At 62.4% G+C, this 57,105-nt stretch carries 52 protein-coding genes and 4 tRNA genes (2 of these 56 only partly in view); 22 read left to right on the forward strand and 34 right to left on the reverse strand.

The genetic code is table 11. The annotated features are described in order from the left end of the window. On the forward strand, positions 1-252 hold the 3' portion of the coding sequence (locus J5Y21_RS01575) for an ABC transporter ATP-binding protein (RefSeq protein WP_210572100.1). 1,476 nt of this gene lie to the left of the window's left edge; the window shows 252 of its 1,728 coding nt (coding positions 1,477-1,728); its start codon lies beyond the left edge, outside the window; it ends in the stop codon at positions 250-252. 190 nt (positions 253-442) lie between these two features. Here J5Y21_RS01575 and J5Y21_RS01580 read toward each other — a convergent pair whose 3' ends face one another. Continuing rightward, positions 443-949 carry a DUF6301 family protein gene (locus J5Y21_RS01580; RefSeq protein WP_210572102.1) on the reverse strand — a complete coding sequence of 169 codons (507 nt, stop codon included), beginning with the start codon at positions 947-949 and terminating at the stop codon, positions 443-445. 228 nt (positions 950-1,177) lie between these two features. Here J5Y21_RS01580 and J5Y21_RS01585 point away from each other — a divergent pair, with 228 nt between their 5' ends. The 4 genes from J5Y21_RS01585 (at position 1,178) to J5Y21_RS01600 (ending at position 5,124) form a co-directional block, all read left to right on the forward strand. Further along, positions 1,178-2,914, forward strand: coding sequence for a choline/carnitine O-acyltransferase (locus J5Y21_RS01585; RefSeq protein WP_210572104.1), 1,737 nt, complete (start codon positions 1,178-1,180; stop codon positions 2,912-2,914). Between the two features lie 2 nt (positions 2,915-2,916). Continuing rightward, the gene (gene coaE / locus J5Y21_RS01590; RefSeq protein ID WP_210572106.1) at positions 2,917-3,510 is read left to right on the forward strand and encodes a dephospho-CoA kinase; all 594 of its coding nucleotides are present in this window, start codon (positions 2,917-2,919) and stop codon (positions 3,508-3,510) included. A 64-nt stretch (positions 3,511-3,574) separates the two neighbouring features. Further along, positions 3,575-3,940 carry a DUF4259 domain-containing protein gene (locus J5Y21_RS01595; RefSeq protein WP_246874841.1) on the forward strand — a complete coding sequence of 122 codons (366 nt, stop codon included), beginning with the start codon at positions 3,575-3,577 and terminating at the stop codon, positions 3,938-3,940. Between the two features lie 59 nt (positions 3,941-3,999). Next, positions 4,000-5,124, forward strand: coding sequence for a trimeric intracellular cation channel family protein (locus J5Y21_RS01600; RefSeq protein WP_210572108.1), 1,125 nt, complete (start codon positions 4,000-4,002; stop codon positions 5,122-5,124). Between the two features lie 46 nt (positions 5,125-5,170). On the opposite strand, the gene J5Y21_RS01605 is transcribed toward J5Y21_RS01600, so the two are convergent. Together J5Y21_RS01605 and rpsA are read right to left on the reverse strand one after the other, a co-directional pair. Then, positions 5,171-6,238, reverse strand: a complete 1,068-nt coding sequence (locus tag J5Y21_RS01605) for an HNH endonuclease signature motif containing protein (RefSeq protein ID WP_210572110.1) — start codon at positions 6,236-6,238, stop codon at positions 5,171-5,173. Between the two features lie 176 nt (positions 6,239-6,414). Beyond that, positions 6,415-7,887 carry a 30S ribosomal protein S1 gene (rpsA, locus tag J5Y21_RS01610; RefSeq protein WP_210572111.1) on the reverse strand — a complete coding sequence of 491 codons (1,473 nt, stop codon included), beginning with the start codon at positions 7,885-7,887 and terminating at the stop codon, positions 6,415-6,417. Between the two features lie 359 nt (positions 7,888-8,246). On the opposite strand from rpsA, the gene J5Y21_RS01615 reads away from it, so the two are divergent. Then, positions 8,247-9,530: a hypothetical protein gene (locus J5Y21_RS01615; protein ID WP_210572112.1), complete on the forward strand. Its 1,284-nt coding sequence runs from the start codon at positions 8,247-8,249 to the stop codon at positions 9,528-9,530. 62 nt (positions 9,531-9,592) lie between these two features. Here the strand turns inward: J5Y21_RS01615 and polA are convergent, their stop codons facing one another. Next, positions 9,593-12,271 (reverse strand): DNA polymerase I, encoded by a 2,679-nt coding sequence (gene polA, locus J5Y21_RS01620; protein WP_349236904.1) that lies wholly within the window; start codon positions 12,269-12,271, stop codon positions 9,593-9,595. 86 nt (positions 12,272-12,357) lie between these two features. On the opposite strand from polA, the gene J5Y21_RS01625 reads away from it, so the two are divergent. The 5 genes from J5Y21_RS01625 to J5Y21_RS01645 all read left to right on the forward strand — a co-directional run bounded on the left by J5Y21_RS01625 (position 12,358) and on the right by J5Y21_RS01645 (position 15,257). Then, positions 12,358-12,431: transfer RNA gene (locus tag J5Y21_RS01625), tRNA-Leu, on the forward strand. Positions 12,432-12,682: 251 nt separating this feature from the next. Further along, positions 12,683-13,153, forward strand: a complete 471-nt coding sequence (locus tag J5Y21_RS01630; protein WP_210572113.1) for a MarR family transcriptional regulator — start codon at positions 12,683-12,685, stop codon at positions 13,151-13,153. After that, positions 13,146-14,342, forward strand: coding sequence for an MFS transporter (locus J5Y21_RS01635; protein WP_210572114.1), 1,197 nt, complete (start codon positions 13,146-13,148; stop codon positions 14,340-14,342). The genes J5Y21_RS01630 and J5Y21_RS01635 overlap by 8 nt, the downstream gene beginning before the upstream one ends. Before the next feature lie 214 nt (positions 14,343-14,556). Beyond that, positions 14,557-14,754, forward strand: coding sequence for a helix-turn-helix transcriptional regulator (locus J5Y21_RS01640; RefSeq protein WP_246874842.1), 198 nt, complete (start codon positions 14,557-14,559; stop codon positions 14,752-14,754). Next, positions 14,754-15,257 (forward strand): hypothetical protein, encoded by a 504-nt coding sequence (locus J5Y21_RS01645; protein WP_210572116.1) that lies wholly within the window; start codon positions 14,754-14,756, stop codon positions 15,255-15,257. The genes J5Y21_RS01640 and J5Y21_RS01645 overlap by 1 nt, the downstream gene beginning before the upstream one ends. Before the next feature lie 98 nt (positions 15,258-15,355). On the opposite strand, the gene J5Y21_RS01650 is transcribed toward J5Y21_RS01645, so the two are convergent. Continuing rightward, on the reverse strand, positions 15,356-16,912 hold the full coding sequence (locus tag J5Y21_RS01650) for an alanine/glycine:cation symporter family protein (RefSeq protein WP_210572117.1): 1,557 nt from the start codon (positions 16,910-16,912) through the stop codon (positions 15,356-15,358). Positions 16,913-17,142: 230 nt separating this feature from the next. On the opposite strand from J5Y21_RS01650, the gene J5Y21_RS01655 reads away from it, so the two are divergent. Beyond that, positions 17,143-17,976 (forward strand): phytoene/squalene synthase family protein, encoded by an 834-nt coding sequence (locus tag J5Y21_RS01655; RefSeq protein ID WP_246874859.1) that lies wholly within the window; start codon positions 17,143-17,145, stop codon positions 17,974-17,976. Next, entirely contained in the window at positions 17,973-19,550 is a 1,578-nt protein-coding gene (gene crtI / locus J5Y21_RS01660; protein WP_210572118.1) for a phytoene desaturase family protein, read from the forward strand. The genes J5Y21_RS01655 and crtI overlap by 4 nt, the downstream gene beginning before the upstream one ends. A 14-nt stretch (positions 19,551-19,564) precedes the next feature. On the opposite strand, the gene J5Y21_RS01665 is transcribed toward crtI, so the two are convergent. Beyond that, positions 19,565-20,509, reverse strand: coding sequence for a cutinase family protein (locus tag J5Y21_RS01665; RefSeq protein WP_210572119.1), 945 nt, complete (start codon positions 20,507-20,509; stop codon positions 19,565-19,567). Positions 20,510-20,744: 235 nt separating this feature from the next. Here J5Y21_RS01665 and J5Y21_RS01670 point away from each other — a divergent pair, with 235 nt between their 5' ends. From J5Y21_RS01670 to J5Y21_RS01685, 4 genes are all read left to right on the forward strand, one after another. Beyond that, the gene (locus J5Y21_RS01670) at positions 20,745-21,134 is read left to right on the forward strand and encodes a hypothetical protein (RefSeq protein WP_210572121.1); all 390 of its coding nucleotides are present in this window, start codon (positions 20,745-20,747) and stop codon (positions 21,132-21,134) included. 101 nt (positions 21,135-21,235) lie between these two features. Next, positions 21,236-22,135, forward strand: a complete 900-nt coding sequence (locus tag J5Y21_RS01675) for an ABC transporter substrate-binding protein (RefSeq protein WP_210572123.1) — start codon at positions 21,236-21,238, stop codon at positions 22,133-22,135. Between the two features lie 2 nt (positions 22,136-22,137). Further along, the gene (locus tag J5Y21_RS01680) at positions 22,138-23,076 is read left to right on the forward strand and encodes an amino acid ABC transporter permease (RefSeq protein WP_210572125.1); all 939 of its coding nucleotides are present in this window, start codon (positions 22,138-22,140) and stop codon (positions 23,074-23,076) included. A 2-nt stretch (positions 23,077-23,078) separates the two neighbouring features. Continuing rightward, a complete protein-coding gene (locus J5Y21_RS01685) occupies positions 23,079-23,870 on the forward strand; it encodes an amino acid ABC transporter ATP-binding protein (protein WP_282597844.1) in 792 nt (263 codons plus the stop codon). 32 nt (positions 23,871-23,902) lie between these two features. Here the strand turns inward: J5Y21_RS01685 and J5Y21_RS01690 are convergent, their stop codons facing one another. The 7 genes from J5Y21_RS01690 to J5Y21_RS01720 are packed head-to-tail and all read right to left on the reverse strand — an operon-like array spanning position 23,903 to position 31,137. Further along, positions 23,903-24,658, reverse strand: coding sequence for a sulfite exporter TauE/SafE family protein (locus J5Y21_RS01690; protein WP_210572140.1), 756 nt, complete (start codon positions 24,656-24,658; stop codon positions 23,903-23,905). Continuing rightward, positions 24,655-25,134 carry a pantetheine-phosphate adenylyltransferase gene (gene coaD / locus J5Y21_RS01695; RefSeq protein WP_210572142.1) on the reverse strand — a complete coding sequence of 160 codons (480 nt, stop codon included), beginning with the start codon at positions 25,132-25,134 and terminating at the stop codon, positions 24,655-24,657. The genes J5Y21_RS01690 and coaD overlap by 4 nt, the downstream gene beginning before the upstream one ends. A 27-nt stretch (positions 25,135-25,161) precedes the next feature. Next, positions 25,162-25,743: an RsmD family RNA methyltransferase gene (locus tag J5Y21_RS01700; protein ID WP_210572143.1), complete on the reverse strand. Its 582-nt coding sequence runs from the start codon at positions 25,741-25,743 to the stop codon at positions 25,162-25,164. A 26-nt stretch (positions 25,744-25,769) separates the two neighbouring features. Next, on the reverse strand, positions 25,770-27,899 hold the full coding sequence (locus J5Y21_RS01705; RefSeq protein WP_210572144.1) for an ATP-dependent DNA helicase RecG: 2,130 nt from the start codon (positions 27,897-27,899) through the stop codon (positions 25,770-25,772). A gap of 3 nt (positions 27,900-27,902) precedes the next feature. Next, positions 27,903-29,504, reverse strand: coding sequence for a DAK2 domain-containing protein (locus J5Y21_RS01710; RefSeq protein WP_210572145.1), 1,602 nt, complete (start codon positions 29,502-29,504; stop codon positions 27,903-27,905). An 11-nt stretch (positions 29,505-29,515) separates the two neighbouring features. Next, positions 29,516-30,160 carry a uracil-DNA glycosylase gene (locus J5Y21_RS01715; protein WP_210572146.1) on the reverse strand — a complete coding sequence of 215 codons (645 nt, stop codon included), beginning with the start codon at positions 30,158-30,160 and terminating at the stop codon, positions 29,516-29,518. After that, entirely contained in the window at positions 30,157-31,137 is a 981-nt protein-coding gene (locus J5Y21_RS01720; RefSeq protein ID WP_210572147.1) for a thiamine-phosphate kinase, read from the reverse strand. The genes J5Y21_RS01715 and J5Y21_RS01720 overlap by 4 nt, the downstream gene beginning before the upstream one ends. A gap of 78 nt (positions 31,138-31,215) precedes the next feature. Here J5Y21_RS01720 and J5Y21_RS01725 point away from each other — a divergent pair, with 78 nt between their 5' ends. Beyond that, positions 31,216-32,202 (forward strand): DUF3515 domain-containing protein, encoded by a 987-nt coding sequence (locus J5Y21_RS01725; protein WP_246874843.1) that lies wholly within the window; start codon positions 31,216-31,218, stop codon positions 32,200-32,202. On the opposite strand, the gene J5Y21_RS01730 is transcribed toward J5Y21_RS01725, so the two are convergent. Then, positions 32,174-33,238 carry a D-alanine--D-alanine ligase family protein gene (locus tag J5Y21_RS01730; protein WP_210572148.1) on the reverse strand — a complete coding sequence of 355 codons (1,065 nt, stop codon included), beginning with the start codon at positions 33,236-33,238 and terminating at the stop codon, positions 32,174-32,176. The two genes, J5Y21_RS01725 and J5Y21_RS01730, sit on opposite strands and share 29 nt — an antisense overlap. A 20-nt stretch (positions 33,239-33,258) precedes the next feature. Further along, positions 33,259-34,257, reverse strand: coding sequence for an NAD(P)H-dependent glycerol-3-phosphate dehydrogenase (locus J5Y21_RS01735; RefSeq protein WP_210572294.1), 999 nt, complete (start codon positions 34,255-34,257; stop codon positions 33,259-33,261). Positions 34,258-34,418: 161 nt separating this feature from the next. Here J5Y21_RS01735 and J5Y21_RS01740 point away from each other — a divergent pair, with 161 nt between their 5' ends. Beyond that, positions 34,419-35,426, forward strand: a complete 1,008-nt coding sequence (locus J5Y21_RS01740) for a bifunctional NUDIX hydrolase/histidine phosphatase family protein (protein ID WP_210572149.1) — start codon at positions 34,419-34,421, stop codon at positions 35,424-35,426. A gap of 3 nt (positions 35,427-35,429) precedes the next feature. Here J5Y21_RS01740 and J5Y21_RS11825 read toward each other — a convergent pair whose 3' ends face one another. From J5Y21_RS11825 to leuC, 3 genes are all read right to left on the reverse strand, one after another. Further along, complete coding sequence (locus tag J5Y21_RS11825; protein WP_210572151.1) at positions 35,430-36,380, reverse strand: DUF418 domain-containing protein; 951 nt, start codon at positions 36,378-36,380, stop codon at positions 35,430-35,432. Positions 36,381-36,468: 88 nt separating this feature from the next. After that, positions 36,469-37,062 carry a 3-isopropylmalate dehydratase small subunit gene (gene leuD, locus J5Y21_RS01750; protein WP_005290383.1) on the reverse strand — a complete coding sequence of 198 codons (594 nt, stop codon included), beginning with the start codon at positions 37,060-37,062 and terminating at the stop codon, positions 36,469-36,471. 9 nt (positions 37,063-37,071) lie between these two features. Beyond that, the gene (gene leuC, locus J5Y21_RS01755) at positions 37,072-38,499 is read right to left on the reverse strand and encodes a 3-isopropylmalate dehydratase large subunit (RefSeq protein ID WP_210572153.1); all 1,428 of its coding nucleotides are present in this window, start codon (positions 38,497-38,499) and stop codon (positions 37,072-37,074) included. 146 nt (positions 38,500-38,645) lie between these two features. Between leuC and J5Y21_RS01760 the strand changes: the two genes are divergently transcribed. Next, complete coding sequence (locus J5Y21_RS01760) at positions 38,646-39,371, forward strand: IclR family transcriptional regulator (RefSeq protein ID WP_210572156.1); 726 nt, start codon at positions 38,646-38,648, stop codon at positions 39,369-39,371. Positions 39,372-39,426: 55 nt separating this feature from the next. Here J5Y21_RS01760 and J5Y21_RS01765 read toward each other — a convergent pair whose 3' ends face one another. Both J5Y21_RS01765 and J5Y21_RS01770 read right to left on the reverse strand, forming a co-directional pair. Then, entirely contained in the window at positions 39,427-42,198 is a 2,772-nt protein-coding gene (locus J5Y21_RS01765; RefSeq protein WP_210572157.1) for an FAD/NAD(P)-binding protein, read from the reverse strand. Continuing rightward, positions 42,195-43,172, reverse strand: a complete 978-nt coding sequence (locus J5Y21_RS01770; RefSeq protein ID WP_210572158.1) for a pyridoxal-phosphate dependent enzyme — start codon at positions 43,170-43,172, stop codon at positions 42,195-42,197. Before J5Y21_RS01770 ends, J5Y21_RS01765 begins: the two co-directional genes overlap by 4 nt. 701 nt (positions 43,173-43,873) lie before the next feature. On the opposite strand from J5Y21_RS01770, the gene J5Y21_RS01775 reads away from it, so the two are divergent. After that, entirely contained in the window at positions 43,874-44,215 is a 342-nt protein-coding gene (locus J5Y21_RS01775) for a carboxymuconolactone decarboxylase family protein (protein ID WP_246874864.1), read from the forward strand. Here the strand turns inward: J5Y21_RS01775 and J5Y21_RS01780 are convergent. The 10 genes from J5Y21_RS01780 to J5Y21_RS01825 form a co-directional block, all read right to left on the reverse strand. After that, entirely contained in the window at positions 44,205-44,351 is a 147-nt protein-coding gene (locus tag J5Y21_RS01780; protein ID WP_210572162.1) for a hypothetical protein, read from the reverse strand. The two genes, J5Y21_RS01775 and J5Y21_RS01780, sit on opposite strands and share 11 nt — an antisense overlap. Positions 44,352-44,401: 50 nt before the next feature. After that, positions 44,402-44,474, reverse strand: a tRNA-Glu gene (locus J5Y21_RS01785). Between the two features lie 74 nt (positions 44,475-44,548). Continuing rightward, positions 44,549-45,604, reverse strand: coding sequence for an ABC transporter ATP-binding protein (locus J5Y21_RS01790; protein WP_210572298.1), 1,056 nt, complete (start codon positions 45,602-45,604; stop codon positions 44,549-44,551). Then, positions 45,604-47,127 (reverse strand): iron ABC transporter permease, encoded by a 1,524-nt coding sequence (locus J5Y21_RS01795; protein WP_246874865.1) that lies wholly within the window; start codon positions 47,125-47,127, stop codon positions 45,604-45,606. The genes J5Y21_RS01790 and J5Y21_RS01795 overlap by 1 nt, the downstream gene beginning before the upstream one ends. A 162-nt stretch (positions 47,128-47,289) precedes the next feature. Further along, on the reverse strand, positions 47,290-48,348 hold the full coding sequence (locus J5Y21_RS01800) for an ABC transporter substrate-binding protein (RefSeq protein WP_210572164.1): 1,059 nt from the start codon (positions 48,346-48,348) through the stop codon (positions 47,290-47,292). Between the two features lie 87 nt (positions 48,349-48,435). After that, on the reverse strand, positions 48,436-48,999 hold the full coding sequence (locus J5Y21_RS01805; protein ID WP_210572166.1) for an LURP-one-related family protein: 564 nt from the start codon (positions 48,997-48,999) through the stop codon (positions 48,436-48,438). A gap of 73 nt (positions 49,000-49,072) precedes the next feature. Beyond that, positions 49,073-49,145: transfer RNA gene (locus J5Y21_RS01810), tRNA-Glu, on the reverse strand. 53 nt (positions 49,146-49,198) lie between these two features. Then, positions 49,199-49,270: transfer RNA gene (locus J5Y21_RS01815), tRNA-Gln, on the reverse strand. Positions 49,271-49,425: 155 nt separating this feature from the next. Beyond that, entirely contained in the window at positions 49,426-50,919 is a 1,494-nt protein-coding gene (gltX, locus tag J5Y21_RS01820) for a glutamate--tRNA ligase (RefSeq protein ID WP_210572168.1), read from the reverse strand. A gap of 46 nt (positions 50,920-50,965) precedes the next feature. After that, positions 50,966-51,127, reverse strand: coding sequence for a hypothetical protein (locus J5Y21_RS01825; protein WP_210572170.1), 162 nt, complete (start codon positions 51,125-51,127; stop codon positions 50,966-50,968). 2 nt (positions 51,128-51,129) lie between these two features. Here J5Y21_RS01825 and J5Y21_RS01830 point away from each other — a divergent pair, with 2 nt between their 5' ends. Next, the gene (locus J5Y21_RS01830) at positions 51,130-52,245 is read left to right on the forward strand and encodes an isochorismate synthase (protein WP_210572171.1); all 1,116 of its coding nucleotides are present in this window, start codon (positions 51,130-51,132) and stop codon (positions 52,243-52,245) included. 7 nt (positions 52,246-52,252) lie between these two features. On the opposite strand, the gene J5Y21_RS01835 is transcribed toward J5Y21_RS01830, so the two are convergent. The 4 genes in view from J5Y21_RS01835 to serA are tightly spaced (at most 60 nt apart) and all read right to left on the reverse strand, a layout consistent with a single transcriptional unit that may run on beyond the window. Next, positions 52,253-53,044, reverse strand: a complete 792-nt coding sequence (locus J5Y21_RS01835; protein ID WP_210572174.1) for a fumarylacetoacetate hydrolase family protein — start codon at positions 53,042-53,044, stop codon at positions 52,253-52,255. Positions 53,045-53,104: 60 nt separating this feature from the next. Further along, positions 53,105-54,652, reverse strand: coding sequence for a cell wall-binding repeat-containing protein (locus J5Y21_RS01840; RefSeq protein ID WP_210572176.1), 1,548 nt, complete (start codon positions 54,650-54,652; stop codon positions 53,105-53,107). 10 nt (positions 54,653-54,662) lie between these two features. Next, on the reverse strand, positions 54,663-55,712 hold the full coding sequence (locus tag J5Y21_RS01845; RefSeq protein WP_210572184.1) for a 3-isopropylmalate dehydrogenase: 1,050 nt from the start codon (positions 55,710-55,712) through the stop codon (positions 54,663-54,665). A 52-nt stretch (positions 55,713-55,764) separates the two neighbouring features. Continuing rightward, positions 55,765-57,105, reverse strand: partial view of a phosphoglycerate dehydrogenase gene (gene serA, locus J5Y21_RS01850; RefSeq protein ID WP_210572187.1) — the 3' portion only. The gene runs 276 nt beyond the window's last position; 1,341 of the gene's 1,617 nt are visible here — the last part of the coding sequence; the start codon falls outside the window, past its right edge — the gene reads right to left on this strand; its stop codon occupies positions 55,765-55,767.

A 57,105-nucleotide genomic window follows, 5' to 3' on the forward strand; every position in this document is an offset into this window, starting at 1 on the left:
GACGAGATCACCTCAGCGCTCGACGTGTCGGTCCAGGCGTCGATCCTGCGGCTGCTCGCCGAGCTCCGCTACGAGCGCGGTCTGTCGCTGCTGTTCGTCACGCACAATATCGCGCTCGCCCGCCATATCGCGACGCGTGTGGCTGTGCTCAACAAGGGCGTCATCGTCGACGACGGGCCGGTCGACGACGTCCTCGACAACCCGCAGCACGAGTACACGCGAAGCTTGCTCGCGAATATCCCGTCGCTCTAGCCGCCGGGCCCCGTGGGTAATGCGGGGTGTGTATATCCGCAGGCGGAGGACAACGCCGTGGCACACACCCCGCAATGCGTCGAGGCCACCCGCGGCATTGTCGACGACCGCGAGCGCAGCGAATAGATCAAGGATCTCCAGCGCAAGTTCAACGACCGCGGCGGCTACATGAGGCGGCCTGGTCTACGTGTCAATCTCGTCCATCGGACGGTCGAGGTCGATCCCCGGTACGGCGCTCGTAGCGTTCCAGATCGGCAATCATTTTCGACATGAACATGAACTCAAGCACATTTTCTCCCACCGCCAGCCGGATAACGCTGCCATCATCCAGGTCCCAATCGGCGCCCTCCTCGTACAGCGGAGTTCCCGTCGGTGCAAAGCCGATGCATTCGGTAATGCTCTGTTTTACTTCGGGGAAGGCCGCGCGTACCGCAGCCTGGGTCGCGGCACCTCGCTCTTTGATCGTGTCAGAGACACGCGCATTGAAGCGCGAAAGCTCACCGCGCATCTCGTTCACGGCCGCTAGTGGCAAATTGATGTCGTAGTTGGTGAATCCACCGCGCCTACGATTCTTCTCCCAGTTGAGTTGCTCGTACAGGGCCGGGAATTCCTCGAATGGAATCGGCTTTGACGCGTCCCGCAAGAGCGTGACCAAAGGGCAAAGTTGTTCTTTGGCAACGGTGTTGAGAGTTGTCATTGCTCTTCCCTACCTCAATCAGCCTGGGATATCGATTTGCAGGCTTGATCGAAAGTACCCTGTCCAGGACCAGTCCGCAAAGGCAAGATCGCACATTCGAGACGCGACCACGCCCTCGAACACCGCAAGGACGCACGAATACACGCGCAGCTTGCTCGCGAATATCCCGTCGCCCGCTGGGTAGGGTGGGAAGTGTATATCCGCAGGCGAAAACAGGAGGATAACGCCGTGGCACCCCCCATCCCCCACCCCGCAACGACTGATCTCAAACCGTTGCCGGTTCCCCCGCTCGATGAGACCCTCAACGCGTACAGCCACGCGCTCGAAGCGGTGCTCCACGGCAGCGAACTCGAGCACGCCCGCGCGGTTGTCGAGTCGTTCCGCACAGGCGCCGGTCCGCGCCTCGACGCACAGCTGCGCGAGCGCGCCGCCGAGCGCGAAGCAGCGGGCACCAATTGGCTTGACGACGAATGGTATTCCTCCTACCTCACCACCCGCTCCCCCCTCACTCTGGCGTCGAATGTCGGTTTCCAACTGGCCTTCCCGGGCGCGGATGACATGAGCGGTCTCGACCGTGCCGTCGATATCATTCGCCGCGCCGCGACCGTGCACCTCGCGGCTGCGTCGGGCGACACTCCAGAGGATGTCGACAGCCGCGGCAACCGCATCACCATGAACCAGTGGTTCGTCTACGCAGGAGGAATCAGGCAGCCGGAAGAAGGGGAAGACGCGGTCGTCGCTACGCAATTGGGCGCTGCGAACCGCGAGATCGGCGTATTTGTCGACGGGCGTCTGTTCGCTCTCCCCGTCAGCGACGCCGACGGTGTCGTAGTCTCTGCCGCTGCTCTTCGCGCTAGCCTCGAAAAAGTCCGCACACACGAAGCTGCAGCCCTCGATTTCAACGCACCGTCCCTGCTCGGTTCCGGTGTCCTCGCGGACCTGCTGCCGGCGATCCTCGAGAAGGGTGATAACCGCGCGACCTACCAGCGCCTCACCGACATGCTTTTCACGGTCGAGCTGCAGTCGAACGGATCCGCAACGTCGAGCGACGCCGAGCGCATCCGCGAAGCCACGTTCGCCCCGCGCGGCGCATGGGTGTACAAGCCACTGAGCTATCTCGTCGACCTCGACAGCGATTGGGTCACCGTCCACGTCGAGCACTCGTGCCAGGACGGCGCGACGCTGGTCACCGCTGTCACGCGCATGCAGGACGCCGAGCTTCCCGCAGGAGCGTCCGTCAAGGCAGAGCCTGAGGAGCTGCTCTGGGAGCTCGACGACACGACGACGCAGCAGATCACGACCCACCTGGAGACCTTCAAGGCGCAGGCTGGCACCCTCCGCACGGACATCGTCACCGTTCCGCACGACATTCCGGAGGACCTGCCGTTCAAGCTCAGCCGCGACGCGTCGGCCCAGCTCACTATGACCATCGCGCAAGAGCTCACCTACGGGCACGTCCGCGCGGTGTACGAAGCCGTCGACATGCGCGAGTTCCGCGCCGGGCGCACCGAATGTCTGCGCGCCGCCACGCCCGAAGCGGTCGCTTTCGCAGAAAAGCTTATCGACGGCACCGCCTCCCCCGGCGACCTCCGCTCCGCCCTCGACGCCCACCGCGCTTGGGTGAAGCGCTGCAAGTCCGGCAACGGTGTCGACCGGCATATCCAGATGATGGCCACCATCGACGACCCTGGCTCTTCTGATCCGTTCTTCACGGACCGCGCGGCGACCGCAGCACGCCGAGATTTCCTGTCCACCACCTCCATCGGAGGCGCGAATCAAGTCGTGCGCTACTGCTTCGCGCCGACGCTTCCGGAAGGCTTCGGTATCTCCTACACCCCACTTCCCGAAGACACCGAGTTCTGTATTTCCTGGAACACCACCTCCACTGAGCAACCCGAGAAATTCCGCGCGAATCTCGGCAAAGCAGCTGCTCTGTTCTGGGAGTTTTGCGAGGAGTTGAGCTGACAATGAAGAAGATTGGACTCACCGGCGGGATCGGTAGCGGCAAATCGACGGTGGCGAAGCTACTGGCGGAAGCCGGTTTCGAAGTTGTCGACGCCGACCAAATTGCCCGAGACATTATGGAGCCGGGCTCACCTGTCCTCGACGACGTGGCTGATGCGTTCGGGGCCGATGTGATCAGGGAAGACGGAACGTTGGATAGGGGGAAATTGGCGGGAAGGGCGTTCGTCGATAAGCGTGCTACTGAGAAGCTGAACTCGATCACCCACCCGGCGATCCGCGCGGAGTCCGAGCGTCGATTCGCCGACGCGGAAGCTGACGGCGAACCTGCGGTCGTGTACGACATGCCGCTGCTCGTCGACATCGGCATGCACCGCGACATGGACTTCACCGTCGTCGTGGACGTGGACGCCGACGAGCGCGTCCGTCGTCTCGTAAGCTCGCGCGGCCTCGATGAAGCCGATGCCCGCGCGCGCATCGCGCAGCAAATCGACGATGCCACGCGCAAGGCCGCAGCCGATGTCATCATCGACAATAACGGCGCTATCGACGCGCTCAGACCGCAGGTCGATGAGCTGATTGCGCGCCTTAAGGCCTGAAGTTTCGCCCATTAGTCGGATAACGTTCAGAGCCACGCTACGTCCCATTCATCTCCTCGTTCTAATGTCACTCGCCATGGGAACGTGGGACATCGGGCCGTTCGACAACGACCCCGCAGTGGACGCCGTCGCAGCGCTTGCCGACGGCTCCTTCAGCATGGACCAGTTCCGCTTCGACTGCGGCCGCGGCCCACTGGGCACCGATGAAGCCGAATCCGTCATCGCTTTAGCAGCCGTTCTGAACGGGCACGTCCCCTCCGAAGCTCTCGCGCCAGCGCTTCGTTTCCCGTTCACCCTCGACGACCGCCGCTGGATCCGCCGCCGCGCCAACCAGGCCCTCCGCCCCGGCAATTCCGAGCTCTACGACCTGTGGGAAGACGCCGGCGAACTCGACAATTGGCTGGCCGAAACCAAGAAATACGTCGCCTGAACCGCCCCCGCTGAGCGCCAACCTGCTTTCTTCCCAGGACACCTTTAGACTTGCCACTTATGCCAGTGGACCAAGTCGACCCGCTCATCAGCTCGATATACGAATGGATGGATGTCTCCGGTGTGCTGCTGATGGGCATCATCGGCGGCACACTCGCACGTCAGCGCGGCTATGACATCGTCGGGTTCTTGTTCATCGCCATGCTCTCGGCGCTTGGAGGGGGCATGATCCGCGACGTCCTCATCAACCAGAGCTCCGTGGCGGCAATGACCAAGCCCGAGTATCTGATTCTGGCGTTCACCGGCGCGCTGATCGCCCGCTTCGTCTATTTCAAGGGCAAAGCGTGGGAGTTTCTCCAGTCTCACGGCGACGCCATCGTTTCTGCCCTGTGGGCGGCCACCGGAGCATACAAGGCGATCCATTACGGCTTGCCCGTTCTGCCCACCATCATGATGGGCGTGTTCACTGCTACCGGCGGCAGCATGATCCGCGACGTCGTGACGGGCCGTGAACCTAGCGTCTTCGGCGGCAACCAGCCGACCGTGCTTCCGGCGGTCGCATGCGCTGTGACCGTCCTGATTGGCAACTCGACCGGGCACCTCGCCCTGTCCATGGTGCTGGGCCCGGTCACCAGCTTCGCGTTGTTCCTCTTCGGCTATTACGGAAACTGGCGAGTCAGCCAGGACCCGGACTTCGCACCTGTGAACGCCACTGTCAACGCGACCGCTACTCAGGTCGTCTCTCTAGCTCGAAAGGCCGAGAACCGCTCCCGCGCGGTGGCTAGAGAACTAGAACCGAAAGGCTTGCGTGCCTGGCGACACCGCCAGATGGAAAAAGCCCTCCAACGCCGCATTGAAGCTGAGATCCGCAAAGGCAAGCGGCCGGCAGAGGCTCGGAACGATGCAGACGAGTTTCTCACCGAGTTCACTACCCAGTTCCCTGTCATCGATTCTGAGACTCTCGCCGAGGCCGGCGTGGAAATCCCGGCAGAGGAAGAGAACATCTTCGAAGGCATCGGCGTCGACATCGAGGGTGACTCCTACGATGCCGACAACACCGAGCCTGACCCAGCCGAGATCGAGGCAATGCATGCGGACATGCTGGATATCATCCTCTCCGATCCAGCACTCACCGATGAACTCATCGAACGCCTCGTGGAGCGCTACAAGCGAAAAGACTCATAGACCTTTAGGCGTGCGGAAGTGGCCGTGGGGTGTGGTGGCCCCTCGGCTATGTCCCGAACAGTAGGTGCATGGCACCGTATTGGTGTGTGCTGTTCGGTACTGGTGTTCCGCGCGGTGAAACCCATGTTGGTGTCCCATCGCGCACCTGTATTCGACCCCTGTTGTGCCTGTCGGGGTCATCGTCGTTGGTGCGGTTGTGATACCTGCACAACACCGACAGGTTGCTCATGTTCGTCGGCCCACCCCGGACCCAGGGTTCGATGTGGTGGACCTCGCAGTTATCAGCAGCATGCCGACAATCCGGTACAGGACACGTCGTCAGTGTTGCCCGGGCGAGGTCGCGTTGTTTCTTATTAGCGAACCGCTTCGTGTTGTACAGGTTCACCGGACCTACCTGCGGGTGGAACAACGCCACCTCCAAGTCCTTGGAGTGATGGTGGGTTAGGTACTCCGCACCCGTCATCGTCGTGCCATCCGACAACCCCAGGATGGTGTCGTCCCCTTGGCCGCCGAGGATTGAGATGTAATCCGGCAGCGGGATTTGAACCAGCGGGCGTGGGACAGCATCAGCGACAGCCCCATCCTTGTGGAGCAGGTCGTGGAATGCCTCGTACATTTGCGGGCCCTCAGGGCGGGTGGCGTCGAGTTTTTGGCGCAGGGCGTACTCAAGAGCAGCAATATCCCGCGCATCACCAGTAGCACTAAAAGTGCGCTTGCCTTTCCGTTCCTTACCGAACCGCACCGCCGACTCAGGTGCTGGTGCGTCTGGTTCGGGGACGATGTCTTTGGCGCGGCGTTTCAACGTCTCGTAATTCCCGCGCACCGACAACAACGCCAGGCGGATCTTCCACTTCTCCTTCTCGGTACCCAGGGGGCGGACGCGTTGTTCGATGAGCACCAATTGATCCAGAGACTTCGCAGTCTGGCGGGCAACACGAACAGCATTAGCCTGTTGCCGGGAAAACCGAGTCTTTCCGTAGTAGACCTCGTAGACGCCTTTCCAATCGGCAACGCGGGTGGGGTTGGCACCAGCGTCGACAAGCTGCTGGGCGTCGAAACTCCCCAGCAGGTCGATGGCATTGCCTGCGCCCACATGCGCCGCGAATTGGTTCATGCCACAAACGTTAAACGCCCCGCAACCTATCGTCTACGAAACGATGGCTACTTCAGTAGACATCGCCTAAACGGGCAGGTCACAGGGCGTGAAAACGGGGCAAAACCAGGGCAGGAGGCGTCGATAAGCATGCAAAAAGACCCGCACCGTGAAGTGCGGGCCTGTGATGCTATGCGTTAGTTGCCTGCGAGCTTCTCGCGCAGAGCTGCGAGCTGCTCGTCGGACGCGAGGGAGCCACCCTGCTCAGCCTCACCAGCGGACGGAGCTGCCGGAGCTGCAGCCTCGCCGGAGGTGGAGCTGTAGTTGGTCTCGCCCTCGCCGGCTGCCTCTGCCTCTGCGGCGGCAGCGCGGTGACGCTCGATCTGAGCGGTGTGAGCCTCGTGCAGGCGAGCAGCCTCGGCGTAGCGAGCCTCCCACTCCTGACGAGCCTCGTCGTAGCCTTCCATCCACTCGTTGGTCTCCGGGTCGAAGCCCTCCGGGAAGATGTAGTTGCCCTGCTCGTCGTAGGAGTCGGCCATGCCGTAGCGAGACGGATCGAACTCCTCGGAGTAGTCCTCGTCAGCCTGCTTGAGGGACAGGGAGATGCGACGACGCTCGAGATCGATGTCGATGACCTTGACCATGACCTCTTCGCCGACGTTGACAACCTGGTCCGGCACCTCGACGTGGCGCTGAGCCAGCTCGGAGATGTGGACGAGGCCCTCGATGCCCTCTTCGACGCGGACGAACGCGCCGAACGGGACGAGCTTGGTGACCTTGCCCGGGACGATCTGGCCCACAGCGTGGGTGCGGGCGAAGACACGCCACGGATCTTCCTGGGTGGCCTTCAGCGACAGGGAGACGCGCTCGCGGTCGAGATCGACGTCGAGCACCTCGACGGTGACCTCGTCGCCGACGGTGACAACCTCGGACGGGTGGTCGATGTGCTTCCAGGACAGCTCGGACACGTGGACCAGGCCGTCAACGCCGCCAAGGTCGACGAATGCGCCGAAGTTGACGATAGAGGAAACGACACCCTTGCGGACCTGCCCCTTCTCCAGCTGGTGGAGGAAGTCGGAGCGGACTGCGGACTGGGTCTCTTCGAGGTATGCGCGGCGGGACAGCACGACGTTGTTGCGGTGCTTGTCCAGCTCGATGATCTTGGCTTCGAGCTCCTGGCCGATGTACGGGTCCAGGTCGCGGACGCGACGCATTTCGACGAGGGATGCCGGCAGGAAGCCGCGCAGGCCGATGTCGAGGATGAGGCCGCCCTTGACGACCTCGATGACCGTACCGGTGACCGGCTGGTCGTTCTTCTGCAGCTCTTCGATGGTGCCCCAGGCACGCTCGTACTGCGCACGCTTCTTGGACAGAAGCAGACGACCTTCCTTGTCCTCCTTGGTCAGGACAAGTGCGTCGATCTCATCGCCGATTTCGACGACCTCGTCGGGGTCGACATCGTGCTTGATGGAGAGCTCGCGGGTCAGAATGACGCCTTCGGTCTTGTAGCCGATGTCGAGGAGGACCTCGTCGTGGTCGACCTTGACGACGGTGCCGGTGACGATATCCCCATCGTTGAAGTACTTGATGGTCGCGTCAACTGCGGCGAGAAAATCCTCAGTGCTGCCAATATCGTTGATGGCAACCTGCGGGGTAGTAGAAGTGGGCATAGGTTATGTTGCTCCGAAATGGATAGGAGATAGCGGTTGGACATGAGCGCATCTCTCGAAAAAAGCAGCTTATCGACGCCCCAAAAGAGGCCTTACTAGCTGGGATTTCGATCTCGCTCCCGCCGTGGGCGGCCCTCCTATTACGACCGGGGCCACGTGGGCAGCGTAGATACGCCTTTGCGAGATTAGTTGATTTCCCCAGCTTGGGCAAACTTTGATCTGGTGCGTCGCGCGGGGGATTTTCATGCGGTCATGCATAGGATGCGTGGCGCGCATTCACCATTTTCCCACCAATATCTTTATTCTTAAACAGTCAACCAAATTTGATAGTGCCCACAGGGCACGTAGGTGGTGTTTTTATGTTGAAGCGCGGTATCGGTATCGGCTTCGCTTTCATCGGTGTCGTTGTGGGCGCCGGTTTCGCTTCCGGCATGGAGGCGTTCCAGTACTTCGTCTCATACGGCGACATGGGCATGTGGGGCATTGTTCTCGCCGGTGTGGTCATGGCTTTCGCGGCGGTGGCTTTCCTCGCCTTCGGTTCCTATTTCCAGGCGAATGAGCACACGCGTGTGTTCGGCGAAGTCTCGGATGGCTTGTCCTCGAAGATCATGGACTGGTCGGCAATCGCCTGCATGTTCAGCGTGGGCTTCGTGATGTTCGCGGGTGCCGGCTCGAACCTTGAGCAAGCATACGGCTGGCCGATCTATGTCGGCGGTGTAGCCATGCTGATCATCATGTTGCTGGTGGGCCGCCTGGATGTGGACAAGATCTCCGTGGTCCTGGGGCTGGTCACGCCGCTGCTCATCATCTTCGTCCTGATTGCTTCGATTTGGACGTTCACGCACACGAGCGTGGACTTTGCGTCGCAAAGCGATTGGGCGCAGGAGAACGTCCAGGGCGCGACGGGCGCTCCGACCTGGTGGCTTGGCGCGCTGAACCACACCGGCCTGAACGCACTGTGCACTGTGTCGATGGCGATTGTGATCGGCGGCGATAATTTCGATAACAAGTCGGTGCGCATCGGCGGCCTGATCGCGGGCTTCCTGTACGCGGCGATGCTGGCGCTGCTCGTGGTCACTCTGTTCATGGAGGCTGACAAGATCAACGGCGACGACCTGCCGCTGCTGACCGTGCTGTTCAATATCAACCCGGCACTTGGCCAGGTGATGACGTGGGTCATCTTCCTCATGGTGTTCAACACGTGCCTGGGCATGATCTACGCGCTCGCGAAGCGCTTGACGCGAAAGAACCCGGACAATTTCTACAAGGTCTACGTCGGCGCGTGTCTCGTCGGCTTCGTACTGTCCTTCATTGGCTTCAAGCCGCTCGTGGCCAACCTGTACCCGATCCTGGGTTATCTGGGCCTGTTTGTGATCGCGGTGCTGGTCTACCAGTACTTCCGCTACCGCGACCGTCTGGACCGCGAGGGCGAGCTGCGAACAGCGGCTGTCGACCTGGTCACCGACGAGGAGAATCTCGATCCGGACAGCGAGTTCGCGGACATGTCGCTCGACGAGCTGGCTGAGGAATCCATGCTTGACGACGACGAGTTCCACGAAGCTCTCGAAGCCGAGGTCGAGGACGAAGACGTCAGCGAAGAGACCGCTGGCGGTACTGAATCTTCAGGCTCCACGAAGATCTAGGAGGTCTCCCCTCCCCTTTCTATTAGCCCGGGGTGCCGCGCTTTTTGGCGCAGGCTCCCGGGCTAATGTGCTGCTTCGTCCCAGTTGGTGCCGGTTCCGGCGGAGACTTCCAGCGGGACACGCAGGGTGATGGCGCGGTCCATTTCTTCCTCGACGATTGCTTGGACCTGCTCGAGCTCGCCGGGGGCGACTTCGACGACGAGTTCGTCGTGGACTTGGAGGAGGACGCGGGATTGCAGGGGTTCGGCGCGGGAGGCGTCGTTAAGCGCGGCGTCGACGCGGATCATCGCGACCTTGATGATGTCGGCCGCGGTGCCCTGAATGGGAGCATTGAGCGCGGCGCGTTCGGCGTTCTCGCGGGCGATGCGATTGTCGGAGGTGAGCTCCGGCAGGTAGCGGCGACGGCCGAAGACGGTGGAGGTGTAACCGTCGCGACGGGCCTGTTCGACGACGTCATCGAGGTAGCGCTTCACGCCGCCGAAGCGCTCGAAGTAGGACTCCATGATCTTTTTCGCCTCGCCGGCGGGGATGCCGAGCTGGTTGGACAGGCCGTATGCGCTCAAGCCGTAGACGAGGCCATAGCTCATGGCTTTGACGCGGCGACGCAGCTCGGGGGTGACGTCGTCGATCGGCACGTCGAAAACGCGGGAACCGACGAAATTGTGCAGGTCCTCCCCCTTCTTGTACGCCTCGATGAGGCCGGGGTCCTCGGAAAGATGCGCCATAACGCGCATTTCGATCTGGGAGTAGTCGGCGGTGAGCAGGCACTCATAGCCGTCGCCGACGGTGAATGCGGAACGAATGCGGCGGCCGGCCTCGGTGCGGACCGGGATATTCTGCAGGTTCGGCTCAGTGGAGCTCAGGCGCCCGGTGGACGCGACGGTCTGGTTGAAGGTCGTGTGGATGCGACCGTCGTCGTGGACGGTCTTGATGAGGCCTTCAATGGTGGATTTGAGCTTCTGCCATTCGCGGTGCGCGAGTAGCTGGTCCAAAAACGGGTGCGGGTTCTTCGCCGCGAGCGCCTCGATCTCCTTCGCAGCGGTCGAATAGCCGGTCTTGGTCTTCTTCGTCTTGGGCAGCTCAAGCTTGTCGAAGAGGACGACGGAGAGCTGCTTGGGGGACGAGAGGTTGAGATCGGGTTCGTCGACAAGCGTGCGTGCTGTCTCTTCGGCGTCGGCGACTTTCTGCGCGATCTCTTTCAGCTGGGCTTCTAAGACATCGGTGTCGACGGCGATGCCAGTCTCTTCCATCTCGGCGAGGATGGTCACGAGCGGCAATTCGAGGTCGGCGTAGAGCTCGTAAGAGTCGATCGTGCGGAGCTCCTCGCTCAAATGCGCGGCGAGTTCGAGGATGGCAAGGGCTGAATCGAGGTCGGCGGTGTCGTCGTCAAGCAGGCTGAGTTGGTCGCTGGATGCCGCGAGTTGGCGCTGCAGGTGGCGCTGATAAACGTCGGCGAGGTCGTATGTACGCTGGCCGGGGCGCAGCAGGTACGCGGCGATGGCGGTGTCGTGTGCGATACCGCGCAGCGTGATCCCGCGCCCGCGCAGCATGTGCCATGCGGCCTTGGCGCTGTGGAGGTATTTCGGCGCGTCGGATTCGAGCCACGCCTTGAGCGCGGCGTCCTCCTCGGGCGTGAGGTCGCTCAAGCGCTTGGAAACGCCGTGCCGTTGCTTATCGACGACCCCCAGCGCCCACGCGTCCCCGCCCGCCGGCGTGGCGTCGCCCTGGACGAAAAGGGCGAGGCCTTGACCCTCGCGGGCTGCAAGCCATGTGTCGAGCGCCTCGTCGTCGACGGTGAGCTCCGGCAATTCCTCTGCCTGTGTTTCGGCCGCGGTGCCGTCGGTGGGCACCGCTGCGAGCACACGCTCGCGGAGATTGACGCCGAATTCGAGGTCGTCGAATGCCGTTGCCACGGCAGTGACGTCGGCGGGCTTGAGCTCGAGCTCGTCCGGACCGACGGGCAGCTCGAGGTCGCGCACCATCTGGGTGAGCTCGCGGTTGAGCTGGACCTGCTCGATGCGCTCGCGGAAATTGTTGCCGGCCTTGCCCTTGATCTCCTCGGCGTGCTCGATGAGGCTATTCAAGTCGCCGTACTGGACGATCCACTTGGTGGCGGTCTTCTCCCCCACGCCCGGAATATTCGGCAGGTTGTCCGACGGGTCGCCGCGCAGCGCCGCGAAATCCGGGTACTGCGCGGGCGTGAGGCCGTATTTCTTCTCGACTTCCTCCGGTGTGAAGCGGGTCAGGGTGGACACTCCGCGCGTCGGGTACAGCACCGTCACTTTGTCGTTGACAAGCTGCAAGTAATCGCGGTCGCCGGTGACGATGACCACCTCGTAGTCATCCTGCGCCTGCGTGGTGAGCGTGGCCAGGATGTCGTCCGCCTCGTAGTTCTCCTTGGTGAGCGTGACGATGCTCAAGTCCCCCAGCACATCCTGGATGAGCGGCACCTGCCCCTTGAATTCCTCCGGTGCTGCCGCGCGCTGCGCCTTGTACTCCGGGAAACGCTCCGTGCGGAAAGTCTGGCGTCCGATGTCGAACGCCACCGCGACGTGCGTGGGCTGCTCGTCGGCCAAAATATTCGAGAACATCGACAAGAAGCCGTACACCGCATTCGTGTGCTGCCCGCCGGAGGTGGAGAAATTCTCCGCCGGCAGGGCGTAGAAAGCTCGAAAAGCCATCGAGTGGCCGTCGATGAGCAGGAGGCGTTTCTGTGCAGAAGAACTATCAGCGGTACTCACGCCGTCCTACTCTACCTCCGGCAAGTGCGCCTTAACTGCTGGGCATTTCTTCGTTTGAGAACCCCTGCGCTATTGTTAGTCAGCACGCCCCAGTAGCCCAATTGGCAGAGGCAACGGATTCAAAACCCGTCCAGTGTGAGTTCGAGTCTCACCTGGGGCACAACACGATAACCCGAGACACCGATTTGGCTGTGTCTCGGGTTTTTCGCTGGTTGGCTCGGCTGGATGTCACCTGACGAGGCGATAGCCGACGCCGGGCTCGGTGAGCAGGTGGCGCGGGGTGTCAGCGCTCTTTGAAAAGTAGCCCAAAACGATGCCCGAAAGGTGTGTTCAGGGTTGTGTGCCAGTCCTGGGAGCGACCGACTGCCCCCCAATGCGACTAGACATCCGGACGAGCTATATAGTGCCCCTATGCATTCGGACGAAACACTTTCTCGCCTCGCCATTGACCTTGTGGCGGCGGGCAGCCATTTCACACGGGCGACGTTCCAGGCGTCGGAAAGCAAGCTGTCGTACGTCGCGTTGCGCGTGCTGGCGGCGCTGGAGCGTGAGCCAGGGTTGCGCATCGGCGAACTTGCGCGGCGCGAAGGAATAGCGCAGCCGTCCATGAGTCAGGTGATGAAAAGGCTCGTCGCCGAAGGGCTCGTTGCGCGGGAGCCATCGCCTATCGACGCCCGCGCTTACGACCTCACCATCACCGATGCCGGGAGTGCGGCGGTAAGGGAATTCCGGGAAGCGTCGGTACGCGAGCTGGTGCCTGTTTTTCAGGACCTCTCCCCTGACCAAATTGACGCTTTAATCCAGGCTGCGGAGATTCTTCCCGGCCTGTCGCAACGCCTCCGCACAACCGCAGAACGGTCACGAAAGGACGTGAATGAGTAAGACCAACCCGGAAAATATCTTCAACCAACCGATCGCTGTGTGGGCGATCGCTTTCGCTTGTGCGGTGTCGTTCATGGGGATCGGCCTCGTCGATCCGATTCTGCCGGCGATCAGCCGGGAGCTCGATGCATCGCCGACGCAGACGATGCTGCTATTCACCAGCTACCTGCTGATTACGGCGCTGGCGATGTTCTTCAGCGCTTTTATTTCCTCCCGCATCGGGGTGAAAAAGACGTTGCTGACAGGGCTCGCCCTGATCGTCGTTTTCGCGTTCCTATCGGGCGCGGCTGGATCGGTGGATGCAATCATCGGTTTCCGCGCGGGTTGGGGCCTGGGCAATGCACTGTTCATTTCGACGGCGCTGGCTGCGATCGTCGGTGCAGCATCAGGCGGTGCGAGCCAAGCGGTGATCCTCTACGAGGCAGCCATCGGCATCGGCATGGCTGTGGGACCGCTGCTCGGCGGGCTGCTCGGTGAGATCAGCTGGCGCGGGCCGTTCTACGGCACGGCAGGACTGATGGCGATCGGTTTCATCGCCATCGCGACGCTGCTGCGCAAACCTGCAAATAAGCCCGCACCCGTAACGTTTACCGCAGGATTGAAGGCCCTGCGCGAACCGGCACTACTCACACTGGGCGCGGTAGCATTCTTCTACAACTACGGCTTTTTCACCCTGCTCGCCTACTCGCCGTACCCGATCGACGAGGCGGCGGCTGCGTCGGGAAGCGAATTCGGAGCAACCGAACTTGGCTGGGTCTTCTTCGGTTGGGGCTTGGCACTGGCAGTGTCGTCGGTATTCGTCGCGCCGCGTTTGACGCAGAGCTTTGGGCTGATGCCGGTCATCTGCACGGTGCTCATCGGATTCGCGATTCTGCTTGCCGCACTCGGCTTCGCGGTGGATCATCTGAGCACACTGATCGTGCTGGTCATTCTCGCGGGCTTTTTCAGCGGCATCTTCAACACCGTGCTCACCGAGGCAGTCATGGAAGCTACTGACCTGCCGCGCAATGTGGCGTCGTCGACCTATTCGGGGCTGCGCTTTTTGGGCGGCGCCATTGCCCCGGCGATCTCCGGACCGGTCGCAGTGGCCTTCGGTTCCGGCGTTCCCTACTGGGCGGGTGCTGCAGCACTAGCGGTGTCCCTGATCATCCTCGTCGCTGGCCGGGGCGCACTGAAGAAGCTTCTCTAAGGGTTCCTGGCGGTATTCCTTCTCGATATAAAACGCCGGGCCACCGCGGTACTCGCCGGTGCTCAAAACCATCCCGGGTCACTGAAACACACGGTGACCCGGGATTTTTCTTTTCTAAATCCCGAAGTTCTTGTCGTATACAATTAACACATTGTAAAGTCCCCTTGTCATTATGAAGCGTTCCATTTACACTTTGTAAATGAAGGGAGGCCACATGAACACAGTCCGAAAATGGCGGCGCTGGCACGAGCTGTCACAGCAGGAGCTCGCTGACCGCGTCGGCGTCTCCCGGCAGACCATCGCCAATATCGAGCGGGGCAACTACTCGCCTTCCGTCTACTTAGCGCTCGACATCTGCCGTGAGTTTGAAAAATCAGTCGAAGAGATTTTTGGCCAGGAAGAGGAGAAATAATGTTCAAGACATTCGGAGACTCCATAGTCAATTACGTAGACGACACTGCCACCGACGAGTTCGAGGCCGCGACGTACCACAAGGCGAACTCGGTAGGGTTCTACACCTCGCTAATCGGCATGGCACTTGCCGGCGCGGTTCTCGCTTGGGTGCTGCCGGGCCAGGAGGCGCTCTGGTCGGGCATCGTGCTGGTCATCCCGATCATCGGCAGTGTGGCTGGTGCCCAGTGGATGCGTAAGTACGTCGCGTCGCCGGTGGCCCGCTTTCTCGACATCCCACGCAGCTTGCTGATCACCTACTTCGCACTATGTGCCGTGTGGCTTGCAGGTCTCATCATCACCGGGGGCTTCGACCCCTCAGGTGGCTTTGACAACGCCGGCGCCATCGGCGCAGTGGTCGGTGCGGTGGTCGGTGCGCTGTTCGCAGGAGCCATCGTCGGCCCCATCAGTACAAAGCGCCGCCAGCGCGACCAGGCGCGGCTCAACGCCGAGGCGGAAGACTAACGCCACGCCGGGTCCCCCCCCCCAAAGTAAGTGAAGTCTCGAGACACCTTTCCGGTTCAGTCTCGAGACTTTTCGTATGCGCCCCTGGCGCGGAGTCTTTAGTGGTGTTCGGGGGCGGGGGTGCCGTCGATAAGCTTGGCTTGCTCCCATGTGCCCGCGGCGACCATGGAAGCCTTGCGTTCCACCCAGAAATCGGCGTTGCGGATGCCGAGCGCCTCCGGGTCGAACTGCGGTTCGTACCCGGCCTTCTTCTGGCGGCGGTAATCCCACAGGCACTTCATCGCGGGGACCTGGATCACGAGGATCGCGAGGATATTCAGCCACGCGGTGGTGCCCACTCCGATGTCGCCGAGCGCCCACGCGGTGCCCGGCGTGGTGGTGGCGCCGATCCAAACGGAGACGAGAATGAGCACGCGCAGGAACCAGATGACCGCGGTACGGGCCTTCTCGCTCTTGATCCAACGGTTGAGGTACGTGAAGTTCACCTCGGCCATGTAGTAGTAGGCGACGATCGTGGTGAACGCGAAGAACAGGACAGCGAATGCGATGAAGCTGCCGCCGAGTCCAGGCGTATAGAAATCCAGCGCCGACTGGACGAATCCGGGGCCCACCTCGACACCGCCGTCGATCGAGCCGTTGTAGATGACCGGACTATCTTCGTCACCGCCGCTGTGCACACGGAACATATCGGTGGAGATGATGATGAACGCCGTCGCGGAACAGACCAGAAGCGTATCGACGTACACCGCGAAGGCCTGCACGAAGCCCTGCTTCGCCGGGTGGGAGACCTCCGCCGCGGCCGCGGACTGCGGGCCGGTTCCCTGCCCTGCTTCGTTGGAGTAGATGCCGCGCTTGACGCCCCACATGATCGCGACTCCGAGCATGCCCGAAAACGCCGCTTCCTTATCGAAGGCCGACCGGATGATCAGGCCGAAGACCTCCGGGATCTGCGACCCGTTGGCGAACAGAACGACGATGGCGACGAAGATGTAGATGACCGCCATGAACGGCACGACCATGGACGCGAACCAGGCGATGCGCTTGACGCCGCCGATGATGATAATGCCCAGCAGAACCACCATGGCCACGGCGGTCACCCAGGTGGGAACGGACCAGGCGTGCTCGACCGAGGTGGCCAGACCGTTGGCCTGCACTCCGGGCAGGAAGTACGAAGTAGCCAAAATCATCGACACAGCGAAGACGATGGCGTAGACCAACGCGAACGGGCGCGCGGCAGTATGGCGATACGCCTTCTCGATGTAATACGCCGGGCCACCGCGGTATTCACCGGTGTCCTGGTCCTTCTCCTTATAGATCTGGGCCAGGCAGCACTCGACGTAGGAAGTCGCCGAGCCTAAGAAAGCCACGATCCACATCCAGAACACCGCGCCCGGGCCGCCGAACGCGATCGCAGTGGCCACGCCGCCGATATTGCCGACGCCGACGCGTCCCGCCAGCGAGATCATCAGCGACTGGAACGACGAAATGCCGGCCGCAGAATCCTCACCCGACTTCAGCTGCCGGATCATGTCCGGGAAACACCGCACCTGGAGGAAAAGCGTTACGCACGAGAAGTACACTCCGGCGCCGAGGCACAAGAACACGAGCCAGTTCGACCAGATCGCGGTGTTGACGCTGTTAATGATCTCTTCCATGGCATGGGCCTCCGTGCTCAGGCGAATTCGATCTTTTGAATATATCCCTGGGAGGACTCCAACTTTTCCGTTTTGAGAATTTTTCTTTGCAGTTACATGAAATCTATGCAAAGCGTTCGGGCCTCTGCTGACGCCCACCGCTCCCCTCGTGACGGGCTCTGATGATGCGCGGGCTAGGGTTGAATACCGTGGCACCGCGGACAACGAGCTGGCTGCGGCGGTACGACGAGATGAGTCATGCCGCCGCCGGAGAAGTCATCGGCGAATACTCCACGAGTTTCAGCCTGGCCAGCCGCTTGCTGCCTGCGCGGGAGCGGCGTGATATCCGCAACCTGTATGCGGTGGTGCGTATCGCCGACGAGATCGTCGACGGAACGGCACGACAAGCAGGCGTTGACAACGTGCGGGTCATGCTTGACGAGTACGAAAACCAGGTCCTGGCCGCGCCCCACGAATGCTTTCACACCGACCCGATCCTGCACGCTTATGCGCTCACCGCACGACGCTGCGGCTTCAACGACGAGCACATCGAAGCATTCTTTGCCTCCATGAGGCGCGATCTGGACACGACTCGCTACTCGCAAGCGGAATTGGACAGTTATGTCTACGGCTCGGCGGAAGTCATCGGTTTGTTGTGCCTGGATGTCTTTCTCGCGGACCGGCAAGTCGCACCCGACCAGCGCGCGCAGATGGAAGACGGTGCGCGACGGCTCGGCGCCGCATTCCAAAAGGTCAATTTCCTGCGCGACCTCGCTGAGGACACGCACGATTTGGGCCGGTCCTATTTCCAGTCTTTCGGCCGCATCGACGACGCGGCGAAGGCAGCCATCGTCGCCGAGATCCGCGAGGACCTGGGTGCAGCATCAGATGCGATCGACATGCTGCCCGTCACGGTGCGCGCAGCGGTGCTCGCCGCCGCGAATCTCTTCGCTGAGCTCACCGACATGATCGACGCGATGCCTGCCAGCGAGCTGACCACGACCCGCGTGAGCGTGCCTGCGCACCGCAAGGCTCTGCTCACTGTTCAAGCTGCCGCACAAGCGGCGGGAAGAAGGTGGCGATGAGCACGACACCAGCTAATCCGCGAACCGCGATCGTGATCGGGGCGGGAGCAGCGGGACTCGCAACTGCCGCGCTGCTCGGTCGGGAGGGAATCGATGTGACGGTCATCGATCGCATCGACGAGATCGGCGGGCGCTCCGGCGAACTCACCGTCGACGGATTCCGCTTCGACACCGGCCCGTCGTGGTACCTCATGCCGGACGCGTTCGACCACTTCTTCGCGTTGTTCGGCAAACGCACGAGCGACATGCTCGAGCTCGTGGATCTCTCCCCTGCCTACCGCTTGTTTCCAGAAAAGCAGGAGCTTATCGACGTCCCGTCCTCCCCCGCCGACACCATCTCCCTGTTCGAGTCCATCGAGCCCGGTACGGGCGAGAAACTCCGGGACTACCTCGCCAGCGCTGGTGAGACGTACGAGCTGGCCCTCAAATACTTCCTCTACACCACGTTTTCCACCCCAGCGGGATTCATAGCGCCGGAAATCCGCACCAACTACAGGAAGCTGGTGAGGCTGTTGGGGGAAGGGCTGGAAGGGTTCGTCGATAAGCAATTTGCTGATGTGCGTTTGCGGCAGATGCTCGCGTACCCGGCTGTGTTCTTGTCGTCGCATCCCGCGCGCACCCCGGCGCTGTACCACCTGCTCAGCCACACTGATTTGGTGCAGGGCGTGAAATACCCGCTGGGCGGCTTCGCTGCGGTGATGCGCGCGTTCGAGTCGCTGGCCTGCGAGCACGGCGCCGATATCCAGCTCTCCACGGAAGCGACGGCGATTCATGTCGACGGGCGGCGCGCGACGGGCGTGAGTGTACGACGGTCCGACGGCACTGCCGAGGAGCTCGCCGCTGATCTCGTTGTGTCCACCGCCGACCTGAAATTCACCGAGACTCGTTTGCTTCCGCGCAGCAAGCGCACGTATGACGAACGCTATTTCGCGGCCCGGAACCCAGGCTTGAGCTGTGTGTTGCTGATGTGCGGCGTGGACGGCGAACTGCCGCAACTCGCGCACCACAACCTGCTGTTCAGTAAGAATTGGAACGTCGATTTCGACGCGGTCTTCGACGGGCCGCATGCCGCGCGTCCGCTCGATGCCTCGCAGTCGATCTACGTGTCCAAGCCCTCCGCTACCGATTCCTCGACCGCCCCTGCGGGGTGCGAGAACCTCTTCGTACTCATCCCGACGCCTTCGGCGCCCGACCTCGGGCACGGCGATGCATACCGCGAAAAAGCCAGCCCTCGCGTCGATGCCATCGCGGACGCGGCCATCGCGCAAATTGCCGAATGGTGCGCAATCCCCGATCTCGAATCACGCATCTGCGTACGCCGGACACTCGGCCCGGCAGATTTCGCGGAGCGCTACCACTCCTGGTCAGGCGGTGCGATCGGGCCCGCTCACACCTTGAAGCAGTCGGCGTTTCTGCGCGGGCGCAACGCCTCGCGGAAAATCGACAACCTGCTGTATGCCGGCGCGACAACGCTGCCCGGCGTTGGCGTTCCGATGTGCCTCATCTCGGCGGAGAACGTGATCAAACGGCTCCGCGGTGACATGTCCTCAGGACCGCTGCCCGAAGATATCTAGGCTCGGGGGTTGCCTTAGCGTGCGGGACGCGGGGCTGGTGCCGGCGCGGGTGCCGGAGCCTGCTCCTGCGACGGATGCTCTGCGCGCGGCTGCGGACGGTCCTCGCGGATCGGTGCTTTGCGCGAAATGATCCACTGCGCGCCGTCTTCGAGCATCGGGCCGCCGTACTGGGTGTGGTTGTACACGCTGAACAGCAGCGGGAGCGTCGTCGGCGACCGCTTGGCCACGATGGAAGCGAACTCCGTCATCGGTACCTGGCCGCGCAACGCCGCCATGCGCAGGAACGGGTTGACGTGGTTGCGCCACTCAGCCGGAAGCGAGCAGATCGGATCGTCCTTCCGGCACACATCGAGCACGCGCGAGCCAAGCTCGCCGTAGCCGCCCTTCAGTTCTTCGAGCGCACCGCGGTCATCGCGCGTCGCGCCAGCTGCGAAGGAGCCGCCGTTGTCCGCGAGGTGCGGGATGGAGATCAACACGGCGGAGTTGACCTTCTTCGCCGGCACCGGGCCGCGGCCGTGGCCGATATTGTTGATCAGCTTGGCACCGATATCTGCGCCCTCGGAATAGCCGGTGATGCTGAATGTCGCCTTCGGGCACATGCGCGCGAGACGGCGCATCGTTCCGGAGGCCTCCCAGTAGCCCTTATTCGACGAATCGTTGTAGCTGTACAGCGTGAAAGGGCTGGCCGCATAAGTGATCCAGACAGGCTGGATCTTGCCGCGGGTCGCACCGTGAACTCGGGTGGCCACCTCCGTCACCTTCGGCCCGATCGGCGCCTTCTCCGGCAGGAACGACGCAGTATTGCCACCGCCCGGAATGGTGATCAGGAACTCGTCGGAGCACTTATTCACATTCGGAGATTCAATCAAGGAACGCAGGTCCTGCGCCTGGGCAGGCGTCGCGCACGCAGCAACGAGACCGACAGCCGCGGCAGCCGCGGCGACGAATTTCTTCCACATGGAGGGCAGCTCCTTGATTTGAAAAGACGGAAAGAGCGAATAAGAGCGCTTGTAAATTTTCCTGTGTAAGCGTCGCTTATCTTAAGACATTTTGAATCCCTACACTAACTACACCCTGACATACCGCAGCGCACAGACGCGCGTGGGGCTGGGGGCTCTCAGGTGGTCTTATCCGCTGATAAGGCACCGTTCACGCGAATTCCACACAACGGTAATCCCAGGTACACTCACCGCCATGCGTAAAAAGATTGCTTCCTCCATCATCGCTGCTTCCCTCACCATCGCCGCGGTCCCGGCAATTGCTCCGGCCACCGCCACCGCTCAGACCAACCTCGCTGCTACAGCCGGCGCCGCTGGTGACCGCGCCAAGGCCAATAGCGACGCCGTAGGCCGCGGCATCGAAAAGGCCTTTGACCCGAACGAGTCCTCCTCTATTCCGGAAGGTTCCGGCTTCAAGGGGTTCATGAAGATGATCTTCGAGCCCTACAAGCAGATGTTCAACAGCGACCTGGAGACCAGCTCCCAGGGCGTGACCCGCACGATCATCAACTACGTCATCATCGCCGCGGGCGTGACCGTCATCGGCCAGGCCATCCAGATGGTCATGGCGAATATGCCGCGATAACCAACGCTAGGAAGATACCGACGGCTCATCGCCGTGAAGGGCCGCGCACATCCGCGCGGCCTTTTTAATTTTTCACTACGGAGCATAGTATGCTTTCCGCTATGTTCACCCGTGTCAAGACCGCTGCCGTGTGCGCCAGCCTCCTCCCCGTGGCTATGCTCGCTGGCTGCGTGACCAATGCCGAGGGCGGGAACCCTGAAGGATGGGAGGAGATCACCCCCGCCGCGGTTCCCGAGATCGCGGCGATGGTGCCGGAAGATATTCAAGCTTCCGGTCGTCTCACCGCCGGTGCCAATCCCCCATTCGCGCCGTTCGAGTTCAAGGACTCCCAGGGCAACCTCATCGGAATGGAAATGGATCTCGGTCGCGCCGTCGCGAGCGTCATGGGACTCGAATTCGCCCCGCAGGAGCAAGACTTCGCCATGATTCTCCCTGCTGTTCAGGCTGGAACGCTGGATACGGGAATGTCGGGCTTCACTGATTCGGACGAGCGCCGGGAGAACTTCGACTTCGTCAATTTCCTCTACGCCGGCATTCAATGGGCGGCGCAGCCAGGAACCGACGTCGATCCTGCACATCCGTGCGGCCTGACCGTCGCGGTCCAGCGCACGACTGTCTCGGAGACAGACGATGTCCGCCCTAAGGCGGAAAAGTGCGAAGAAGAAGGCAATCCGATGACGATCCTGTCGTATGACACGTCGGACAACGCGGCGCTTGCCGCTCTCGTCGGCCGCGCTGATGCTTTGAGCGCCGATTCCCCTGTCACGGCGTGGGCTGTGAACCGTTCCGACGGCAAGATGGAATTGGTCGGTGACATGTTCGACGCAGCGCCGTACGGCTTCGCCGTGCCGAAGGATTCCCCCTTGGGGCCGGCGATGGCCGCTGCCATGCAGCACCTCATCGACACCGGCGAATACGAACGCATTCTCGCCCAATGGGGCGTGGAAACAGGCTTGCTGGAGCAGGCGCAGATCAACGAACAGCCTGTAGGAGGGCAGTGAGAATGAGCACCCCGATAACGAAGCGGTCATCGCGCCGGAAACCCGAGCGGATCGAAGCAAAGCCCCTGCGCCACCCAGGCCGCTGGGTCGCCGCCGCGGTCCTACTCGTGCTGTTCGCGCTGTTCGTTTTCGACGCGGCACGCCGTGAGGCCTACGGCTGGGGCACGTACTGGACGTACCTCTTCGACACCCGGATTCTGATCGCCGCCGGTCACACCCTGGCCATCACCGTGCTGTCCATGATCATCGGTGTCGTGCTCGGTGTGATCCTCGCGGTCATGCGCATGTCCCCGAACCCGGTATTCAAGTCCATCGCGTGGCTGTACCTGTGGGTCTTCCGCGGCACCCCGATTTATGTGCAGTTGGTCTTCTGGGGCTTGCTCGGCGCGATCTACCAGTCGGTCAACCTCGGTTTCACGCAAGTGTCCCTCGAAGCCCTGACTTCCTCAGCATTCGCGCTCGCCGTCATCGGACTGGGGTTGAATGAGGCGGGCTACATGGCGGAGATCGTCCGCTCCGGCATCAACTCTGTGCCGGAAGGCCAAATCGAGGCATCCAAGGCCCTAGGCATGGGTTGGAGCCTGACCATGCGCCGCACCGTACTGCCGCAGGCGATGCGCATCATCATTCCGCCGACGGGCAACGAGTTCATCTCCCTGCTGAAGACATCCTCCCTCGTCGTCGCTATCCCCTACTCCTTGGAGCTCTACGGCCGTTCGCAGGACATCGCTGCGGCACTGTTCGAGCCGGTTCCGATGCTGCTTGTCGCTGCCACTTGGTACTTGGTGATCACGTCGATTCTGATGGTCGCCCAGTTCTACTTGGAGCGCTACTTCGATCGCGGCGTCACCCGCGAACTGACCGCCCGCCAGCTGGCTGCCCTGACTGATGCCGAAGGCAAGGCCCCGAACAACGTCACCGTCGTGGAAAGGAACCGTTAACCATGGCTGCTACTGCTAGCTCCCCCACTTCCGGCACCCCGATGGTCCAGGCGGTCGACGTGTGGAAGTCTTTCGGCTCCTTGGACGTGCTCAAGGGCATCGATCTCGAGGTCCAGCCCGGTGAAGTCACGTGTCTGATCGGCCCGTCCGGCTCCGGCAAGTCCACATTTTTGCGCTGCGTGAACCACTTGGAAAAGGTCACTGCAGGCCGTCTCTACGTCGATGGCGATTTGATCGGTTACCGCGAAAAAGACGGCGTGCTCCACGAGATTTCCGCGAAAGACGCCGCCCTGCAGCGCCGCGAGATCGGAATGGTCTTCCAGTCCTTCAATCTCTTCGGGCACCGCACCGTCCTAGAGAACATCATTGAGGCGCCGATCCACGTCAAGGGCGAAAAACCTGAGGACGCGAAGAAGAAGGCCTTAGAGCTCCTCGAGCAGGTCGGCCTCGCGCACAAGGCAGATGCCTTTCCCGTGCAGCTGTCCGGTGGCCAGCAGCAGCGCGTCGCTATTGCGCGCGCGGTCGCGATGGATCCAAAGCTCATGCTTTTCGACGAACCCACCTCCGCCCTCGACCCCGAGCTTGTCGGTGAGGTGCTCCGTGTGATGAAGGATCTCGCTGCCAGTGGCATGACCATGATCGTGGTCACCCACGAGATGGCGTTCGCCCACGAGGTCGCCGATACTGTGGCGTTCATGTCGGAAGGCACGATCGTGGAAAAGGGATCGCCGCAGCAGGTGCTGGATAACCCGCAGCACGAACGCACCAAAGAATTCCTGTCCTCGATCTTCTAGATCGCGCAGGAAAGCTAAGCAGCGACGTCGTCCTACCCGAACAGACCAGCGGCGCCGCGCACCAGTGCGGTCGCGCCGCCGAGGGCTGCGAGCAGCAGTGCGATGCGGTGGGCGGTGCTCCTGGAGATCCGGGGCACGAGCTTTACTCCGGTGACGATGCCGAGCACCATGCCAAGTGCGCCGGCACCCCAGATCCAGGCATTCACTCCAGCGAGGTCGGCAGCGCCGGAAAATTCTTTGATGGTGAACGAGATGATCCCGCTGACGAAGAAAATCGGCTGCAGAGTCGCGGCATAGACCCGCTGCTCCCACCGCGCCGCCTGCGCATAGACCGTGATCGCTGGTCCGGCGATGCCGGCGAGAGTGTTCATGAATCCGCCGATCACACCCGAGATCACCGCCGGTACGGGACCGTGTGGCTCAGGGACGAGCCGCCTGCCGAAAGTCACGAGCGCAAGAGCCAAAAGAAGCAGCGCACCGACCAGCACGAGCACCACGTCAGGTTCCACAGCGCGGATGAGAAGCGCTCCGGGAACCGCACCAAAGATCAGTGCCGGGGCGATCAACCAGAACTTGCGCCAGTCGATGTCGGCGCGCATGTTCACGCTCGTGATCAACGCATTCGTGGCTGCGAGAACGTTGACAACGAGAATGCCCTCGACGGGTCCGAGAATCAGGGAAAGCACCGGGCCGGCGAGGAGTCCGACGCCCATACCGGCGATGCGCTGGAAGCACGCACCGATTCCGACGGACAGGAAAACAGCGAGGACAGTCAGTCCCGCGCTCATCCTTTGTACTTGGCGTTCATGGCCTCGACCACGCAGTCGGGGACGAGACCGGAAACATCGCCGCCGTATTTGGCGACTTCCTTGCACAGCGACGACGAGATGTAGCCGTATTTCTCATCGGTCATGAGGAAGAACGTGTCCACGCCCGACAGGTGGCGGTTCATCTGTGCCATGGGCAGCTCGTAATCGTAATCCAGTGAGGATCGCAGACCTTTGACCAGCGCACCGACCTTATGTGCGGTGGTGTAGTCAACGAGTAGACCGCCCCAGGTGTCCACCGAGACATTGGGGAAATCTGCGGTGACCTCGCGGATGAAGTTCATACGCTCCTCGATGGAGAACAACCCAGTCTGCTTATTCGGGTTCGCGGTGACGAGCACGATCACCTCGTCGAAGCTTCGCGCGGCGCGAGTGAAAATGTCCAGGTGGCCGTTGGTCACCGGGTCGAAGGAACCGGGGCAGACCGCTTTCGTCATCGTTGTTCTTTCTCGTTGAGTACGTGTCTAGTTGTCGTCTAGTTCTGCACGGCTGAACGTCGCCATGTCCATACGTGCTATACCGTACAGTCGTTTCTTCAGCTTCTGGCCAGTCGGGGTGAAGCCACGGGGCCAATTCGTCTCCGGGCTTTCGCGGTGGCGTTCAATCACCACTGCTGCTTCATCGGCGAGCAGAGGGATCAGGGCGTCGAGCATTTCAGCGACTGCGTCGTCCGGCAAGTCGTACGGCGGGTCTGCGAGCACCATGCTGAAGTGCTCGCGCGGGGCACGCGGAACGTAGTCGGAGACCTTCGCCTGCTCGACGGTCACATGCGGGTGCCCCACGACATTCATGTTGTGACGGATGATGTCCACTGCATTCGGGTTGGATTCCACGAGCACGACCTCGTCGGCGCCGCGGGATGCGGCTTCGAGCCCGAGCGCACCGGAACCTGCGAATAAGTCGAGCACCCTCTGCCCCGCGAAACCGAAACGGACCTGTAGCGAAGAGAACAGTCCTTCCCGTGCGCGGTCGGATGTGGGCCGCGTTCCCTCCGGGGGAACTTTGATTGTGCGTCCGCGGGCCTCGCCCGAAATGATTCGGTTCATGGGCTCAACTTTAACGCGCAGGCCCCTTAGCTCTTCTCCAGGTACTCGAATTCTTCGAGGATTTCGTTGTCGGCGACAGTGCGGGCCAGCTCCGGATCGCTGGCGACGACGGCTTCCGCGTCATCGTAGGCACGCTGAATGATCTCGTAATCCTCAACGAGGTTGAGCAGTTTCAACTGACGTTCATTTCCGGACTGATGTGTGCCCAGGACATCGCCTTCCTGGCGGTTTTGCAGGTCGAGTTCGGCGAGCTGGAATCCGTCGGAGATCGCTGCGATCTGCCGGACGCGCTCGAATTGCGGAGTCTCTGCCTCGGCAAAGGTGTGGAACAGGCACAACGACTGGTGCCCGCCGCGGCCCACGCGGCCACGGAGCTGGTGCAGCTGCGATACCCCGAAGTGCTCCGATTCGCGCACCATCATCACGGTCGCATTCGGCACATCGACGCCGACCTCGATGACTGTGGTGGAGACCAGCACGTCGATCTCGCCAGCGGCGAAGGCCGACATGACATCGTCTTTGTCCTCGCCTTTCATCCGGCCGTGGAGAACGCCGATATTCAAGCCTCTGAAATGGGTCCGCCCAAGCAGATGGGCGATCTCGAGGACACCGCCGGGGCCGTCGATACGCGGACACACGATGTACGCCTGGTGCCCGGCGGCGACCTCCTCCTTGATTTTCTGCCACGCGCGCTCGATCCACGTGTCCATGAACTCGGGCACGATCGACGACTGAATCGGCTTTCGGCCGCCGGGCAACTCGCGCAGCGTGGACACAGCAAGGTCGCCGAAGACGGTGATGGCGATGGTGCGCGGAATCGGCGTCGCCGTCATGACCAGCAGATGCGGTGTACTCTCCCCCGCTTTGTCGCGCAGTCGGTCGCGCTGCTCGACGCCGAAGCGGTGTTGCTCGTCGACGACGACGAAACCGAGCTTGAAGAAGTCGACGCTGTCTTGAATGATCGCGTGAGTTCCGACGACGATGTCGGCGTCGCCGTTCATGATGGCGAGCAGTGCTTCCTGTTTTTGCACGGTCGACATCGAGCCGGTCAGCGCCACTACGCGAGCGTGGACGCCCGTGCGCATAAGAGTTTTACGCAGTGATTTCTCGTGCTGCAGCGTGAGCACTTCTGTCGGCGCGAGCAGTGCGCACTGCATGCCGTTGTCCACGGCTTGGAGCATGGCGGCGAGCGCCACGATGGTCTTGCCGGAGCCGACCTCGCCCTGCAGCAGGCGGCTCATGGGCGTGGTGCTGTCCATATCGGCAGAGATCTCGCCGAAGACACGCTCTTGGCCGTCGGTGAACGCGAACGGGAGGTTAGAGAGCATTTGGCTTTGCGACGCCCCGTCCACGCGCGGCAGTGCCGTCGCCGTGCGGTGACTGGCGTCCACGCGACGCAGCGCCATGATGAGCGCAACACGCAATGCCTCGTTGTATTTGAGCCGTTCGCGGGCTGCGTCCGGCCCGTCGGACATCGGATTATGGATCTGGCGGATCGCGTCGTCCAGCGAAATGAAGCCGTCCGGTGTGAAACCGAGTGGTTCCTCCACGGGCGGCAATGTGTCGAGCACCGCGTTGACCGCGCCCATGATCGTCCACGTGGAGAGGTTCTTCGTGGCTTTGTACACGGGCAGCCATTCGCGGCCGGAGAGAATCTCGTCCGGGTCGCCGAAGACAGAAAGCTGCTTCATCGAGCCCGTCGCCCCGCCTTTTGGCTGCGGCCGCTCCCCGCTTCCTCCCTTGAACTTAGGCGCGTCGAGAATGAGGAAGTCCGGATGCTGCAACTGCGGCTGCCCGTTGAAATAGCTCAGCTTGCCGGTGAACATCGCGCGGACACCGCCGTACAGCGCACGCGGTGCGTAGCGCGCACTGAAGAACGTCGCGGAAATGGTGTCGTACCCGTCAGAGATCTCCACTTTGAAGATCGGCTTCTTACCGCGAATAGTGCGCGTGGACACGACGGTGCCGATAAAGGTGATTCGGTCATCAGGAAGAGCGCCTTCGAGCGCGCTGCCATTGCCGTAGCGCAGATATTTGCGCGGATAGTGCTCGAGGAGCCCTTCGGCCGTCTCAATGCCGAAAGCTTTCGCGATCGCGCGGGCGGGACGCGTTGGGATGATCAGGTTCAGCGGCGTGGTGTAGTTGATCCCCAGCACTGCTTATTCCACCCCGATTTGGCCGATGGTGCCCAAACCATCCGCCGGGTACACGAGTACTTCCGCGTCGAGGGTCTCCGCAAGCGCGTCGGGGTCCAGCTCCTCAGCAGCATCAGAATCGAGCAGTAGCGTGACCAGCTCCCCGCCCGCGTCAAGCATTGCGCGGCATGCCTTATCGACGGCGCGTTGCACCGTTTCTTCTTCCGCCAGCACCTCGTCGACTGGTGCGACCACCGTGATGTTCCCACCAGCGATACGCACGATGTCAGCAGCCCGCATGTCCGCTGCCGCTTCGTCCATCTGTGCGGCTGCTGCTTCAAGCGGTAGGCGCGGATCGTGGACAGCCAGTGCCGCGATGCCGCCGACGAGGCTCATGGTGGACAAAATGGCGGCCTGCGCGCCCTCTGATTTCACAGCCTCCGCGATCTGCTTCAGCTCGTCTGGCCCTGCATGACCATTGGGCAGCACGACGAGTTCGCGAGCATCTGCAGCTGCAATCGCCTGTGTGATCGCCTCGCTCAAGCCGCCTTCAGATGTGACGGGGACGGCCCCTGCCTGGCGATAGAGTTCCGCGATGGACCCTTCCGGAGTCATGGCGACGATGATGCGCACGGAGGCCGGGGAATCACTGGCAGGAAGCGCATCCGGCAGGACTTCTAACCGGAGATCCGACACCGCACCGAGTTCGTAGGCGCGCTCGATGACCGCCCCGGCATTGAGCGAATGAATGTGGATCTGTGCCTCGGTGTCAGTAGCGCGGGCGATGACGAGGCTCGTTCCCATGCCCGCCAGAGTGTTCTCCAGCTCGTCGACGGGGCCTGTGAAGAAGAACATGACCTCAAGCCAGCCGGCATGCCCGTGCGATTCGCCCGATTCATTTTCGCCCTCCGCCGCAGAGTCCGCCCCAGAATCCATCGCAGAAGCCGCTGCAGAGGCCGTCATCGATGCGAGGCTGGAAGGGTCCGGTATATCGGACCCGCGCCCTGCGACTTCATCGCGCAACGCGGTGAGCAACAAGACCAAACCGCGGCCGCCAGCGTCAACGACACCCGCGTCCCGCAGTTCAGCGAGCTGCGACGGAGTCTGTTCCAATGCTTCCTCTGCCGCGGTGACGGCGGCGGAAGTGACCGCATCCAGCGGAGCTTCGCCAGCCTCGCTCAACGCTTCCTGTGCCGCGGTAGCTGCCTCGCGCAGCACAGTCACGATGGTGCCTTCTACCGGATCAGTGATGGCACGCTCGACGTAAACAACGGCGTTGCTCAACGCGTCGGCCACGCTCGCGGCGTCTAAGTCGCCCTCAGCTGCTGCCTGGGCAACGCCGCGCAGTACCTGGGAGAGCACGACTCCGGAATTGCCGCGTGCCCCCTTGATGCTTCCTACTGCCAAGGCCGATGCGATATCGGCGGAACTCGCCGGGGACTCCACTGTTTCGGCGTTCTCGAGGGCCGCCGACATCGTGTGGGCCATATTCGAGCCAGTGTCCGAATCCGGCACCGGAAAGACATTGAGCCTGTTGATCTCCTCGCGGTGGACTTTCAATACCTGCACGGTACGGCGCGCCCACGACAGCAGTTGGGCACCATCGATCACCGCAGGACTAGTCATGGGGCCTAACTTTACAGTGCCCAGTCCACACCGTCCGCGCCCTGCGCCCGCAGCGCTTCATTAGCGCGGGAGAACGGGCGGGAGCCGAAGAAGCCCCGGCGTGCCGACAGCGGCGACGGGTGCGCGGATTCGATGCAGGGAGTCTCGCCCAAGAAACGCTTCGCTGTCTGCGCGTCACGGCCCCACAAAATGGCTACCAACGGTGCATCGCGTTCGGCGAGAGCGCGGATCGCCATCTCAGTGACCTTTTCCCACCCTTTGCCGCGGTGCGAACCAGGCTGACCGGGTGCGACGGTGAGCACGCGGTTTAACAGCAAGATGCCCTGCCCCGCCCACGACGACAAATCGCCATCGGAACGCGGCGGAATGCCCAAATCATCCTTCAATTCAGCGTAAATATTCACGAGCGAGCGGGGCGGGGCGACTCCTGGTTGCGTCGAAAAGCTCAAACCCATCGGGTGTCCCGGTGTCGGGTACGGGTCCTGGCCGACGATGAGCACGCGCACGTCATCAAACGGGTCCTGGAAAGCGCGGAGAATATCGTTGCCCGCTGGCAGGTACGCGGGCTGGGCGCGGAGGAAATCGCCAAGCTGGTGGATATCGTCTTCTACTGGGGCGAGCGGTTCCGCCCACGACGGATGGACCGGCAGACTCATGCGAAGCTCTCCCATCCCCCGCCGTACTCCGGGGTCTCGCCGTCGACTGTCACTGCGACCTCATCATCAGAGCCTGGCTTCGACGTGGTGCCGATGGTGCGGAAGCCGACTGGGGCATCACCGCTGATCGTTCCCAGCAAGGTGTGGTCCTCCCCGCCCTCGTAGACCCACTTCCACGGGTCGCAGTCAAGGAATTCGCCGGCGTTGACCAACAGCTCGTCCGGGGCGATCGTGGAGGAATCGATATCAATATTCACGCCGGACCGCGCCGCCAGAAGCTTCAGGTCATGAAGCAGACCATCGGAATTATCAGTCATGCTCGTCGCGCCAGCGGAGCGAGCAATCACCCCGCTGCCGGGCGCGATCTCTGGGGCCTGATATGCCTCAACGAGCGGGACGAATTCCTCTGGGATGTCGCGGCCGGACTCGAGCAGCGCCAAGCCGGCGGCTGAGTAGCCGATCTTTCCGTGGGCAACGAGTTTTTGGCCTGCACGCGCGCCGTCCAAGGTCAGGGCCCAGCGGTTGCCGCCCAGCGAACCGATCGCGGTGACGGACAGGACCAAGCTGTCGCCCGAGGTGACATCGCCGCCGACGAGTTCCGCAGCATATTTACCTACCTCATCGCCAATCCCACGGGCGAGATCGGTCACTACCGCGACGGGCAAATCCTTTGGAGCTGAAAGGGACAACAGCGCCGCGAGCGGTCGTGCGCCCATCGCCTCGATGTCCGCGAAATTCTGCACGATCGCTTTACGGCCGACCTGCCGTGGCGTGGTCACATCCCAACGAAAGTGACGCCCCTCCACGAGCATGTCAGTGGTGGCCACGACCCGCGAATTAGGCGAAGATCTGTGCAGCACCGCTGCATCATCACCGTTGATCGACGACGGTGTCACGTCCACGATGGACTGAATCACGGCACGCTCCCCGACATCCCCGAGCGTAGGTCCGCCCGATGGAAAACCAGTCTGAATCACGGTCGATGAGCGCCTTTCCTTCGTTGGTGCTGCGATGCGACGTTCCAGCCGCGGAACGCACTAATACAATGAGCCGCTATGACCACCAGCAGGACGACCACGGAACTCCCCGCCGACCACAGCAACCAGGACACCGACACAGTCATGCGGCGCCCGCTCATCCTTCTCAGCCTCGGGCTTGCTCTGCTACTCGTCGCCGGTGTGCTGATCGGCTCCAAGCTGTACCTCAAGCAGCTTAACAACCAGCCGGTGGCCTTGACGGAGTTACCGTCGCCCGACGCTGACTCACCCGAGTGCGCGTCCCTGATTGAATCTCTTCCAGACGAAGTCACCGGCCACCGGCGGGCGACTTTGGCTGACCCCAAACCAGCTGGCGCGGCAGCATGGCAGACGTCTTCGACCGACCGCGTGACACTGCGTTGCGGCGTCGATGCCCCCGTGCAGTTCACTGAACTCACCTCCACGAAGAAGATCCGGGGCGTGGAATGGATGAAGGTCAGTGACCCGACACCAGAGTCGAACCTGACCACGTGGTTCACCGTGGACCGCTCCCCCGTTGTTGCGGTCACTGCCGATAACCCCGCTGAATCAGGCTCGCCAGTGGAGGATATAGATCTCAGTGCCCTGCCTCAGGCAGATCCCGCGCCGGGGAAGGCGCCGTTGGCGGAGCTGGAGGCGTCGATAAGCGATGGCTCTGGCGATGTCTGCCGTGAGTTGGTGGCGGCGTTGCCCGCTGATCTCGCTGGCGGCTATACGCGTCTCGATGTCTCTGGCGTGGACGGGCTCGGGGAAAATGCTGCCGCGTGGGGCGCTGACGGGCTGGAGCCTGTGGTGCTGAAGTGCGGTGTCGCCCCGCCGCCGAGCTACGAAGCTGGCGCGCAGTTGACTCAAGTCAACGATGTGCCGTGGTTCGAAGAGACCAGCAGCAATGCCGCGTCGCAGGCGACTGTGTTGTATGCGCTGGGGCGCGCTGCTGAGATCGCCGTATCCGTCCCTGTGGGTGCGGGCGATGGCGCGCTGACGAACCTCTCGGACGCTATTTCGCAGACCGTTCCAGCGCAGTAGCGATCAGCGTCTCCAATAGCTCGCCGTACGTCATGCCGGCGGCGAGGAAGACATGCGGGTACATCGAAATCGACGTGAAGCCCGGCATGGTGTTGACCTCGTTGAGCATCGGTCCTGATTCGGTGACGAAGAAGTCCACGCGGGCGAGGCCCTGGCAGCTCAGTGCGCGGAATGTGGTGAGCGCAAGGTCCGCGAGCTGTTCGTTGAGCTCCTCATCGTAGCCCGCGGGAATGGTCGCGGTGACAACGTTGTCGAGGTATTTGGTCTCAAAGCCGTAAAAACCCTCGTCCGAGTCGGCTGTGCCGTTGAGCTTCGCCGGCGGGGATGCGACGAGCTCGCCGTCGGGGCGCTCCAGCACGCCCACCTCCACCTCGTCGCCGATCAGCTCGGCTTCGATGATGACTTTGGTGTCGTACTCGCGCGCCGCATTCACCGCGCGATCGAGGTCCTCCCAGGCCGTGACTTTGGTGATGCCGATCGAGGAGCCTCCTCGCGCCGGCTTCACAAAGACCGGCAGCCCGAGGTACTCGCGCACCCCGTCGTCGACTGCTGCTGTGTCAACGCCGTCATGAAGGATGAATTCCCGCGTGACCGGCACCCCGGCAGAACGCGCGATGGTCTTGGTGAACTCCTTGTCCATGGAGCACGCCGACGACAACACGCCCGGGCCGACATACGGCACGCCAGCGAGGTCGAGCAATCCCTGGATCGTTCCGTCCTCGCCGTAGGTGCCGTGCAGCACCGGAAAGACCGCGTCGACGGTGGCCAGAACCTCGCCGGTATTGGGGTCGTAGAACTCGCCGCGGCGCGTGGAGTTCACCGACAGGGCGACCTCGCGCCCACCGTCGACGGTGGGCAGTGTTGAATCCCCGACCGGATCAGTCGAGCCCGCCACCCACGTGCCGTCTTTGGTGATCCCCACCGGGAAAATCTCGTACTTCTCACGGGGAAGCTCCGCCATGATGGCGCCGGCGGAAATGCAGGAAATGGAATGTTCGGAGGACATTCCACCGTAAATGACGGCGAGTGTGATCATGGTGACCACACTACAAGCCGTTATTCGGATTTCTTGGAACGGCCCATCAGCGCGGCAATCATGTCGTCGACACGCAGATCCTTGTGGCAGACCGAGAACACCGCTTCCGTCAGCGGCATGTCCACGCCATTGTCAAGGGCAAGCTCGTAGATACTCTGCGAGCTGGTCACGCCCTCCGCGACCTGACCGTTGGTGGCCTTGCGTGCCTCATCCAAGGTCATGCCGCGGCCGAGACGCTCACCGAAGGTGCGGTTGCGCGACAGCTTCGAACCGCAGGTAGCGACCAGGTCGCCCAAGCCGGCCAGGCCGGCGAATGTGCGCTGATCCGCGCCGAGCTGGATGCCGAGACGGGTGATCTCCGCCAGCCCACGGGTGATCAAGGTGGCTTGGGTGTTCTCCCCCATTTCCTTGCCGGCGGCCATTCCGCACGCGAGAGCGATCACGTTCTTGCACGCGCCGCCGATCTCGCAGCCGACTACATCGGTGTTGGTGTACGGGCGCACATAAGTCGTGGCGCAGGCAGCCTGGACGAGCTTTGCTCGGTTCAGGTCCGAGCAGGCAATGACGGTGGCGGCGGGCTGCTCGTCGGCGACTTCACGGGCGAGATTCGGTCCGGTCAGCACCGCGATGCGGGACGGGTCAATGCCGGTCACTTCCGCGATGACCTCACTCATGCGCTTAAAGGTGCCCGCTTCGATGCCTTTAGAGATGGACACCACAGTCGATTCGCTCGGAATGTGCGGCGCCCAATTAGCGAGGTTCTCGCGCATCGTCTGGCTCGGCACCGCTGGAACGACAATCTGCGCGTTCTCGATGGCGGCTGCGGCGTCGTCGGTCGCCTCGATGGCCTCCGGCAACACGATCCCGTCCAAGTAGTCTGCGTTGATCCGCGTCTGCTGGATCGCGTTAGCCAATTCCGTGCGGCGTGCCCACAGGCTCACGGAATTGCCGGCGTCAGCGAAGACTTTCGCCAACGACGTGCCCCACGAACCTGCGCCCAAGACTGCAACCTTGACCATGCGCGCGCCGCCTTTCTTTTTCACTTACTCTCGTTAGTCGTCCGCACGGCCCCGGCACGTGTTTCGGGCCCGAACGGATTTGTGCTCGTCACAGTGTAAAGCACCACGAAACCGAATTCAGGGTTATGCGCACCCGCACCAGATGCGGGACAATGGCCACCATGGGCAAGAAGTCACATATGCACGAAGAGGATAAAGACCTCAAGGGAGAGATGTTCCTCACTGGCCGCCACCAGGGGATTCCGGCTAAACCGGACGAGGAATTCAAGCGCACCACACTCGCCGCGGGCGCTGTCCTGTGGCGCGGAAAGCTCGACGATCCCAGCACGATCGAGGTCGCGTGCATTCACCGCCCGCGTTATGACGACTGGTCGCTCGCCAAAGGCAAGGCCGACCCGGGTGAGTCCTTAGTGACCACCGCCGTCCGCGAAATCAAGGAGGAGACCGGCTACGACATTCGCTTGGGCAAACTGCTCGGCAAGACCATCTACCCGGTCAAAGACACCACCAAGGTCGTTTATTACTGGACGGGCGAGGTCACCGGCGGCGACTTCGAGGCCAATGAGGAGGTCGACGAGATCCGGTGGCTGTCGATGGCAGAGGCCAAGGATCTCATGTCCTATGACCTCGACCGCCAGGTCTTGGCAAAGGCGGAGAAGCGCTTCGGTGTGCCCGCCACCGCCCGCATTCTGTACGTGCGCCATGCCCGCGCCCACGAGCGCGAGAAATGGTCCGGCGACGATAACCTTCGGCCGTTGGACAAGAAGGGCCGCCGCCAGTCGGAGATGCTCGTGCCCATGCTCGCGCCGTTCCACCCAGACCGCATTTATTCCGCGGTTCCGGATCGCTGCCAGGCCACGGTCGCACCGCTTGCCGACGAACTGAATCTGCCCGTCGAGGTGGATGAGTGTTTCGGCGATGAGGCGTGGTTGTCCGATATGGTCGGTGCACAAAAGGCGATCACCGACATCATCGATCAGGGTGGCGTGAGCGTCGTGTGCGCCCAGGGCGACATCATCCCCAATATGGTCGCGTGGCTGTCTGCCACCGGCCGTCTGCCCATCGACGGCGACATCAAGGCGAAGAAGGGCTCCGTCTGGGTTTTGTCCTTCAACGAGGGCCGGCTCACCGGCGCCGACTATCTGCCGTCGGCGCTGCCGGTGCGGTAGAAATTAAGCGTCTGGGTGCGCTGTCTCGGCTTGCTGCAGTTTCTTCGGCCCGCCGAACGCTTCCCAGGTGAGGTAGCGCCAGCCTTTCTCCAACGGCCCCTGGCCGAAGCGACGCAGCCACAGCCAGCTGAGCACAGCTTGGATGACGAGCATCACTGCGGCGACCGCGAAAGCTGTGTAGAAGTCTTCGTTCGTTGCTCCCGCATCTTCACGTGGATATCCCAACAGCAGGCCGCTTCCGATGATCACCAACGTCGCCAGAATGTAGTTCGTCAGAGCCGTTCGGCCCAGCGACGCGAACATCGCTCCGAGCGCGGACCGCAGGGGCGTGCGCAGCAGGACATACACCAGTGCCATCCACATGGCTGCGTAGATTAGGCCAGTCGCTGCAGCAACGTAGCTATATGCGACCGTTCCAAGACTCCGGTACTGGAGGTAGCTCATTCCCAGCGTCAGCGGAACCAGAACCAGCAGTGCCATCGCCGCCGGTTTCGGGTTCTCGTCCAGGGCCTGCGGTAGCCCCCACATAGCGAATGCGAATCCGAGCAAGAGCAAGCCGGGAATGAGAACGATTCCTCCGAACGGCGCCCCGAGCAAAGTCAGCGCAATCCCTCCGACGGTGGCCAATGTGCGTCTGAGTTTCAAATCGGAGACGAAAGTGAGCGGGTACAAGAACACAAAGCCGAAGGCTGAGTAGTACAGCAGCGCCTCCCCGGGGTGGAGGATCTGGTGCACGATTCCGAGCAGAAAAAGAGGCAGCAGCCGCCGCCACATGACGGACTGCGCCATCATCCCGCGTCGGCGAGCCCCATCGACGATCAGTGCGAATCCAATCCCGAAGAGAAATGTGAACGCTGCGAAGAAGCGCTGGTGAGCAAGGAGCTCTAGCGCCCAGAACGCCCCTTTATCCCCGTCCGGCCCCGGATAGAGGAGCCATTGTTGTTGAAAGTTCACGAAAGCAATCCCGCACAGTGCGATACCGCGAATAACATCGAGCGAGAGCATTCTCGCGCTTGGCGTTTCGTTCATTCTCTGGCCTTTTCTAGACGTCGATAGCTGGCTTGTACGCGGGCCGCTTCGCTTCGAAGTCCTCGATCGCGCCCTCATCACGCAGGGTCAGGCCGATGTCATCGAGGCCTTCCATGAGGCGCCAGCGGATGTAGTCGTCGATCTCGAAGGTGAAGGTGTTCTCCCCCACCGTCACAGTCCGGTCCTCGAGCGACACCGTGACCACCATACCGGGGTTTTGCTCGAGCTGCTTCCAGATCAGCTCGATGTCGGATTCAGTCATTTGGCCGGCGAGCAGGCCTGCTTTGGATGTGTTACCGCGGAAGATGTCGGCGAAGCGCGGGCTGAACACGGCCTTGAAGCCATAGTCCATGAGCGCCCACACGGCGTGCTCTCGAGAGGAGCCGGTGCCGAAGTCGGGGCCGGCGAAGAGCACGGAGCCGTTCTTGAACGCATCCTGGTTCAGCACAAAGTCTGCTTCGTTGTTACGCCAGTTGGAGAACAGACCGTCCTCGAACCCAGTGCGCGAGACACGCTTCAAGTACACAGCGGGGATAATCTGGTCGGTGTCCACGTTGGAGCGGGTCAGCGGAACGCCAACGCCGGTGTGGGTGGTGAACTTTTCCATGATTGCTCCTTAAAGGTCCGCCGGGGAGGCAAGGTAGCCGGTGATCGCGGTGGCCGCCGCGACGAGCGGGGACACAAGGTGGGTGCGGCCGCCGGGGCCCTGGCGGCCTTCAAAATTGCGGTTCGACGTCGATGCACTGCGCTCCCCCGGCTTCAGCTGGTCCGGGTTCATGCCCAAGCACATGGAGCAGCCGGCGGTGCGCCAGTCCGCACCGAAGTCACGGAAGATCTGGTCCAGGCCCTCTTCCTCAGCCTGCTGTTTCACCATGGCGGAAGAAGGAACGACCATCATGCGGGTCTCCGGGTGGATGGTCTTGCCCTTGATCACCTCAGCTGCCGCGCGCAAATCCTCGATGCGGGCGTTGGTGCACGACCCCAGGAAGACAGTGTCGATCTTGATGTCGCGCAGAGGCGTGCCCGGCTTGAGATCCATGTACGTCAGCGCCTTTTCCGCTGCTGCCTTGAGCGTATCGTCGCCGAAGGACTCCGGGTCCGGCACGGACTCCGCCAGCGGCAGGCCCTGGCCGGGATTCGTGCCCCAAGTGACAAATGGCGTCAGCGCGGAGCCGTCGATTTCGACGACGGTGTCGAATTTCGCCCCCTCGTCCGTCGGCAAGGTCTTCCAATACGCGACAGCATCGTCCCAGTCTTTGCCCTTCGGCGCGAATTCACGACCTTTGACGTACTCGAAGGTCTTCTCGTCGGGCGCGACCATACCGGCGCGCGCGCCGCCTTCGATGGACATATTGCAGATGGTCATGCGCGCTTCCATGGAGAGCTTCTCGATGGCCTCACCGCGGTATTCGATGATGTGGCCAGCGCCGCCGTTGGTGCCGATCTTGGCGATGATCGCGAGGATCAGGTCCTTGGCCGTCACGCCCGGCTGCAGTTCGCCGGAGACTTCCACGGCCATGGTTTTGAACGGCTTGAGCGGCAGCGTCTGGGTGGCCATGACGTGCTCGACCTCGGAGGTACCGATGCCCATGCCGATGGAGCCGAATGCGCCGTGAGTGGAGGTGTGCGAATCGCCGCACACGATGGTCATGCCCGGTTGGGTGATGCCCAGCTGAGGACCGACGGTGTGCACGATGCCTTGCTTCACATCGCCCATGGAGTGCAAGCGCACACCGAATTCTTCGCAGTTCTTGCGCAGAGTGGACACCTGGGTGCGGGACGTCAGCTCCTCGATCTCGAGCAGGTTGCCCGACTTGATGCCCACGGTGGGGACATTGTGATCTTCGGTAGCCAGGTGCTGCTGCGGGCGGCGGATGGTGCGGCCCGCCATACGCAGCCCGTCGAATGCCTGCGGTGAGGTCACCTCGTGGAGGAGCTGGAAGTCAATGTAGATCAGGTCCGGGTCGCCGTTCTCGCCCTTCGTGATCACATGGTCGCGCCAGACTTTTTCCGCCAGCGTCAACGGCTGTGACTGTTCCGTCATAGTCTCTCCTCTCAGACACCCAGCAATATTCCACATTGCGGGATAGACGTTTCCATTTAATGGGACACTCTAATACACGGCAGCCCCCTCCCGCACGCGACCTCGCGAAGTTTTCAAACAGACCAGGGACCATATAGTGAGATGTTATGATCCACGCCGTGGGAATTATTGAGGGAGATTCAGTGGAGAATGCAACAGAAAATAGCTCGGGAATCAAGGTTCTCGACCGCTCAATCGCGATTATCGACGCGATCGCGGCCGGCGAGAAGACCCTCTCCCAACTCAGCGCCGACACCGGCCTGCCGCGCGCGACGACGCACCGGCTCGCCACGGCCTTGGAAATCCACCAAGTCCTCGTCCGCACCGACTCCGGCGCGTGGACAATCGGCCCAGCGCTCGCCCGCTACGCGGCCTCTGCCCCGTCGCAGATCATCGATGCCGCCAAACCGGTCATGGCCGACCTTGTGCATGCCACCAATGAATCCGTGCAGCTCTATGAACTCACCGGTTCGTCCCGCACCTGCGTCGCAGCAATCGAACCGCCGAGCGGTCTGACGCACACCGTGCCCGTCGGCTCCCAGCTCCCCCTCGACCGCGGATCCGCCGCGAAGATCTTCGCCGCACATAAGCTTGTCGACGCCCCCTTCCCCGACGAAGAAATGGTCACTGTGCGGTCCACCGGGCTCGCTGAATCCGTCGCCGAGCGCGAAGTGGGCCTGGCCAGTGTCTCCACCCCCATCTTCGGCAAGAATGGCACCGTGCTCGCTGTTTTATCCATCTCCGGCCCCGTCGAGCGCCTCAAGCCCTCCCCCGCCGACAAGTGGGGCAAAGAACTGCTTGCTGCTGCGAAGAAACTCATGCAAGCGATCTAGGTGATCTAGGTCTGTCCAGGGCACATGCACCCCCACTTATCCACCTCGGTGGGGACTAATTTGCGTCAATCGCGTCGAGTTCCGCTTCAGGCCACACCACATTCTTCGCCAGCGGAATCTGGTGGGACGCACTCTCCAGGATGTGCATGAAGTACCCGGCTGTGTTCGGAATGGCGATGATATCGCCCGGCGCGACGCTTTCTGGAAAACGGATTTTCCGCCGGAGAATCATTTCGTCCTCGATACAATAAGCACCGACAAGAAAGGCCTCCACTGGCTCGCGTCCATCGTCTTTTCCCTTGTTCCGCTTCACAAGCACTGGATCAATGAGGAAATCATCGGAGGTGGTCCGGCATTGAGTCCGGTTCATCTCCACTCCCACGAGCGGCAGGCCGTCAGAGCGGGTCTTGGTGAAAGCCACGCGGGTGAGAATGACACCGCATCCGTCGAGAAGCGAACGCCCCGGTTCCAAATGAAGCCGCAGCCCACGCTCACGCAGGCCCTGCGCAATCCCGCCGGAGAGCACCTCGTCCAGCCACTCACCTCGCGTCGGGTTCTGCCAGTACGGATAGGTGTTTCGTAACGGATCAGACTTCCATGTGAACGGCGTCGCGTAGCCATCGCGCTGCTGCTCAATCGCGTGCTGGTAGTCGTGCCACTGCTCCTCATGAGCGAGATAGCTCATTGGCACGCCGCCGCCAATGTCGATGAATTCCGGCACGTGACCGGACTCCCGTAAACGGTCGCACAGTGTCATGCATTCCTGCAGCGCTGCCTGCCTGTCTGCCGCCGCGTATCCGTGCAGGTGCGCATGCACACCGACGACATCCACATGGACTGATTTGTGTTTGAGATGCGATGACCACGCTTTAAGCCTTTCGCCGAAACGAGTCGGCGGCATTGAGTCCGGATCAGGCGCGAGCCGGGGTGCGACCCGTGCAACAGAACCCGCCACGCAAGCTAGCTGCTCAATGCGGTCGTACTCATCGCGGTTATCAACGGAAATGACGACTCCGTTGTCGACGGCTAATTGCAGCAACCGGGCGGGTTTGATGGCGGCGGACAAGATGATGCGGTCACCGGGCATACCGCGTTCGAGAACTTGCCGTAGCTCGTTCTCGCTGGCTACATCAACGCCGTTTCCCGTGTCGCGGACGGTGTCAGCGAAAAGAAGCGCCTTATTGGCCTTCCGCGCATAGAACACCTTCGTCTCCACCCCCGCGGCTGCGCCGGCTCCAACGAGCTCATCGATATTCGACCTCATCGACCCCGCATTCAGCACGTTGACGGGACTGCCGAAGCGGTCCAGCAGACTCGCGCACGCGTCTTCGTCGCTAAGCAGCTTCTCCGACCACTCGAATGTGGTCGCCTCCAACGGGGGCATGCCGTGCACTCGACCGGCATTCTCCAGCGCTGCCGCACTGACACGGTCGGCCCACTTCTCCACCACGTCGTGCTCACTGCGCCGCAGCGTGTCGTGCCCGAGAATCAACCCCTCGTTCATTCGTCCCGCCGCAGCAATGTGCCACTGGCCGTCAAGCGTTCCGTCGCGGCCGACGTGGAGCGCATTCGTGCCGGCGTAGCGGTGCCCGATGCCCTGCTCGACGAGATTGCCGACCAACGTTCCCTCCACGACCCCGGGCGGGGCAAGCACTGCATCGATGACGACTGTGGCACCGACACCAGCAGCCACGGTCCGAAGATCCTCGCCGCCGCGCGACATCGCGTCGCACCGGATCCTGCCGCTGTCAATGAGCGAGAGCACCTCCTGCGCCGAGCTCACCGGCGGGCCGAAAGCCACCCGCTCCATGGTCCGGGTGAATGCGTGGAAATCGGCTCCGCCGAGAGACTCGCGGCCGCCGAATGAAGCGCGCTCAATCAAGCTGTCGTATGTGTCCCTGAACGCGAGCGCGACAGCCAGGGCCGCCGTCCACGGTCGTTCGCCTTTCGCTGCGGCCAACGACTCCCGCAGTTCTGCGACGGGATCTCCCGTGAAGTCGGTGCCGTCCAGCACCGCGTGAATATCCGCCGTAGTCGCGTCACCGCCGGTGATCCGTGCGATCTGCGCCGAGCACGCTGCGAGGATCTGCTTCAGTTCGGTGAGATCAACACAGCGCAGAATCGCCTCAGCTGTCCTCTCTAAATGCGGGCGCGCCTGACGCTCCTTCTGCGAATCGAGATACGCCTTCACTTCCATGAACCTGCCCGAGCGCGTCACCGGGTAGAACGTTCCCGCTTTGGCGTAGCGGACAATATCAATGAAGGTCAGTGCTGCACCGCGCACGAGCGCGACATCTTCCTCCCCAACCTGATCGAGATTGGCGGCCGGGTAGGCCGGCGCGATGACGCGAAGGTCCCCCATCTCCTCGTGTGTAAACGAGCCGGGCCAATCGTGCGCATGGCCGGTCGCGATGAGCACCTCGTCATAGAAATGCCCTTGCACCTCGACGCTGTCCCCGTCCGGGCGTACCGAGTCGACTCGCTCAAAACTAAAGCTCACGGTGCTGCGCCGTGGCGCGCGCTCGGCCAATGCATTCCAAGAGTCTTCGAGCAGCGTGCCGACGATGCACCTTGGCGGAAAATCCCCCGCATAGTCGTCGTGAGGATCGACCGGCCCATGCTGCGTCTCAACGATGCCTTTCGGCGCGTTGAGGATCCACTGCGCGGGAAGATCCTGAGCAAATGCACCAGGAGCAGAAGCATGGGACAACGGCACGTCGCTGAATACAGTCAGATCGATTGCACAGCCGCGTTGCCGTGCACGCTCCATCAGTGACTCCGCCGCCCACAGGCCCCGGGGGCCTGCGCCGATGATCGCTACCTTCACTGCAGCGCCTCGCTTCCTAGGTTTTCTGCCACCCACTCGTCGTTGTACACCGTATCGAGGTAAGCGCGGCCATCGTCGTGAAAGATTGCCACGACATCGCCTGATGCGCCCTCCCCCACAAGTTTTTCGACTGCGTGGGCGACAGCTCCCCCGGATGCTCCTGGAACGAATCCAGACGAGCCTGCTAGTTTCCGGGCTGCCCGCACGGCTTCTGAAGCTCGCACGCGGATCACACGGTCGGGATGGACGTCACGAGAAAGATCTGGTGTCACCCCGGCCCCGTATCCGGGAAGCAATCGAGGCCCGCGTTCACCGCCGAAAAGAACCGATCCTTCAGCGTCGACCGCCACCACTGATGTGTCATACCCGTGACTGCGGATATGCCGCATACAACCGCCGATCGTTCCCGTTGTGCTCACCGCTGCGACGAGCACATCGGGAGCCCGCCCGAGCTTATCGACGATTTCCGCCATCGTCCCTCCATCGTGAGCATCGAATGCGGCCGTGTTGGAGTATTGGTCCAGATTCAGCGCCCCGAGCTCGTCTTTGAGTTCAGCGACACGTTTCCGTCGGGCCACGAGCCAGTCCCCCGTCTCAGGGTCAGGCTCGTCGACTGGGTGAAGGATGCCCCCGAGCGCGGTGATCATCGCCAGCGTGGAAGCATTCGTGCGCTGGTCGACCACACAGTGGAATTCCCACCCGCCGACGGCAGCCTCACGTGCGAGCGCGACTCCCAGGTTTCCGGAGCTCGACTCCACGACTCTCATCCCGGGCTTGAGAAGACCTTTCTGCTCGGCCGCACGCACGAGAGCATGAGCAGTACGGTCTTTCGCGCTACCGCCTGGATTGAACGACTCCAGTTTCCCCCATACGCGTGCCCGTGCGTCGCCACTGTGAGTCTCCCCGAAGCTTCCCAGCCGAACTAGCGGGGTCGTGCCGATCGCATCGAGAATGCCGCACCCTGTCGTAGTCATAAAGCAGATCTTATGCGAATCGCGGGGACTAGGCTTGCCGGCATGACAGAAGCAACACCCAGAAGCGGGTCCATCACCAGAACACCATTCGTTGGGTATACATAAGGAGAACCTGGATCATGAGCCGAGATGTCATGCGCAAGCTGTTGCCTGATGCACTGATTCAAGAGTTCTGCTCCATCGGAGCCGACCTGGACTGGGCGCAGGGTTCAGACGCCACCCAACGCCACTTGGCGTCTCTGGGATGGATCATCGTCGATGACCTGTCGATGAAGTACGGGGACATGCCAGCTTCAGTCGTGGGCGGTGAAGCATGGACCTTGACGATCAACGCAATGCACACACGCTGGGCTTTGGATGTCGACACATCCCAAGGTGCAGGAGCAGCACGTATCCGACACGTCATCAGCCTCGTTCAGGACACCTTGGGGACAGCGCCGGACCCCATCAAGCTCGACACGGGAAAGTTTGCGGCACGCTGGCTCCTGCCGTCCGGAACATCGGTACTCGTGGAGGAATCACACCTTCGGTACCTCTCCGTCGACAGCACCGAGGCAGAACGCTTCCGGTTGGAGAGGCCCCACAAGTACGCGCAGTATCTCGACATGGAGGAACGAGAAGCAAGCCGCCACGACCTCGGACGACCACATGCTTCGGCCGATGGCCGCTACGACGCCGGCATCCAGATCCGGCGCGAGGTCATGGGCGATGACTTCGTCGACGCGGCACTAAACCGTTCCGCCGGGACCGACGGCGAGGAGCTCCAAGAGCACATCACAGCGACAGTGTGGGGCTCGGTGTGGACCCGCGACGGGCTGAGTCGCCGGGACCGCAGCTTGCTCAATATCGGCATGCTGGTCGCTTTGCGGGCCACGGAGGAATTGCGCGGGCACATCCGCGGCGCACTGGCCAACGGGCTCACCCGCGAAGAGATCACGGAGGCGATCATCCACTCCTCCGGCTACTGCGGCGCCCCCGCTGCCCTTTCTGCGATGAAGGTAGCGCAGCAGGTGCTCGAAGACGAGCTCGGGCCTAAGGCTTGATGCTCATCCCGTCTTGAGCAACCAGATCGTTGGCGGAGATGAAATAGGTCTCCATCGTCCCGTCCACGACCGCCATCTTGTCCGACAACTCGTCAGGCAATCCGGCACCGGCTACAGCGAGCGAAAAGTCCGGCACCACTGAGCCGTGAAGACTGCGTGGTGCCGGACTGTTTCAGTATTTCTTTGTACCCCGTACGGGATTTGAACCCGTGTTACCGCCGTGAGAGGGCGACGTCCTAGGCCGCTAGACGAACGGGGCGCGTTCGCTGTTGATTGCGACTTGATAAATGTAAAGGACAGCCAGCAAAGAACCAAATCGGCTGGTCAGAACATCTATTTCGGGTACACCAACGGAGTGGTGATGCGCAGGCCAACGGGATCGCCGACCTCAGGCTTCGGATCAGCCGCCATGCGGGCGCGAAATTCCACGCCACCGGCCTCGAGATTCACCGAATAGCTGCTCACCTCAAACAGCACAGATGTCACGGTCGCCTCCACATCGCCTTCAGCGGCGGACACGACGTCGACTGCATCGGGAAGAACGGCGACGGTGACCGCCGCGCCGTCGTCACGCATTGCTGCGTCGCTCATGGCGCTCACCTCGCCACGCTTCCACGTCAGAGCTGGCTTATCGACGACCACCTCTCCCCCGCGCACCGTGCCGTCGAGAAGCGTGGCGTCGGAGATGAACGATGCCACCCATGCGCCTGCGGGCTGGGTGACCACGGCGTGTGGGGTGTCGAATTGCTCGAGTGTTCCGTCGCGCAGCACAGCGATGCGGTCAGCGATCGCGATGGCTTCTTTCCGGTCGTGTGTGACATGCACCGTGGTCAGCTCATTGTTACGGGTCAGCGAGACGATCTCGCGACGCAGCGCATCGCGCAGGGGTTCGTCGAGGGCGGACAGGGCTTCGTCGAGAAGCAAAACGCGCGGTTCCGCAACAATCGCGCGGGCGAGCGCCACGCGTTGCCGCTGGCCGCCCGACAACGTCGACGGTTTGCGCTTTCCGTACCCCGCGAGGCCGACGGTCTCGAGTGTGCGCTCCACGCGGCTGGCGATCTCGCTGCGCTTCACGCCCGCGCGGCGCAGCGGATATGCGACGTTGTCCGCGACGCTCATGTGCGGCCAGACGGCGTGCTGCTGAAAGACCATGCCCATGTGGCGCTTCTCCGGCGGTGTTGCCGAGACGTCCTCCCCGCCGAGCGCGATGGTGCCCTCGGACGGGTCAATGAAGCCCGCGATGGTGCGCAGAAGCGTCGTCTTTCCCGAGCCGGACGGCCCGACGAGCGCGACGAATTCCCCGCTGGGAATGTGCAGCGTGATGTCGTTAAGGCCGCGTGTGCCGTCCGGGAATGTGACTCCGAGGTTGTCGATACCGATGTCGCTCATCATGACTCCTTAGCGGGATTGCGCACGGTCAGCGCGAGCGCGGCGATGCCGATCGCCACGAACATGAGCGCGAGTGCGGACGCTTGGTTGTAATTGCCGGACTGCTGCAGATTGAACAGCTGCACACCGATCGTGGTCGTGCCGGGGGCGACGAGCAGGATCGAAATGGTCAGCTCGCGCACGGCTGTCACTGCGACGAGCACAGCGCCCGAGGCGACCGCGGGCAACGCCATCCGGCCGGAGGTGTCCCACATCGCCCGCAGCCGACCCGCACCAGAGACCTGCGCAGCCTCCTCCACAGCCGCCGGAACCTTCCGCAAAGGCGCGCGCACGGCTTGGAGCACCATGGAGGTGAACGCGCAGACATAGGCGAACAGAATCACCCAGCGGGTGTTGTACATGTCCGTGTAGCGCGACACGATCACCCAACCGACACCGATGATCAATCCGGGCAGCGCCGACGGCAGCAGGGTGACCAAGCTCAGCGCCGTATTCGACCGCGCCTGGGTGCGGGTGACCAACAGCCCGATCGCCCAGCCGAAAAGCCCGCACAGCAGCGCCGTCCCGGCGGCCAGGGTCACCGAGTTGATGAAGCCCTCCTGCACGCGCGGATTCGCCAGCGTGCGCGAGAAATTATCCAGGGAGATCGTCTCCCACGTCAGCGGCACGCCCGGGGCAGGCAGGAATGCGCGACGCGCCAAGCCCAGCACGGGCCCCAGGGTGATCGCCAACGCGATGATCCACGTCACCACGGTCACTGGCCATTTCGCATTGCCGAGCGAGAGCTTCATCGTCCCGCCTCCGCTCACCGTCGACGACGCTCGCCTAGACACCAGGTAGTCGGCAACGACGGCGCCGATGCCCAGCAGCATGAGCACAGCGCCCACCGTGGAGACGACCTGCAGCGGATTGCTCACCGTCCCGGATTCCATGAAACGGTAGACCATCGTGGCGAGTGTCTCGAAGCGCACGGGCGAACCGAGAATCGAGGGAATGCCGAAATCCGCCAGGTTCGCCACCGCCGTCAGCGTGAACGAGCTCAGCAAGGCCGGGCCCAGCAGAGGAATCGTCACCGTGCGCAGCACCGTCCACGTCCCAGCGCCGCCGACGCGCGCGGCGAGCTCCAAGTCGGACGGAATCGACCGCAGCGCTGCCGCCACAATCACGTACACAAGCGGGTACGAGTGCAGCATCATCAGGAAAATGATGCCGTCGGCGCCGTACATGTCCCACAGCGGGCGCCCGAACACCGCGTTGAGCCCTTGGTTACGCCCGAAGAGCTGCAGCCACGAGATCGCGCCGACGAACGGCGGCACGAGCAGCGGCGAAAGCAGAAACAACCTCAGCGTGCCCGCGCCCGCAATATCGGTTCGTTCCAGCAGGATCGCGACAACGGTTCCAACGAGCACGGCGCTTATCGACGACGCCAGTGTCGTGTACACCGAATTCCACGTCGCCGTGGCTAGGCCCTGCTCCACCAAGACCGGAAACTGGTTGCCACCGAGCGCGAGAGAGATGACCATCGCCAGCGGCGCGATGAAGATCGCTGCCGCCAGCAGCCAGATGCCCAGCCGCGCGAAAGCGACGCCGCCGGAAGAAAAACGTGTGCCCACTATGTTTCGACTCGTCCGTTTGAGTGACCGTGACAGATGCACGGGAAGGCCTGGGATGGCCTTCCCGTTGACTTACTTGACTGCGTTCTGGAAGAACTCGACGGAACGCTCGCGGTCGTTCGACAGAGTCTCATCGTCGACGGTCATGAGCTCGATCTCCTCGAGCTTCGGTGCGTCGCCCGGGGTGCCCACGGAGTCGACGACCGGCAGGTAGTTCTGCTCGACAGCGATCTTCTGCGCTTCTTCCGACAGGATGAAATTGATGTAGCGCTGGGCTGCTTCCTTCTTCTCAGAATCCTTGAACACGGCGATCGGCTCGGTGATGTACGGGGAGCCCTCGGTGGCGTAGACCTCCTTGATCGGAGAGCCCTTGGCCGCCAGGTCACGCACCAGGTAGTCCACGACGACACCGACCGGGTGGCCGCCGCCGGCGATCTCCTGCGAGGTCGGGCCGTTGGAAGCCGCGATCATCGGCTTATTCTTGCCCAGGTCTTCCACCCAGGTCTCACCGAGTTTCTCGTTGTTCATCCACACCGTCGCGTTGAATGCCGCGGCGCCGGAGACAGCCGGGTCCGGCATGACGATCTTGTCCATGAATTTCTCGTCCGTCAGGTCCGCCCAGGAGGCCGGAGCATCAGCCTGGTCGATGACGTCGGTGTTGTACGCGATGACCGTCGGGATGAGGCGGGTGCCCACATAAAAGCCGTCAGCGTCGACGACCTCCTCGAGCACGCCGTCCGTCTTCACATCGTCGAATTTGGCCAGCAGGTCCTCGGACTTGAAGCCTTCGAAGGTCGGTGCGTCAGCGGCCCAGATGATGTCGCCCTCGACCTTACCGGAGGACTTCTCCGCGTCGATACGCGCCTTCAGATCGCCAGTGCCCGCGCGGTAGACCTCGACCTCGACATCCGGGTTCGCCTTCGTGAACGCCTGGTTGATCTCATCGACCTTCTCCTCCGGCTCGGAGGTGTAGACGGTGATGACGGTCTTCTCGCCGGACTTCTCTGCGGTGCTATCGCCGTTGCCGCCTGCGGCAGCATCATCGGTGCTCGGCTCGGAGCAGCCGGCCAGAGCGATTGCTGCGGCGCCGCACACGGCGATCAGGGACAAGGGCTTACGGGAAATGCGCATGACAGTGTCGTCCTCTCAGATAGTTCTCAGACGGCGCTCACCGTAGCACCGACCGCCCCACCCTGCTCGCCAAGTGACGCAGGTCTCTTACATACCGCTGTCACGCATCTTCTGCCTGCGCATGTCCAGTGCGATAGCGATGCCGATAACGGCAGCATGGACATTCTCGTCGAGCCCCGGTTCAAAGGCGACGCGGTATGTCGTCTTGCCCATCAGCGCCCTGCCCATGCCGGAGAATTCCGCGTCAACGCGAGCGATCGTGCGCCCCTGGGACGTCAGCGCGTAGTTGAGTTGGAAGACCTCTCCTTTGATTTCCACCTGCGGGTAGCCCACGATATCCACATCGTATTTCGCGCCGATCCAGGCGAAGCGCTTGGTGATGTGCGCGAGTACAGCGTCGCCTCCGGTCTGGGGGTCGACGCGGTGCACGGTGTACTGGTCGCGAATGAAATTCACCGGATCCTCGATCGCCAGCACCGGTGCACCTGCCGCATCGAATACTTCGACCCCGCGGGACGCTTTGAAGAAATCACTGAGTTTCAGAGTCTGCCGCGCGAGGCCGAGTTGTGTGCCCCGTGGGTCGCTGATGGTGAATTCGTCGCGGCCGATCGCCTTGGACTGGGAGATAACGAGTTCGTTCGTGTGCAGCATGGCGGCCAGCATAACGAAAACCTCCGGCCCGCTTCTGCTTTGAAGCTGACCGGAGGTCTCGTTTTGTATTTTGTACCCCGTACGGGATTTGAACCCGTGTTACCGCCGTGAGAGGGCGACGTCCTAGGCCGCTAGACGAACGGGGCAAAGGACTTTATGTCCAGCAATTCAATAAAGTTTCATCTCTACTGAACTGCAGCTGGCCTACCAGGACTCGAACCTAGAATGACGGTACCAGAAACCGTAGTGTTGCCAATTACACCATAGGCCATCGTTTCTCAGCGCTTCCTGCGTTGTGCGGGTTGCTCTGAACAACGACGATTACTATAACCACACCGGCGATACGGGACCAAATCAGCTGGTCAACAGCAGTGAAAAGGCCACCAGTAATCACACCGGTGTGATTAGCAATGCAGGCTGCGCGCCCTACTCGCCGGAGGCCGGCACAAAGGGAGTCTGCTCCCGCGCGGAACGCAGGCGAGCCAGGGTGGATTCGCGGCCGAGCAGCTCTATCGACTCGAACAGCGGCGGCGAAACAGCTGCACCGGACACAGCCACGCGCAGTGCACCGTAGGCCTTGCGGGGCTTGAGGCCGAGATCGTCGATAAGCGCGCCGCTGAGCGCGTTCTCGATATTCTCCGTCGTCCAATCGCTGATGCCCTCGAGTGCGGCGATACCGGCGTCGAGCGGTTCGACGGCATCTTCCTTGAGGTTCTTCTTTGCCGACTTCTCGTCGAGCGTGAGCTCCGCATCCGGGATGACCAAGAACTTCAGCAAGTCATAAGCGTCCCCGAGCATCTTGATGCGGGTCTGCACGAGATCGGCTGCGACGGCGAATTTATCCTCCGGGTAATCCGCTGGGAAGTCCGTGTACTCACTCAAGTACTCGCGCAGGCGGTTCTTGAAGTCCTCCGGCTCGAGCATGCGGATGTGGTCGGCGTTGATGGCCTCGAGCTTCTTCTGATCGAAGCGCGCCGGATTGGCCAGCACATCGTTGATGTCGAAGGCATTGACGAACTCCTCCACAGTGAAGATGTCCTGATCCGCCGACAGCGACCACCCGAGAAGGGCGAGGTAGTTGATCATGCCCTCGGGAATGATGCCGTTGTCGCGGTGATTGAACAGGTTCGATTCCGGGTCACGCTTGGACAGCTTCTTGTTGCCCTGCCCCATCACGAATGGCATGTGACCGAATTCGGGCGTGAAGTCAGTGACCCCGATGCGCTGCAGGGCCTCGTAGAGCGCCAGCTGACGCGGGGTGGACGAGAGCAAGTCCTCGCCGCGCAGCACGTGCGTGATGCCCATGAGCGCGTCATCGACGGGATTGACCAGGGTGTACAGCGGTGCACCATTGGAGCGCGCCACGACATAATCCGGCTGGGTGGATGCCTTGAATTCCACGTCGCCGCGAACCAGGTCGTGCCACTTCCAGTCTTTCTCCGGCATGCGCAGGCGCCAGACCGGCTCGCGGCCCTCCGCCTTGAACGCCGCGACCTGCTCGTCAGTGAGATCGCGGTCGAAATTGTCGTAGCCGAGCTGCGGGTCGCGGCCGGCGGCGATGTGCCGCTCCTTGACCTCGTCGGCCGTGGAGTACGCCGGGTAGACCTCGCCAGCCTCGATCAGCTTGTCCAGGATCTCCTTGTAGATGTCCATGCGCTGGGACTGGCGGTACGGCTCATGCGGTCCCCCCTTGACCACACCTTCGTCCCATTCCATGCCGAGCCACGTCAGCGAATCGATGATCGCCTGGTAGGACTCCTCGGAATCACGGGCGGCATCCGTGTCCTCGATACGGAACACCAGGGTGCCGCCGGTGTGTCTAGCTTGCGCCCAATTGAAAAGCGCCGTCCGGACCATCCCCACGTGGGGCGTTCCGGTCGGCGAAGGGCAAAAACGTACTCGTACAGGTGCGTCAGTCATGCACCCAACTGTAGCGCGCTAGAGGTCGGCTGATTTCGTGGGCAGTTTATTTGCTCACGCGGGACAGCACTGCCCACATATCGTTCGCGGTGGACGGGTTGTACCACCAGAAGTGGTTCGACCCGTGAACCTTGATGGCCTGCACCAGCTTCTTCTCACCCGACCCCCTCCCCTGAACCGATCTCCGACCCCGCACTAGAATCGGCACACATGTCATCCCCCAGACCCGACTCCGCGCCTGATTTTCTCCTGTCCCGCGCGGACGGTTCTGTGCGCACACAAGGCTCAAAGATGAGCTTTATCGACGCCTGGGACGCCATTGCTGCCCTCGACCGCGGCGACGTCCCCATTGTCGTCGGCGCACTCCCCTTCGACCGCGATGCCCCCGCCGCGCTGACCGTTCCCCAGCGCATCATTCGCGAACCCGGACCCCTTGAGCCCCACGCTTACTACCGAACCGGCGACGGCGCCCGGCTTTCCGCCCGACTCACGGGTTATGACCCGGAACCGCATGAGCATCTCCGCCGCGTGGAAGCTGCCGTGGCCACGATCAATGACTCGTTATTGGACAAGGTCGTGCTCGCTCGCGCCGTGGACATCGGTTTCGACGAACCGGTCGACCCCCGGACGGTCGCCGCGCGCCTGATCGACCTCTCCCGGACCCGCGACGGTTTCATCGCCGACCTCACGCCCGCTGGAAAACACGGTCACATGATCGTCGGCTCCTCCCCAGAGCTGTTGATCAAACGCAAGGGACTCACGATCTCCTCATATCCCCTCGCCGGATCCGCCGCGCGTATTTTCGACGATCCCGCCGCCGACGAAGCCGCCGGTAAAGCGCTGGCCAATTCCACCAAGGATTTGGACGAGCACGCGTACGTCGTCGAGCACATCCGCGACATCCTCGCCCCGCTTTGCGACGAACTCTCCATCCCCTCCCGCCCTGTACTGACCAAGACGAATGAGATGTGGCACTTGGCCACCCCGATTGCCGGCACACTGCGCGATCCCGCCCCGAATGCGCTGGATTTGGCCGCCCGGCTCTACCCCACCCCGGCTGTCTGTGGCTCCCCACAACACGCTGCAGAGGCGTTGATCACCACTGCCGAATCAGACCGGTCCTTCTACGCCGGGACCGTCGGTTGGTGCGATCGAAGCGGCGATGGCGAATTCATGGTCACTATCCGCTGTGCCGAAGTCAATGGCGACGGCACCGCTGCCCGCGCATGGGCAGGCGGCGGACTCGTCGCTGCCTCCGAGCCGGAGGCTGAGCTCGCTGAAACCACCGCGAAGCTGCGCACGATCCAGCGCGCGCTCGGCCTTTAACCAGCGCTTAGGCGCGCTCCACCGGGTTGCGGAGTGTGCCGATGCCCTCGATCTCGACCTCGATCGTGTCCCCCGGCACCATTTCCGCGGTGCCCGCCGGCGAACCCGTGCAAATCACATCGCCCGGCAGCAGCGTGTACGCCGACGTAATGAACTCGATGATCTTGCCCAACTTCCAGATCATCTGGTTCGAATTCGAATCCTGCTTCGTCTCCGTGGCGCCGTCGTGCGTCAGGTGTGCCTTGATCGGCAGGTTGTCGAAGTCAAATTTATCCAGGTCAGTCTCGATCCACGGACCCAGCGGGCAGAACGTGTCAATGCCCTTTGCACGGGCCCACTGACCGTCGGTGAACTGCAGATCGCGGGAGGAGACATCATTGACAATGGTCACGCCCCGCACGACTGACTTCCAGTCTTCTGCCTTGACGTTCTTGCACGGCCGGCCGATGACGAGAGCGAGCTCGCCCTCGAATTCGACGCGGGTGGCAAACTCCGGGATCTTGATGGCCGCATCCGGCCCGATCACTGCTGTCGGGGGCTTGAGAAACAGAGTCGGCGGCAGGTGCTCCGAGGACTGCTTGAACACCTCGGCCACGTGGTCGGCGTAGTTACGGCCGATTGCCACTACCTTGCTGGGAAGCATCGGGGCGAGCAGACGCACGTCCTCGAGCGCCCATTCCTTGCCCGTGTACTCCGGCTCCGTGAACGGAGTCGCCTTGATTTGCTTCGCAGTCGTCGCGTCATCGTCGATGACCGCGAAGGTCATTCCCTCAGGTGTGGCAATTCGTCCATAACGCATGCCAATGAGCATACGCCACCGTGGACTCTCACCGCTTAGGGATAGCCTTTCAATTCTGAATTATTGATAGCTGACAAACCACGGGCGCGGATTGACCGTGTTGTACGTCTGATCCGGCGTGAACATCGGTATGTCCTCATCGATGAAGTTCTTCCATGCCATGAAGAACTGCGGCTGCAGATCCTCGCGCATCACATTCCACGTATCGAATTTCTGCCCCGGCGAGCCATGTCCGTCTGCGTGCAGGATGAACGACAACTCCGGCGCAGACGTATTGATATTCTCACGGTCCGGCAGCATCGCCACCTGGAACTGGTGCACGATCAATGCCTTCTGAGGCAGGCCGTTCTCACGAGTGAGGTTCGCCAGCCATTCCGTGGCCTCATTGATCTCTGCAGCGGATGCGGAACCGACCTGCGCCGCCGGCTGCTGCCCCGGCTGGAGTTTCCACTCAGCGTCGAGCGCCAAGCCCACATTCGGGCGCTTGAGCAGCTCCTCGTAGCGAACTGCCTGCTCCTTGAAGGTCGTCAGACCCGGCTGCAGGTCGATGACTGCATAGCCGCCCGCCTCAGTAATCGCGTCGATATACGGGATCAGTTCTTCCGGATCCGATTCGTTGGTGAAGTTTCCGTCATCGCCCGGCGCCGAGGACGCGACAGTGGCAATGACCTCGAAGGCGGGGATGATCTTCTCGTCGGTGAGCTCCTGGTACTGGCGTGCCCATTCCTTCACCACGCCCACAGCTTCGGCCGGCGGCTTCTCGCCCATCTGGCCCAGCGCCGGACCGGACGGGTGACCATACGTGGCGATCATGCGGCGCCCCGGGAACACGAGTCCACCGCCGCCCGGCAACTCGCCGTTCTTGGCCAATTCGATCGTGCTCCGGAACCGCTCACTGCTGCCGAATTGGCGGCCGAGCGCGAGCGCCTTCTTGCCGTTGACCTGATCCATCGATTCTTTGGTCACGCGCGGATCCGCGTAGGACAGCACCGTGACCGGAAGCTTGTTTGCCGCTGTCGCCGCTGCAGCGAACGAGGTCAGCTCGGTGGCGAAGATCGGAACTTCACCCTCACCGCTCTTGTCGGCCTCACCTGCATGAGCGCGGGCATGGTCGACGATCGCCGTGATCTCGGCATCCTTGTCCGCCGTCACCGGCTGGGTGTCGGCGATAAGCTGAGTGTCTTCGCCATCTACTTCTTCGCCAGCCTTTTGCCCCACGTTGATCACGCGTGTGGCGCCGAGGCGCTCAATCTCCGCGTCGACCGCCGCGGTGGCCTCGGCGGAGCTGTAGCGGATGAGCATTGGCGCGCCGAGTTCGACAGCGATGGCTGCCGCCTTCAGCTGATTCTCCCGGTCAGGCTCTGCGACAACGACCGTGTCGGATTCGGGGAAGAATTTCTGGGACACCTCGGCTCCCGTACCATCCGGGTCGGCAATGACCGCGGACCCGTCCGACACCAAGGAAGCCGCGAAGCTGTCCTTCTCGGCGGTGGCAGAAGAGTCCTCCCCCTGTTTCCCGTCACCCCCGATGGCAGAACAGCCTGCAAGCAGCATCGTAGTGGCCGCCATTACTGCGGCGGTCGTGGTGAACCGGGAAGTCGAACGCATAACGAAAACCCTACTTCAGGGATTCCGCGATACGGGTTCCGACCCTTTCCGTGAAGCTTCTAGTTTCCGTAGCATCATTGCCAGTTTCATCCGCAGCATCCTTCCGGCCCGAGACATCCGCGGCGACGGCGTTTTCGATGCGGACGGCAGATGCTTCGTCGTCAAGCCAGCGAAGCATCATGGCCACGGAGAGAATCATCGCGGTCGGGTCAGCCAGGCCCTTGCCGGCGATATCCGGTGCGGAACCGTGGACCGGCTCGAACATCGACGGATTGGTCCGGGACGCATCGATATTGCCGGAGCACGCCAGACCCACGCCGCCGGCGACCGCGCCGGCAAGGTCGGTGAGAATGTCGCCGAAGAGGTTGTCGGTGACGATCACGTCGTAGCGCGATGGGTCAGTGACCATGTAGATCGTGGCGGCGTCGATGTGGTTGTAGTCGACTTCGACCTCCGGGTACTCCTTCGACACCTCGTCGACGGTGTTCTGCCACAGTGCGCCCGCGTTGGTGAGCACGTTCGTCTTGTGCACGAGCGTGAGCTTCTTGCGGCGCGCCATCGCGGTCTCGAAACCGTGGCGGACGAGGCGCTCGACGCCGTATCGGGTGTTCTGCGAGACCTCGCACGCGACCTCGGCCGGTGTGCACTGGCGCAGGGTTCCGCCGTTGCCGGCGTACAGGCCCTCGGTTCCCTCGCGGACGACAACGAAGTCGATCTCTCCCGGGTTCGCCAGCGGGCTTGTCGCCGTCGGGTACAGCTTCGACGGACGCAGGTTCACGTAATGGTCCAACTTGAAACGCAGCGGCAGCAGCAGACCGCGCTCCAACACACCAGCCGGGACGCGCTCCGGGTCGCCGATCGCGCCAAGCAAAATCGCGTCGTGCTCGCGCAAGCTGGCCAGGTCCTCATCAGTCAGCAGCTCGCCGTTGCGCAAGTACCGGCGCGCACCGAGGTCATACTCGGTAAGCTCCACGTCCCCGCGCACTGCGCGCAGAACCTTGAGCCCTTCTTCCATCACCTCGGGACCGATGCCGTCCCCTGCAATAACCGCAATTTTCAACGTCGAGCTTCCCTACTTTCCTTGCTTGTTATGCGCGAAACGTCGTATATGCCTAGTCGAGCACGAGCTGGAAGCAATCCGCCTCGAGGGAATTCGCGATAGCAGCCTCGAGCTCGGACGGAACCTCAGCTTCGACGCGGAGAATGAGGAATGCACCATCGCCCTTCGCGGACTGAGTCAAGGCTGCGGCCTCGATATTGATTCCTTCGTTGCCGAGCTGCGCGCCGACGTTGCCGAGAGCGCCCGGCTTGTCGGTATACGACAGGAACAGGTTGCGACCCTGCGCGCGCATGTCCACGCCACGGCCGTTGATGCGCACGATCTTCTCCACGCGCTCCAGTCCCGTCAGTGCACCTTCGACAGTGGCGGACTCACCATTCGCGGACACGACCTGCACCTCAAGAGCAGAGCGGTGGTCGCGGGACTCGTTAGCCACGCCAGTCTCAATATCGAGGCCGCGGGCCTCGGCGATCGCCGGTGCGTTGACGAAGGTGACCTGCTCCTCGACGATGCCGGAGAACAGACCGCGCACAGCGGACAGGCCCAGAGTCGACGGGTCCTCGGTGGACAGCTCGCCGCGGGCGGTGACGCGGAGGGCCACCGGTGCGTCGTCAAGCAGCTTGCCCGCCAGCAGGCCGAGCTTGCGCGCGAGCTCGAGCCACACGGCGACTTCCTCACCCACGGCACCGCCGACGACATTGACGGCGTCCGGAACGAATTCACCGGCCAGCGCCTTCAGGACAGAACCAGCGACATCCGTGCCCGCACGGTCCTGCGCCTCGCTTGTCGACGCCCCCAGGTGCGGCGTCACCACAACCTCTTCAAGGGCGAACAGCGGAGAATCCGTGCACGGCTCAGTGGAGTACACGTCGAAGCCGGCGCCGCGGATGGGACCGTTTGAGATGGCGTCGGCAAGCGCCTGCTCGTCGACAAGCCCGCCGCGTGCGGCGTTGATGATGATCTGGCCTTCCTTTGCCTTGGCCAGCAGCTCCGCGTTGAACATGCCCTGCGTCTCTTTGGTCTTCGGCAGGTGGATGGTGACGAAGTCTGCGCGGGAGACAAGCTCCTCCAGCTCCACGAGCTCGACGCCGAGCTGTGCCGCGCGCGACGGGTTCGCGTACGGATCGTAGGCGATGATCTCGGTCTCGAATGCGGCGAGACGCTGCGCGAACAGCTGGCCGATGTGGCCGAAGCCGACGATGCCGACCGTCTTGCCGTAGATCTCCACGCCCTTGAACGACGAACGCTTCCACTCGCCATCGCGCAGCGTCTTGTCTGCGGCCGGAATCTGGCGGGCCGTGGACAACAACAGAGCGATCGCGTGCTCGCATGCCGAGTGGATATTCGATGTCGGCGCGTTCACGACCATCACGCCGCGCTGCGTTGCCGTATC

This window comes from Corynebacterium sp. Marseille-P3884, assembly GCF_017942225.1.
Classification (GTDB): Bacteria; Actinomycetota; Actinomycetes; order Mycobacteriales; family Mycobacteriaceae; genus Corynebacterium.

Bases quoted from the DNA above. Each gene is read 5' to 3' on its own strand.
- J5Y21_RS01580 (WP_210572102.1), bottom strand. From the start codon at position 949: ATGACAACTCTCAACACCGTTGCCAAAGAACAACTTTGCCCTTTGGTC.
- J5Y21_RS01645 (WP_210572116.1), top strand. From the start codon at position 14,754: ATGTTCAAGACATTCGGAGACTCCATAGTCAATTACGTAGACGACACT.
- J5Y21_RS01690 (WP_210572140.1), bottom strand. From the start codon at position 24,658: ATGAGCGCGGGACTGACTGTCCTCGCTGTTTTCCTGTCCGTCGGAATC.
- J5Y21_RS01670 (WP_210572121.1), top strand. From the start codon at position 20,745: ATGCGTAAAAAGATTGCTTCCTCCATCATCGCTGCTTCCCTCACCATC.
- J5Y21_RS01655 (WP_246874859.1), top strand. From the start codon at position 17,143: ATGAGTCATGCCGCCGCCGGAGAAGTCATCGGCGAATACTCCACGAGT.
- leuD (WP_005290383.1), bottom strand. From the start codon at position 37,062: ATGGAAAAGTTCACCACCCACACCGGCGTTGGCGTTCCGCTGACCCGC.
- J5Y21_RS01630 (WP_210572113.1), top strand. From the start codon at position 12,683: ATGCATTCGGACGAAACACTTTCTCGCCTCGCCATTGACCTTGTGGCG.
- J5Y21_RS01800 (WP_210572164.1), bottom strand. From the start codon at position 48,348: ATGCGCATTTCCCGTAAGCCCTTGTCCCTGATCGCCGTGTGCGGCGCC.
- crtI (WP_210572118.1), top strand. From the start codon at position 17,973: ATGAGCACGACACCAGCTAATCCGCGAACCGCGATCGTGATCGGGGCG.
- J5Y21_RS01790 (WP_210572298.1), bottom strand. From the start codon at position 45,604: ATGAGCGACATCGGTATCGACAACCTCGGAGTCACATTCCCGGACGGC.
- J5Y21_RS01640 (WP_246874842.1), top strand. From the start codon at position 14,557: ATGAACACAGTCCGAAAATGGCGGCGCTGGCACGAGCTGTCACAGCAG.
- leuC (WP_210572153.1), bottom strand. From the start codon at position 38,499: ATGACGGAACAGTCACAGCCGTTGACGCTGGCGGAAAAAGTCTGGCGC.
- coaE (WP_210572106.1), top strand. From the start codon at position 2,917: ATGAAGAAGATTGGACTCACCGGCGGGATCGGTAGCGGCAAATCGACG.
- J5Y21_RS01650 (WP_210572117.1), bottom strand. From the start codon at position 16,912: ATGGAAGAGATCATTAACAGCGTCAACACCGCGATCTGGTCGAACTGG.
- J5Y21_RS01770 (WP_210572158.1), bottom strand. From the start codon at position 43,172: ATGACTACGACAGGGTGCGGCATTCTCGATGCGATCGGCACGACCCCG.
- J5Y21_RS01740 (WP_210572149.1), top strand. From the start codon at position 34,419: ATGGGCAAGAAGTCACATATGCACGAAGAGGATAAAGACCTCAAGGGA.
- coaD (WP_210572142.1), bottom strand. From the start codon at position 25,134: ATGACGAAAGCGGTCTGCCCCGGTTCCTTCGACCCGGTGACCAACGGC.
- rpsA (WP_210572111.1), bottom strand. From the start codon at position 7,887: ATGCCCACTTCTACTACCCCGCAGGTTGCCATCAACGATATTGGCAGC.
- J5Y21_RS01600 (WP_210572108.1), top strand. From the start codon at position 4,000: ATGCCAGTGGACCAAGTCGACCCGCTCATCAGCTCGATATACGAATGG.
- J5Y21_RS01635 (WP_210572114.1), top strand. From the start codon at position 13,146: ATGAGTAAGACCAACCCGGAAAATATCTTCAACCAACCGATCGCTGTG.
- J5Y21_RS01775 (WP_246874864.1), top strand. From the start codon at position 43,874: ATGGGCGATGACTTCGTCGACGCGGCACTAAACCGTTCCGCCGGGACC.
- J5Y21_RS01730 (WP_210572148.1), bottom strand. From the start codon at position 33,238: ATGATCACACTCGCCGTCATTTACGGTGGAATGTCCTCCGAACATTCC.
- J5Y21_RS01840 (WP_210572176.1), bottom strand. From the start codon at position 54,652: ATGCGTTCGACTTCCCGGTTCACCACGACCGCCGCAGTAATGGCGGCC.
- J5Y21_RS01675 (WP_210572123.1), top strand. From the start codon at position 21,236: ATGTTCACCCGTGTCAAGACCGCTGCCGTGTGCGCCAGCCTCCTCCCC.
- J5Y21_RS01760 (WP_210572156.1), top strand. From the start codon at position 38,646: ATGATCCACGCCGTGGGAATTATTGAGGGAGATTCAGTGGAGAATGCA.
- J5Y21_RS01795 (WP_246874865.1), bottom strand. From the start codon at position 47,127: ATGGTCATCTCTCTCGCGCTCGGTGGCAACCAGTTTCCGGTCTTGGTG.
- gltX (WP_210572168.1), bottom strand. From the start codon at position 50,919: ATGACTGACGCACCTGTACGAGTACGTTTTTGCCCTTCGCCGACCGGA.
- J5Y21_RS01735 (WP_210572294.1), bottom strand. From the start codon at position 34,257: ATGGTCAAGGTTGCAGTCTTGGGCGCAGGTTCGTGGGGCACGTCGTTG.
- J5Y21_RS01605 (WP_210572110.1), bottom strand. From the start codon at position 6,238: ATGAACCAATTCGCGGCGCATGTGGGCGCAGGCAATGCCATCGACCTG.
- J5Y21_RS01710 (WP_210572145.1), bottom strand. From the start codon at position 29,504: ATGACTAGTCCTGCGGTGATCGATGGTGCCCAACTGCTGTCGTGGGCG.
- J5Y21_RS01835 (WP_210572174.1), bottom strand. From the start codon at position 53,044: ATGCGTTATGGACGAATTGCCACACCTGAGGGAATGACCTTCGCGGTC.
- J5Y21_RS01830 (WP_210572171.1), top strand. From the start codon at position 51,130: ATGTCATCCCCCAGACCCGACTCCGCGCCTGATTTTCTCCTGTCCCGC.
- J5Y21_RS01665 (WP_210572119.1), bottom strand. From the start codon at position 20,509: ATGTGGAAGAAATTCGTCGCCGCGGCTGCCGCGGCTGTCGGTCTCGTT.
- J5Y21_RS01715 (WP_210572146.1), bottom strand. From the start codon at position 30,160: ATGAGTCTGCCGGTCCATCCGTCGTGGGCGGAACCGCTCGCCCCAGTA.
- J5Y21_RS01680 (WP_210572125.1), top strand. From the start codon at position 22,138: ATGAGCACCCCGATAACGAAGCGGTCATCGCGCCGGAAACCCGAGCGG.
- J5Y21_RS01725 (WP_246874843.1), top strand. From the start codon at position 31,216: ATGACCACCAGCAGGACGACCACGGAACTCCCCGCCGACCACAGCAAC.
- J5Y21_RS01805 (WP_210572166.1), bottom strand. From the start codon at position 48,999: ATGCTGCACACGAACGAACTCGTTATCTCCCAGTCCAAGGCGATCGGC.
- J5Y21_RS01700 (WP_210572143.1), bottom strand. From the start codon at position 25,743: ATGAACCGAATCATTTCGGGCGAGGCCCGCGGACGCACAATCAAAGTT.
- J5Y21_RS01685 (WP_282597844.1), top strand. From the start codon at position 23,079: ATGGCTGCTACTGCTAGCTCCCCCACTTCCGGCACCCCGATGGTCCAG.
- J5Y21_RS01595 (WP_246874841.1), top strand. From the start codon at position 3,575: ATGTCACTCGCCATGGGAACGTGGGACATCGGGCCGTTCGACAACGAC.
- J5Y21_RS01615 (WP_210572112.1), top strand. From the start codon at position 8,247: ATGTTGAAGCGCGGTATCGGTATCGGCTTCGCTTTCATCGGTGTCGTT.